The 40,809-nt window shown below is 62.6% G+C and carries 40 protein-coding genes; 20 read left to right on the forward strand and 20 right to left on the reverse strand.

The genetic code is table 11. The annotated features are described in order from the left end of the window. Together M0954_RS08075 and M0954_RS08080 are read right to left on the reverse strand one after the other, a co-directional pair. Positions 1–476: ATP-binding protein (locus M0954_RS08075; protein WP_297352557.1), on the reverse strand; the 476-nt coding region annotated here is incomplete at its 3' end. 145 nt (positions 477–621) lie between these two features. Next, entirely contained in the window at positions 622–1,230 is a 609-nt protein-coding gene (locus M0954_RS08080) for a biotin/lipoate A/B protein ligase family protein (protein ID WP_297352559.1), read from the reverse strand. A 110-nt stretch (positions 1,231–1,340) separates the two neighbouring features. Between M0954_RS08080 and M0954_RS08085 the strand changes: the two genes are divergently transcribed. After that, complete coding sequence (locus M0954_RS08085) at positions 1,341–1,781, forward strand: DUF3597 domain-containing protein (RefSeq protein ID WP_297352561.1); 441 nt, start codon at positions 1,341–1,343, stop codon at positions 1,779–1,781. Positions 1,782–1,870: 89 nt separating this feature from the next. On the opposite strand, the gene M0954_RS08090 is transcribed toward M0954_RS08085, so the two are convergent. Beyond that, positions 1,871–2,269, reverse strand: a complete 399-nt coding sequence (locus M0954_RS08090; RefSeq protein ID WP_133894689.1) for a hypothetical protein — start codon at positions 2,267–2,269, stop codon at positions 1,871–1,873. A 156-nt stretch (positions 2,270–2,425) separates the two neighbouring features. Between M0954_RS08090 and M0954_RS08095 the strand changes: the two genes are divergently transcribed. The 3 genes from M0954_RS08095 to M0954_RS08105 are packed head-to-tail and all read left to right on the forward strand — an operon-like array spanning position 2,426 to position 6,480. After that, a complete protein-coding gene (locus M0954_RS08095) occupies positions 2,426–2,881 on the forward strand; it encodes a (2Fe-2S)-binding protein (RefSeq protein ID WP_122156093.1) in 456 nt (151 codons plus the stop codon). Position 2,882: 1 nt separating this feature from the next. Further along, positions 2,883–5,174: a xanthine dehydrogenase family protein molybdopterin-binding subunit gene (locus tag M0954_RS08100; RefSeq protein WP_297352563.1), complete on the forward strand. Its 2,292-nt coding sequence runs from the start codon at positions 2,883–2,885 to the stop codon at positions 5,172–5,174. 13 nt (positions 5,175–5,187) lie between these two features. Next, positions 5,188–6,480 (forward strand): cytochrome c, encoded by a 1,293-nt coding sequence (locus M0954_RS08105; RefSeq protein ID WP_297352565.1) that lies wholly within the window; start codon positions 5,188–5,190, stop codon positions 6,478–6,480. A 78-nt stretch (positions 6,481–6,558) separates the two neighbouring features. Here M0954_RS08105 and M0954_RS08110 read toward each other — a convergent pair whose 3' ends face one another. From M0954_RS08110 to M0954_RS08140, 7 genes are all read right to left on the reverse strand, one after another. Next, complete coding sequence (locus tag M0954_RS08110; protein ID WP_122156090.1) at positions 6,559–7,215, reverse strand: amino acid ABC transporter permease; 657 nt, start codon at positions 7,213–7,215, stop codon at positions 6,559–6,561. Between the two features lie 2 nt (positions 7,216–7,217). After that, positions 7,218–7,961, reverse strand: a complete 744-nt coding sequence (locus tag M0954_RS08115; RefSeq protein WP_297352567.1) for an amino acid ABC transporter permease — start codon at positions 7,959–7,961, stop codon at positions 7,218–7,220. A gap of 61 nt (positions 7,962–8,022) precedes the next feature. Next, positions 8,023–8,940 carry a transporter substrate-binding domain-containing protein gene (locus M0954_RS08120; protein WP_297352570.1) on the reverse strand — a complete coding sequence of 306 codons (918 nt, stop codon included), beginning with the start codon at positions 8,938–8,940 and terminating at the stop codon, positions 8,023–8,025. A gap of 55 nt (positions 8,941–8,995) precedes the next feature. Further along, entirely contained in the window at positions 8,996–10,075 is a 1,080-nt protein-coding gene (locus tag M0954_RS08125) for an ABC transporter ATP-binding protein (protein ID WP_122156088.1), read from the reverse strand. A gap of 70 nt (positions 10,076–10,145) precedes the next feature. Next, complete coding sequence (locus M0954_RS08130) at positions 10,146–10,988, reverse strand: ABC transporter permease (RefSeq protein WP_297352591.1); 843 nt, start codon at positions 10,986–10,988, stop codon at positions 10,146–10,148. Between the two features lie 23 nt (positions 10,989–11,011). Beyond that, a complete protein-coding gene (locus M0954_RS08135; protein WP_297352572.1) occupies positions 11,012–12,001 on the reverse strand; it encodes an ABC transporter permease in 990 nt (329 codons plus the stop codon). Beyond that, the gene (locus M0954_RS08140) at positions 11,998–13,092 is read right to left on the reverse strand and encodes a PotD/PotF family extracellular solute-binding protein (protein WP_122159115.1); all 1,095 of its coding nucleotides are present in this window, start codon (positions 13,090–13,092) and stop codon (positions 11,998–12,000) included. The genes M0954_RS08135 and M0954_RS08140 overlap by 4 nt, the downstream gene beginning before the upstream one ends. A 320-nt stretch (positions 13,093–13,412) precedes the next feature. Here M0954_RS08140 and M0954_RS08145 point away from each other — a divergent pair, with 320 nt between their 5' ends. Then, a complete protein-coding gene (locus M0954_RS08145) occupies positions 13,413–14,288 on the forward strand; it encodes a LysR substrate-binding domain-containing protein (protein ID WP_122156085.1) in 876 nt (291 codons plus the stop codon). A gap of 45 nt (positions 14,289–14,333) precedes the next feature. On the opposite strand, the gene M0954_RS08150 is transcribed toward M0954_RS08145, so the two are convergent. Then, positions 14,334–15,416 (reverse strand): calcium:proton antiporter, encoded by a 1,083-nt coding sequence (locus tag M0954_RS08150; protein WP_123387189.1) that lies wholly within the window; start codon positions 15,414–15,416, stop codon positions 14,334–14,336. Between the two features lie 153 nt (positions 15,417–15,569). On the opposite strand from M0954_RS08150, the gene M0954_RS08155 reads away from it, so the two are divergent. Continuing rightward, a complete protein-coding gene (locus M0954_RS08155) occupies positions 15,570–16,724 on the forward strand; it encodes an acyl-CoA dehydrogenase family protein (protein ID WP_297352574.1) in 1,155 nt (384 codons plus the stop codon). A 106-nt stretch (positions 16,725–16,830) separates the two neighbouring features. Here the strand turns inward: M0954_RS08155 and M0954_RS08160 are convergent, their stop codons facing one another. Continuing rightward, entirely contained in the window at positions 16,831–17,187 is a 357-nt protein-coding gene (locus tag M0954_RS08160; RefSeq protein WP_122156083.1) for a BON domain-containing protein, read from the reverse strand. Between the two features lie 337 nt (positions 17,188–17,524). Here M0954_RS08160 and M0954_RS08165 point away from each other — a divergent pair, with 337 nt between their 5' ends. Continuing rightward, positions 17,525–18,166, forward strand: coding sequence for a DNA-3-methyladenine glycosylase (locus M0954_RS08165; protein WP_297352576.1), 642 nt, complete (start codon positions 17,525–17,527; stop codon positions 18,164–18,166). A 279-nt stretch (positions 18,167–18,445) separates the two neighbouring features. After that, positions 18,446–18,802: a DUF4148 domain-containing protein gene (locus M0954_RS08170; RefSeq protein ID WP_122156082.1), complete on the forward strand. Its 357-nt coding sequence runs from the start codon at positions 18,446–18,448 to the stop codon at positions 18,800–18,802. Positions 18,803–19,062: 260 nt separating this feature from the next. Here M0954_RS08170 and M0954_RS08175 read toward each other — a convergent pair whose 3' ends face one another. Next, positions 19,063–19,503, reverse strand: a complete 441-nt coding sequence (locus M0954_RS08175) for a CBS domain-containing protein (RefSeq protein ID WP_122156081.1) — start codon at positions 19,501–19,503, stop codon at positions 19,063–19,065. 280 nt (positions 19,504–19,783) lie between these two features. Here M0954_RS08175 and ribA point away from each other — a divergent pair, with 280 nt between their 5' ends. Further along, positions 19,784–20,431, forward strand: a complete 648-nt coding sequence (ribA, locus tag M0954_RS08180; RefSeq protein ID WP_122156080.1) for a GTP cyclohydrolase II — start codon at positions 19,784–19,786, stop codon at positions 20,429–20,431. Positions 20,432–20,489: 58 nt separating this feature from the next. Here the strand turns inward: ribA and M0954_RS08185 are convergent, their stop codons facing one another. From M0954_RS08185 to M0954_RS08195, 3 genes are all read right to left on the reverse strand, one after another. After that, the gene (locus M0954_RS08185; protein ID WP_123387191.1) at positions 20,490–20,804 is read right to left on the reverse strand and encodes a helix-turn-helix domain-containing protein; all 315 of its coding nucleotides are present in this window, start codon (positions 20,802–20,804) and stop codon (positions 20,490–20,492) included. Beyond that, entirely contained in the window at positions 20,791–21,111 is a 321-nt protein-coding gene (locus M0954_RS08190; protein WP_123387192.1) for a type II toxin-antitoxin system RelE/ParE family toxin, read from the reverse strand. The genes M0954_RS08185 and M0954_RS08190 overlap by 14 nt, the downstream gene beginning before the upstream one ends. 380 nt (positions 21,112–21,491) lie before the next feature. Beyond that, the gene (locus M0954_RS08195) at positions 21,492–22,391 is read right to left on the reverse strand and encodes an NAD(P)H-binding protein (RefSeq protein WP_297352578.1); all 900 of its coding nucleotides are present in this window, start codon (positions 22,389–22,391) and stop codon (positions 21,492–21,494) included. A gap of 231 nt (positions 22,392–22,622) precedes the next feature. Between M0954_RS08195 and M0954_RS08200 the strand changes: the two genes are divergently transcribed. Next, entirely contained in the window at positions 22,623–23,540 is a 918-nt protein-coding gene (locus M0954_RS08200) for a helix-turn-helix transcriptional regulator (protein WP_297352580.1), read from the forward strand. A gap of 49 nt (positions 23,541–23,589) precedes the next feature. Here the strand turns inward: M0954_RS08200 and M0954_RS08205 are convergent, their stop codons facing one another. The 3 genes from M0954_RS08205 to M0954_RS08215 form a co-directional block, all read right to left on the reverse strand. Further along, a complete protein-coding gene (locus M0954_RS08205; RefSeq protein ID WP_122156041.1) occupies positions 23,590–24,432 on the reverse strand; it encodes an anti-sigma factor in 843 nt (280 codons plus the stop codon). Continuing rightward, a complete protein-coding gene (locus M0954_RS08210) occupies positions 24,429–24,947 on the reverse strand; it encodes a sigma-70 family RNA polymerase sigma factor (RefSeq protein WP_122156040.1) in 519 nt (172 codons plus the stop codon). Before M0954_RS08210 ends, M0954_RS08205 begins: the two co-directional genes overlap by 4 nt. A gap of 227 nt (positions 24,948–25,174) precedes the next feature. After that, a complete protein-coding gene (locus tag M0954_RS08215; protein WP_297352582.1) occupies positions 25,175–25,948 on the reverse strand; it encodes a transcriptional regulator in 774 nt (257 codons plus the stop codon). A 182-nt stretch (positions 25,949–26,130) separates the two neighbouring features. On the opposite strand from M0954_RS08215, the gene M0954_RS08220 reads away from it, so the two are divergent. Together M0954_RS08220 and M0954_RS08225 are read left to right on the forward strand one after the other, a co-directional pair. Continuing rightward, positions 26,131–27,186, forward strand: coding sequence for a catalase family peroxidase (locus tag M0954_RS08220; protein ID WP_297352593.1), 1,056 nt, complete (start codon positions 26,131–26,133; stop codon positions 27,184–27,186). Next, positions 27,183–27,728 (forward strand): cytochrome b, encoded by a 546-nt coding sequence (locus M0954_RS08225; protein WP_133894727.1) that lies wholly within the window; start codon positions 27,183–27,185, stop codon positions 27,726–27,728. Before M0954_RS08220 ends, M0954_RS08225 begins: the two co-directional genes overlap by 4 nt. A gap of 84 nt (positions 27,729–27,812) precedes the next feature. Here M0954_RS08225 and M0954_RS08230 read toward each other — a convergent pair whose 3' ends face one another. Next, complete coding sequence (locus tag M0954_RS08230; protein ID WP_297352583.1) at positions 27,813–30,293, reverse strand: FAD-dependent oxidoreductase; 2,481 nt, start codon at positions 30,291–30,293, stop codon at positions 27,813–27,815. Positions 30,294–30,554: 261 nt separating this feature from the next. Between M0954_RS08230 and M0954_RS08235 the strand changes: the two genes are divergently transcribed. The 8 genes from M0954_RS08235 to M0954_RS08270 all read left to right on the forward strand — a co-directional run. Next, positions 30,555–31,346 carry a DeoR/GlpR family DNA-binding transcription regulator gene (locus tag M0954_RS08235; protein ID WP_133894729.1) on the forward strand — a complete coding sequence of 264 codons (792 nt, stop codon included), beginning with the start codon at positions 30,555–30,557 and terminating at the stop codon, positions 31,344–31,346. 232 nt (positions 31,347–31,578) lie between these two features. Beyond that, the gene (locus M0954_RS08240; RefSeq protein ID WP_297352586.1) at positions 31,579–34,887 is read left to right on the forward strand and encodes a DEAD/DEAH box helicase; all 3,309 of its coding nucleotides are present in this window, start codon (positions 31,579–31,581) and stop codon (positions 34,885–34,887) included. Between the two features lie 72 nt (positions 34,888–34,959). Further along, positions 34,960–35,469, forward strand: coding sequence for a DUF1697 domain-containing protein (locus M0954_RS08245; protein ID WP_122156033.1), 510 nt, complete (start codon positions 34,960–34,962; stop codon positions 35,467–35,469). 79 nt (positions 35,470–35,548) lie between these two features. After that, positions 35,549–36,103: an energy transducer TonB gene (locus M0954_RS08250; RefSeq protein ID WP_123387199.1), complete on the forward strand. Its 555-nt coding sequence runs from the start codon at positions 35,549–35,551 to the stop codon at positions 36,101–36,103. 418 nt (positions 36,104–36,521) lie between these two features. Next, the gene (locus tag M0954_RS08255) at positions 36,522–36,944 is read left to right on the forward strand and encodes a hypothetical protein (RefSeq protein ID WP_297352587.1); all 423 of its coding nucleotides are present in this window, start codon (positions 36,522–36,524) and stop codon (positions 36,942–36,944) included. 432 nt (positions 36,945–37,376) lie between these two features. Then, positions 37,377–38,075 carry a response regulator transcription factor gene (locus M0954_RS08260; protein WP_122156030.1) on the forward strand — a complete coding sequence of 233 codons (699 nt, stop codon included), beginning with the start codon at positions 37,377–37,379 and terminating at the stop codon, positions 38,073–38,075. A gap of 107 nt (positions 38,076–38,182) precedes the next feature. After that, positions 38,183–39,490, forward strand: a complete 1,308-nt coding sequence (locus tag M0954_RS08265) for a FecR domain-containing protein (protein WP_297352595.1) — start codon at positions 38,183–38,185, stop codon at positions 39,488–39,490. Positions 39,491–39,511: 21 nt separating this feature from the next. Further along, positions 39,512–40,809, forward strand: a 1,298-nt coding sequence (locus M0954_RS08270; RefSeq protein ID WP_297352589.1) for a CHASE2 domain-containing protein, incomplete at its 3' end; no start/stop codon positions are given.

Raw genomic sequence — 40,809 nt, forward strand, 5'->3', positions numbered from 1 at the left:
CCGTCGCGCGAGACCTCGACCGTGAACCATTCCGAGACCGCGTTGACGCACTTGGCGCCGACACCGTGCGTGCCGCCGGAGTAGATATAGCCGCCCTGGCCGTACTTGCCGCCAGAGTGGAGCGTGGTGAGCACCATCTCAACGCCGGGAATCTTATACTGCGGATGAATGTCGACTGGGATGCCGCGGCCTTCATCGCGGATGGAAATGGAGCCGTCGACGTGGATCGTCACTTCGATCTTCTTGCCGTGGCCGGCGAGATGTTCGTCAACCGAGTTGTCGAGCACCTCGGAAATGCAATGATGCAGCGCCCGTTCATCGGTTCCGCCGATGTACATGCCCGGCTTTTTGCGAACGGCTTCAAGGCCTTCGAGCTTGCCTAGCTGCTCAACTCCGTACTCTTTTTTAACCGTCGAATCGTGCTGGATGTACTCGTCTCCGCTGTCAGATGCAGCGGGCTTTTTGGGGTCTGCCATAAGTGGGTCATTGTACCGAAAATTCCGCCTTCTTCACAACAAGTAATGCGTGATTTCCGGAGGAATCTTTCGGTGGATTTTCAGAGGAAAAACGTGAATTCACCTCCAACACGCCGACTCGACGATTCCAGATGTCTCGAATGCCTTAGCGCGCCCGGTTCCACGCCTCGGTGGCGTAGCGCTCGCGCTCCAGCTCTTCGGCGCGCGCAACCTCCTCGGCGGTGAGTTCGCTGGGCTCGACGGGAAGCTCGAGGTGCGCGGTGAACGCCTTCGCGAAGCCGGCGCGCAGGCCGGTGTTGCGGGCCGGATCGGGCAACAGGATGCTGCCTTGGTGGAGCAGCCCTTCGCGCGTGCGGCGCTGGGCCGCGCCGCTCAGCTTGCCCGTCGGCGCGACGATATCGAACTTCACCGGCTTGGCGAAACAGGCGTCGGACTCGACCGCGTGCGCGGCGGGCGTGAGCTCGCTCGCAATCCCGCAGGCCTTGAGTGCCGCCTGCACGCCGCGATGGATGTGGCAATAGCTTTCCGGCGCGGACATCTCCATCCACGGATGCGAGCGCGGCAGCACGATCGTGTAGGTGACATCGTGCGCGTGGTCGACGAGCCCGCCGCCGGTGTAGCGCCGCACAAAAGGCCTCTCACCTGCCAGCGCCGCCGGCTGGAAGTAGCCGAGGCTGACGGCCGGGACACTCCACTCGTAGAGCCGCAGCACAGGCGCAGTTACGTTGCGCAGCAAGGCCTCGTCGACGGCCATGTTCTGCGCCGGCGAGCCCGCGCCGTGAGTAAGAAGACGCCAGGAGGTCATGTAAAGGTTAACTTAATCGTCGCTTGATAGTCAGGGTTAGCGTGCAACCGTAGTTCATTATGAGCCTCTTCGCGAACCTAATGGGTAAGATCTTCGGACATGCTACCACCGTCGCCGCTGCTGCGATTACTCCGGCGCCCTCGGGCTCGAAACCGGGGACTGGGCCGATCGACGCGCCGACGCCGGCTGTTGCTTCGTCCGCTCCCGCCCCGGCCAGCGCGCCCGTTGCCGCCGCTCCCGCGCAGGTGGACGTCGGCGCCATCCTCGACGGACTCGCCGCCAAGAATTCGGAGAAGCTCGACTGGAAGCATTCCATTGTCGATCTGATGAAGCTCGTCGGTGAAGACAGCAGCCTCTCGGCGCGCAAGCAACTGGCCGCCGAGTTGAAGTACACCGGCGACACGAACGACTCCGCTACGATGAACGTCTGGCTGCACACGCAGGTCATGCACGCGCTGGCGGCAAACGGTGGCAAGCTGCCGTCGGACCTCGCCGGCTGATCTGAACTAAAAGAAGCAGTTACGCGAAAGAAGCAACTACGCGAAGCATGAAGACGTCGGCGGCGCCCGCCGCCGACTCCGCATTACCTCTACTGCCCCTCCACCGCCCGCAACAGCTGCGTGACTTTTCCATGCTCATGCAGGATGGCCGGGCTCGTCTGCAATAACGGCAGATAGCGCGGCAAAAATGCATTGTCTGGCTGATCCGCTGAGAACAGACCTGTCACGGCCCCGACTGCGGACAGGCGATCGGTAGCAGTGGCCTTCTTGTCGTCGAGCGTCTCGTCGACATTGGCAATCACCGTCGAAAGCGGTGAGAGCCAGCGAAACCCCGAGCCATTGATCAGCACTTGTAGAAACGCCGCCGGCGTCACCGGGCCGAATTCCTTCTCGTAGGACGCGCGCTCGTGATCGAGGATCGCCTTGTGCAGCGACAGCAACGGCCGGCGCACCTCAGACAGGAATTGAATGGCTTGCTGTTCAGTCATGGCGCAACTCCTGGGGGGTAAAGGGGCATGCTAGCAAACTTCCCTGTGCGACACGCTACGTACATATTTTTTAAAGGGCGACTACAATTTCCTCGTTCCACATCGTGCTGCCGGTTCATCGCGAGCCCAAACAATAAATCCGCAATCGGAGTCCCCATGACAACGCTCAATATCAACGGTCAGACGCATACCGTCGACGCACCCCCCGACATGCCTTTGCTGTGGGTCTTACGAGACCTGGTCGGCCTGACGGGCACGAAGTTTGGTTGCGGGATTGCCCAGTGCGGCGCCTGTACCGTGCATCTGGACGGCGCGGCGGTGCGCTCGTGCGTATTGCCGGTGGCGGCTGTCGGCGACAAGAAGATCACCACCATCGAAGCGGTTGGCGAGACGCCCGCGGGGAAGAAGGTGCAGCAGGCCTGGCGGCAGATCGACGTGGTGCAGTGCGGTTACTGTCAGTCGGGGCAGGTGATGTCGGCCGCCTCGCTGCTGACGCAGAACCCCAATCCCACCGATGCGGATATCGACGCGGCCATGGCTGGCAACATTTGCCGCTGTGGCACCTACAACCGCATTCGCGCGGCGATCAAGCAAGCGGCAAAGGAGGCCTGACATGTCGCAAGGTCTGCTTGATTCGCAAAACGCCGGCAGCGCTGGAAGAACCGCGCAGGGCGGCAAGGGCGCCGCTCAGGGTGATAACGGCTCGCATCTTTCCCGCCGTACTTTTCTGAAATTCGGTGTCACGGTGGGTGTTGCCGCAGGCGGCGGCCTGCTGCTCGGCTTCGGCTTGCCGACCGTGAGCCAGGCGCAGGGCCAGGATCCAACGGGCAAATCGGTAATCGGCGGGGATGCGAGCGAACCCGCACCGGCTGGGGTGTTCGCGCCGAACGCCTTTATCCAGATCGACAACACCGGCAAGGTGACGCTGGTGATTCCCAAGGTCGAGATGGGCCAGGGCATCTACACGTCGATCCCGATGCTGATCGCGGAAGAGCTCGAAGTCTCGCTCGACAGCGTCACGCTCGACCACGCGCCGCCCAACGAGAAGCTCTTCATGGATCCGCTGCTCGGCGGTCAGCTGACCGGCGGCTCGACTTCGATCCGTTACGCATGGGATCCGATGCGCAAGGCAGGCGCCACCGCTCGTGTGCTGCTGATTAGTGCCGCGGCGCAGCAATGGCAGGTCGATCCGGCTACCTGTCACGCGCAGGCTGGGCAGGTGATTCATGCGGCCAGCAATCGCAGCCTCGGCTACGGCCAGTTGGTGGATGCCGCAGCAAAGTTGCCGGCGCCGCAGAATGTACCGCTCAAGGATCCGAAGGACTTCAAGATCATCGGCACGGCGGTCAAGCGGTTGGACTCGCCGGAGAAGGTGGACGGCACCGCCGTGTTTGGCCTCGACGTGCGCGTACCGGACATGGTCTACGCGGCCATCGCAACGTGTCCGGTGTTCGGCGGCACGCTAGGCAGCGTCGACGACACCAATGCCAAAAAGATTCCCGGTGTACGTCAGGTCATCAAGGCTGACAACGCGGTAGCTGTTATCGGCGATCACACGTGGGCCGCCAAGCGCGGCCTTGCAGCGCTGCAGATCACCTGGAATGAAGGCGCGGGCGCGAGTCTTTCGATGAAGCAGATCGTCGACGATCTCAGCGCCGCGGCAGATCACGGCAACGGTGCCGTAGCGCGCAAGGACGGCGACGTCGCGAAGGGTTTCTCGGACGCCAAGACACGCGTCGATGCGGTCTATCAGCAACCGTTCCTCGCCCACGCCACGATGGAACCGGTCAACTGCACCGTGCATGTGCGACCGGATGGCTGCGATATCTGGCTGGGCACGCAGGTGCCAACGCGTATCGTCGATACGGCCGTGAAAATTACCGGCCTGCCGGCAGAGAAGATCACCGTGCATAACCACCTGCTCGGCGGTGGATTCGGGCGCAGACTGGAATTCGACATGGCCACCCAGGCGCTGAAGATCGGCAAGCAGCTGGGCACACCGGTCAAGGTCGTATGGACGCGTGAAGAAGACATCCAGCACGACATGTACAGGCCGTACTACTACGACAAGATCTCGGCGGGACTCGACGCGAACGGCAAGCCGATCGCTTGGCAGCATCGGATTGTCGGCTCGTCGGTCATCGCCCGCTTTGCGCCGCCGGCGTTCAAGAACGGCATCGACCCCGATGCGGTGGAAGTTGCCACCGATCTGCCGTACGACCTGCCAAACCAGCTGATCGACTATGTGCGTCAGGAACCCCGCACGGTGCCGACTGCATTCTGGCGCGGCGTCGGTCCGACGCGCGGCACCTTCGTGGTGGAGAGTTTCATCGACGAGCTAGCCGCGCAGGCCAAGGTGGACCCGGTGAAATACCGGCGCGATCTGCTCGGCAAAACACCGCGTGCGCTGAATGTGCTCGACACAGCAACCCAGGCGGCCGGCTGGGGCAGCACAAGCCTGCCGAAGGGCCAGGGCCGCGGGGTCTCGGTCATGCACGCGTTCGGCAGCTTCTTTGCGATGGTCGCGGACGTCACGGTCGACCAGGGCGAGGTGACCGTGAACCGCGTGGTCTGCGCGGTCGATTGCGGGATGGTGGTCAATCCAAACACCATCGAAGCGCAGGTGCAAGGCGGCATCATCTTCGGCATCACGGCGGCGCTGTACAGCGAGATAACGATCAAGGACGGTCGCGTCGAGCAGAACAACTTCACCGACTACCGGATGCTGCGCATCGACCAGACACCGGGTATCGAAGTGCATATCGTGAAGAGCACCGAAGCGCCTGGCGGGATCGGCGAGCCGGGCACGGCGGCGTTGGCGCCGGCCCTGGCAAACGCGATCTATGCCGCTACCGGCAAACGGCTGCGGCAGTTGCCGGTTGGCAGCCAGCTGCAAACCGTTTAATCGGAGACCGACCATGATCAAAACATTGAAGGTTTCCGGCACGGCGCTCGGTTTCGCGCTGAGCTTGGCGTCGCCGTTTGCCGTGCAGTCAACTGCACACGCCGCAGACGACGCCCTGGTGCAGCGCGGCGCATATCTCGCCAAGCTCGGCGATTGCGTCGCCTGCCACTCGGCCCCCAAAGGCAAGCCGTTCGCGGGCGGATTGCCGATGACGACCCCCATGGGCAAGATCTACACCACCAACATCACGCCTGATCCTGACACCGGAATCGGCCGTTATACGGAGGAAGACTTTGCCAAAGCGTTGCGCGAGGGCGTGGCGAAGGATGGGCACAATCTCTATCCGGCGATGCCGTATCCGTCGTACGCGAAGGTCAACGACGACGATGTGAAGGCGCTGTACGCGTTCTTCATGAAGGGCGTGGCGCCCGTGCAGCAGGCCAATCGCGAGTCCGACATTCCGTGGCCGCTCAACATGCGCTGGCCGTTGAAGTTCTGGAACGTGGTGTTTCTGGACAAGGCCGTCTATCAGGACAAGTCTGGCAAAGACGTAGCGTGGAACCGTGGCGCCTATATCATCCAGGGCCTTGGACATTGCGGCTCGTGCCACACGCCGCGCGGTATCGCGTTCCAGGAGAAGGCGCTCGATGAAAGCGGCAGCGCGTATCTGACCGGCGGCACACTCGACGGCTGGTTCGCCGCCAATCTGACCCAGGAGCATAACGTCGGACTTGGGCGCTGGTCGGAGGCGGATATCGCGGCTTTCCTGAAGACCGGGGCGAACGCGCATGCATCGGCGTTCGGCTCGATGACCAGCGTGATCAACAACAGTACGCAAGCCACCAATGACACGGATATCGCCGCGATGACGAGCTATCTGAAGTCGCTGCCGGCCGCTGGCGGTACGGGCGCGCCGCAGTATGCCTACGACCCGCAGGCGACGAAGGTGTCGCTATCCCGTCCAGCGAACGACGGCGGCGCGCGTGTCTATACCGAGTACTGCATGCATTGTCATGGCGTGGATGGCCGCGGCTTCGCGCCGATGCTGGCGCCGCTGGCGGGCAACCCGAATGTGCTGGAGCACGATGCGTCGTCGCTGATCAACGTCACGTTGAACGGCACCGACGATCTGGTGATTCAGGGCGTTCCGGCGCCGTACCCGATGCCGAACTACGCACCCGTGCTGAACGACAGGCAGATCGCGGATGTGCTGACGTTCGTCCGGGCAGGGTGGAATAACGGCGCGCCGGCGGTGACTTCGGACGAGGTGGCGAAGCTAAGAAAATCGACGCAGGCGGCCCGCTAGGATCGCAACATTGGAAGGCGGCAGCGTGGTTTGCGGCAACCGTAGCCGTATCCGGTTGCCGCCTGCCATTTCAGTCCGTCACCGGTGCTGCCCAACCTTCTGCCGTTTCTCCAGCGCACGCGCATACCAGGTGAGCGGGAAACACATCGCGAAGTAGATCAGCGCCACCATCCCGTAGATCGGAAACGGCCGGAACGCTGCGTTGGTAATCATCGTGCCGGTCTTCGTCAACTCGGTGAAGCCGATGATCGAGGTCAGCGCGGTGCTTTTTACCACCTGCACCAGAAAGCCGACCGTCGGCGCCACCGCAATCTTTTTAGCCTGTGGCCACACGATGTAGCGCAACTGCTGGCCGAACGTCATGCCGAGACTCGCGCCCGCAGCCCACTGGCCGCGCGGCACCGCCTCGACACAACCGCGCCAGATATCCACCAGATAGGCGCTGGTATAAAGCGTCAGCGTCACGATGGCGGCTGTCCACGGCGAGACGTCCACGCCTAACAGCGGCAAACCGAAGAAAGCCAGGAACAGTTGCATCAGCAACGGCGTACCCTGGAACAGTTCGACGTACACCGACACCGCCCGCCGCAACCACGGCAGCGGCGACACGCGCATGGCCAGCAGCGCGAATCCCACCAGACCTCCGCAGACAAACGCGATCACGGACAGCAGCACCGTCCAGCGCGCGGCGAGCAACAGATTGCGGGCGATATCCCACAGCGTAAATTCGACCATGATCAGCGCTCCGTCGGGACAGCGCGCGGACCACGCCACGCGAGCAGCAGACGCCAGCCGCGCGGCTCGTCGGGCCGTTGCGGCATGCGGCCTGCAAAGAGGCCGCGGCCGAGCCAGTTGAGCACCTGGCGCAACACGATGGAGAGCACCAGATACGTCACCGTGATGATCACGTAGCTTTCGAACGAGCGGAAATTGCGCGACTGGATGAAGTTCGCCGCGTAGGTCAGATCCGGCACCGAGATCTGCGATACGACCGCCGAGCCGAGCATCACGATCAGAACCTGGCTCAGCAGCGACGGGAACACGTTGGCCAGCGCCTGGGGCAGCACGACGAAGCGGAACACCTGGCGTCCGTGCAGGCCGAGCGCCTGCGCCGCCTGCACCTGGCCGCGCGACACCGATTCGATACCGGAGCGCACGATCTCGATGGCGTAGGCGCCGAGATTGACCGTCATCGCGAGAATGGCGGCCTGGATCTCGTCGATATGGATGCCGAGAGTCGGCAGGCCGAAGAATACGAAGAACAACTGCACGATGAACGGCGTGTTGCGGATCAGTTCGACATACACCGCGATCAACCTGCGCGCCCAGCGCGGTCCGGCGACGCTGACGCTTGCGCCGCCGATCCCCACGAGCCCGCCCAGCACCGTGGACAAGGCAGTCAGCCCCAAGGTGACGGCGGCGCCGCGTGCAAGCATGCCCACATAGATGCCGAAGCCGCTGAAATCGAACGCATAACTCATGACATGCCGCTCATCGTGAATCGGACTCCCGCCGGGCCACGTCAGGCTCCGGACAAAACGGTTATAGATCGGCCGGCAGCGGCGCCCGCAGCCACTTCTGCGAAATCGCGTTCATCGTGCCGTCCTTGCGGGCGCGGGCAATCGTGTCGTCGATTTTCTGCTTCAGGCGCGGTTCGTTCTTGTTCAGGCCGACGTGATCCGGCGAACTGAACAGGGCGAACTTCTGCTCGGGATCGTTGGGTGGATGGCGCGCCAGGATCGTCGCCCCGACATCGTTACCGACCACCATCAACTGTACCTGACCAGAAAGAAACGCCGAAATTGCACCGTTAGGATCGTCGAAACGTTTGATCGTCGCGCTGGGCGGCGCGATCTTGGTGACGCTCAGGTCTTCCAGGGTGCCGCGTGCTACCGAGATGGTCTTGCCGGCGAGATCCCCAGCGTTCTTGACCGGCAACGCTTTTGGGCCGAACACGGCGAGGTAGTAGGGAGCGTAAGGCTGCGAGAAGTCGATCACCTTCTCGCGTTCCGGCGTCTGGCCGACCGAGAGCAGCATGTCGGCCTTGTGGTCGGCCAGGTAAGCCATGCGGTTGTCGCCCGTCACCTGGACCAGTTCCACCTTCGCGTTGAGCGCCTTGCCGATCAGGTTGGCGACGTCGATGTCGTAACCTTCCGGCTTCATGTCCGGACCGATCGAGCCGAACGGCGGGTAGTCTTCGAATACGCCGATCCGCACCACGCCGGATTTGGCGATCGAATCGAGCGCATCCGCATGGGCCGCGGGGGCGATGAACGCGGACAGCGCCACAAAGCCGGCGCATGCCAGCGTCGTGGCGGCCGTCGCCAGTCCACGGCGCAGTTTCCCCAGATGCCCCGGATGGCCCAGATTCCGCAGATGCCGGGTAAGCTGTCCGTACCGGACACGCGGAGCAGGCCGGCCACGCGAGACGCGTGGAGCAAGTGAGTCGGGAGTCGTCATGGTCGTTCCTCTGTCAAAGCGTGGGTATCTATCGGATCAGTTCAAGATCGTCGTTTCAGTGCGCGGCGCGGGCCGCGATCAGCTTGCAGGCATGAGGCGGCAGCTCTGCCAGCACCGGCATGCCGAGCATCAAGCCGGGCGTTTCACGCGGGGTTGTCGCGGCGGTGAGCGTGAAGCCGGCGCAGTCAATCGTGGCTTCGAGCGAGGCGCCCACGTCACGAATGAAGCTGACCGTGCCACTCAGGCGGTTCTGGCTTTGGCCGGCGGTGTCCGAGCCAATCCTGACGCAGACATCCTCAGGGCGGATCAGCAGGCGAATCTCCGAGGCCGATGCCGGCACGCGCGCCGGCGGCGTCACGAGGATCTGCTGGCCACCTGGCAGGCTTACGCCGCCAGCGCCGTCGTAGGTCACCGGCAGGATGTTGCCGAGGCCGATGAAGTCGGCCACGAACTCGCTGACCGGATCGCGATAGATGTCGAGCGGCTTGCCGACCTGTGCAATCCGGCCTTTCTCCATGACGACGATTTCGTCCGCCATGGTCATCGCTTCGCGCTGATCGTGCGTGACCATGATCGTCGTGATACCGAGGCGCTGTTGCAACAGGCGGATTTCCACCTGCATGGCTTCGCGCAGTTTGGCGTCGAGCGCCGAGAGCGGTTCGTCGAGCAACAGCAGCTTTGGCGACGAAGCGATCGCGCGGGCAATCGCCACGCGTTGCCGTTGCCCACCGGAGAGCTGCGTCACCGGACGGTTTGCCATATGCGGCAACTGGATCAGTTCGAGCAGTGCCGTGACGCGCTGGCTTTGCGCAATCTTGGCGGTCTTGCGCAGGCGCAGCGGATAGGCGATGTTCTGCGCCACCGTCATATGTGGAAACAGCGCGAGCGACTGGAACACCATGCCGAAGTCTCGCTGATTCGCAGGTAAATGCGTGATGTCCCGGCCGGCGAAGCTCACAATCCCTGAGCTCGGCGTTTCCAGCCCTGCGATGATGCGCAACAAGGTGGTCTTGCCGCAACCGGACGGCCCGAGGAAGCAGATCAGCTTGCCGTCCGGCACGCTCAGATCGACGTGGTCGACGGCGTACGCTGCGTTAAAGCGCTTGGTCACGGCCTGCAACGTCAGATGAGTCATGAGAGGCTCCTGCTGGGCCAGAATCGCAAAGGAATCAAAACAGCAACACACTGGGCGTCGCGGCGCGGCATCAAAGGGCGACACCTTCATCGCCAATCAGTGTCTCGAGCAGCCAGATCAGCGCGAAATCGATCGCGACGATGAAGACTGCGAACGAAAACACCGTCGGATCGAGCGACGACACAGTGCGGCTATACAGCCACACTGGCAGCGTCATGGTGTCGATACCGTAGAGAAAAAACGTCACCGTAAATTCGTTGAACGAGATGATGAACGCGAACAGCATGCCGGCGAGAATGCCGGGGCGCATGAGCGGCAAGACGACGTCGATGAGCGCGCGGCCTGGACTCGCACCCATCACGCAGGCGGCTTCCTCGAACTCCGGTCCGATCGCGGCGACCGACGCGGCGCAGTTCTTCACCGTGAACGGCAGCGCCAGAATCACATGCGCAATGATCAGACGGAACACGCCGAGTTCGACCGGCAGCGCATTGAACACCAGCAGCAGCGAGAGCCCGAGCATCACGAGTGGATAGACCAGCGGCAATGCCACTAACTGCTCCACCGCCGGTTTGCCGCGAAACCGGTAGCGGCTCAGCGCATAGGCGGCCGGCACGGAGACCAGCGTGGCGATGATCATGGTAGACACGGCCACGATCAGGCTGGTGGTGAGCGCACTGCCCATCGACAGCGCGTCGCTGGCGTCGGGCGCGACAAAGCTGTGCCACGCCGCGCGATACCACTGCAGACTGTAGCTGGACGGCGGGAATTCGAGCGTGTCTGAGGCACTGAACGACATGGTGATCATCGTCAGGATCGGCAGCGCGGCGAGAAACAGCACGATAGCGGCGAGCAGGGCCGCTGGCTTGCCGAGCCGGCCGGGCATGGTGGCCCGCAGGCGCAGCGTGCGCATCCGGTTGGGGAGGGCGGGCGTGTTCATGTGGACGGCTCCTCGGGAGCGAGACGTTGGGTACGCCGCACGAGACTTTGCGAGAGCGCCATCACGGTCAGCGTGGCAACCATCAGCACCACACCGGAGGCCGACGCGGCCGGCCAGTTCAGCAGCGGTGCGACCTGGTCATGTACCAGCACGGCAAGCATCGGCACGCGGCGCCCGCCGAGCAGCAACGGCACGGCGAACGCGCTGGCGTTATAGGCGAACACCAGCAACGCGCCGGAGACGAGACCAGGCATCGCCAGCGGCAGCATCACGTGAAGCAGGGTCTGCCAGCGGGTTGCGCCCAGCGTGGCGGCGGCCTCTTCATAAGAGCGCGACACCGCGCGCATGGCGCTCGACATCGGCAGCACGGCGAGCGGAAACGCCGTCTGGATCAGCCCGAGCAGCACGCCGTGCTCGCGATACAGCCATAGCACTGGACGCTCGATCAACCCACTCGCGAGCAGCGCGTGATTGAGCAATCCGGCCGGCCCAAGAATCACCAGCCAGCCATAGCCTTGCAACAGCAGATTGACGAGCAGCGGCAGCAGCACGCCCGCCAGCAGCAGGCGCCGCGCAAGTCGCGACTCGGTGCGCGCCATCGCGAGCGCAACCGGGATCGCCAGCAGCACCGCGCAGATCATGCTTTGAAACGCCAGCTTCAAGGTGATCCAGAGGGACCTCATGAAGTAGCTATCGGCCAGGTCCTGATAGTTCTGTAGCGTGAAGCCATGCCACTCGCTGCCCTGGGTGCCAAAACTCATCCGCAGCACGACGAGCGCCGCCGCCGCAAGCACGGCAAGGAACAACAGGATCGGCGCCAGCAGCAGCCACGGCCGGGCCTTCGCCCAGGTGGCGCCGGGCGCGGCGGCGCAAGCCGGTTCGTCCGGCGCACCATCGGCACCCGAGGTTCCCGGCGCATCCGCCATGCCGGGTCCCTCCGAGGTCCCGGAAGCGCGCTGCGAGGAGCGCGCGGGCATCGCCGTCATGCCGAGAAAATCTCGGTATAGCGTTTGATCCACGCCGCCTGCACCGAGGCCAGCGCCTTGTCGTCGTGGAGGATCGCTTTCTCAGCGATCTGCTTCGGACTGGGTACGAACGCGCGGCTCTCGGCCGGGATCACCGCCTTCGAATTGACGGGACCATTGAGGACGTCCGCGGCCATCCGGCCTTGCACGCCCGCATCGAGCGAATGGTTGATGAAGGCGTGAATCAGATCGCTGTCGCCCGGATGCGACTTTGGAATCACCGTGAACATCAACTGCGTGGCGAAGCCTTCCTTCATACCGTAGGTCACGCCCATCTTGTACTCGGGCTTGCGAATCTGATCGGGGAAGAACGCTGGCGAATAGATGCCGCCGATATCGAGCGAACCGGTGCGGAACAGGTCGGCTACCTGGTTCGGGTTCTCGCCGAGCGTCATCACGCGCTCTTTCAGTTCCGCGAGCTTCTTGAAGCCGGGGTCGATGTTCTGTTGCGAGCCGCCCGACATCCTGGCGGCGATGATCGCGAGATCGACCGCTTCGGCCCATTCTGGCGGCGGCAGGAACAGGCGGCCTGCGTACTTCGGATCCCATAACGCCTCGTACGACGCAGGAGCGGTTTTGACGGTCGAGGTGTTGTAGATCAGGCCATCGGACCACAGCAGGTAGCCGACACCGAAACCGTCCGCGCCAGTGCGGTATTGCGGCTCGACTTCCTTCAGGTTGGGCAGCTTGTCGAGGTCGGGTTTGACCAGCAGACCCGCATCGCCGAGGCCCGAGGCGCCCACGCCCGCGAGCGTGATGACGTCGTAGGTCGGGCGGTCGCCCGCGGCCTTGACCTTGGCGACCATGCCCGAGGTGCCGTCGGCGCGATCGGCGATCACCTTGGCGCCGGTCTTCGCGGTGAACGTCGCGGCGATATTGCGCAGTGCCGCGGCGCCCGTATCGTCAGACCAGGTCAGGAGACGCAAGGTCTTGCCGGAGAACTTCTGCTCCTGCGCCCTCAGATTCACGAACGGCATGGGCAGCGTCGACGCTGCCAGCGCAGCGCCTAGCGCCTTGATAGCCTGCCTTCTGCCGTATTTGATGTCCTGCATGAGCGTTTCTCCCGGGTTGAACAGGGCAACTTTCGCGCGAGTCGTGCTGTGCGAACGCGTTGCGGGTGGATGCACTCTAGGTTTGCCAAAATCACCCAACAAACGAAATCTCTGCATGGACGCCATGACGTAAGCTCATGCGCCGGGCCGAAGGCATCGGCCGGGCACGGTGTGTCGTGGCATGAGCGCCGCGCATGCAGCCCTCAGGTGGAATGAACCGCGAAGTTTTTTGATCGCTTATGCTGAAGGCTCGCCGGGCGCGAGCAGCCCCCTCGCTGCGCGTTTTGGCGATGCGTTTTCCTGATACCCAGACTGGGCCCATGCGACGACTTCCCCCGCTGAACGCGCTGCAGATCTTCGAGACCGTGGCGCGCCACCGCAGCTTCACACGTGCGGCCGACCATCTCTGCCTGACGCAGGGTGCGGTCAGCCGGCAGATTCTCGCGCTTGAGGACTACTACAAGTTTCCGCTGTTCAAGCGTCAGGCGAAAGGCCTCACGCTCACGGCTGAGGGCGAGTTGCTGCTGCCCGCGGTGAAGGAGAGCTTCGCGCGTATCGAGGAAATCTCGTTGCGGCTCACGCGCCAGCGTACCGATCTGGCCTTGAAGGTGCCAACCTGCGTGATGCGCTGGATGCTGCCGAAAATCATGCAGTTTCAGGCCGAGTACCCGGATCTGCACGTGCAGATCACCACCACCTGGCAGCATGACGTCGATTTTCAGGTCGAGCCGTTCGATGCGGCGATCATTTATGGCTCTTCACCCGGCGCCGACGTACAGGCGTTGGCACTCTTCGAAGAGCGCCTGACGCCCGTGTGCGCGCCGGAACTGCTCAACGACAAGCCGCTCGATAGCGTCGCCGATCTGGCGCGCCATACGCTGCTGCACCCAACCCGCGATCACCGCGACTGGAAGATGTGGCTCGATCATGTGGAGGCGCGCGATATCGACGCCACCCACGGTCCGAGCTTCGATACGCTCGATCTGGCAACGAACGCAGCGTTACAAGGGTTTGGCGTCGCGATCAGCGACCTCGCGCTGATCGACGAGGACGTGGCGGCGAAGCGGCTGGTAAGACCGTTCGACACGGTGTTGACAACGGGGTGGCGCTACTACTTCGTCTATCCGGACTGTGTCGCGCATCAACAGAAGGTTAATCTGTTCCGCGAGTGGATTACGGAACATTGGACTGAGTGAAGCTGAAGGCGCTGCGACTTTACCGTGCGAACACACCGCAAGACCTCACGGCGCAAACGACAGAAACAGATACGCCGCAAACAGCGACAAGTGCACCGCTCCCTGCAGGATAGTCGTACGCCCGCTACTCAGTGTCAGGGTGCCGACCAGCAGTGTCAGCGCCAGCATGACCATTTCCTTGCCGTTGATGCCGAGTACGAGCGGCTGACCGGTCCAGAGGAACACCGCGGCCACAACGGGAATCGTCAACCCGATACTGGCGAGTGCGGAGCCGAGCGCCAGATTCAGGCTGTTCTGCAACCGGTCTGCCCGTGCCGCGCGCACCGCAGCGAGCCCCTCGGGCAACAACACCAGCGCCGCGATCACGATGCCCACCACTGCAGCTGGCGCGCCGATATTTTGCACGGCTGTTTCGACCGTCGGCGAGAGCAGCTTGGCGAGCAATACCACGGCCACCAGACAAACCAGCAGCAACACACCGGCGATCCCGGCCTGCGTCACGCTGGGCGGTTCGGCGTGAACGCTTTCGTCGGGCGTGGCGGCGAGAAAATAGTCTCGGTGCCGGACGGTCTGGACGAACACAAACACGCCGTACAGCACTAGCGACGAAATCCCCGCAAATGCCAGTTGCGACGACGACAGCAACGGACCCTCGCGCGTGGTGGTGAAATTCGGCATCACCAGCGTCAGCACCGAGAGCGACGCGAGCACGGCGAGCGTGGCAGCGGCGCCCCGTGCCTGGAAGTCCTGTTCGCGATGGCGGATGCCGCCCACCAGCAGACAGATGCCGACGATCCCGTTGCACACGATCATCACCGCAGCAAACACGGTGTCGCGTGCAAGGCCGGCTTTCTCTGGACCGGACGTTAGCATTACCGAGACGATCAGCGCGACCTCGATCACGGTGACGGCCACCGCCAGCACCAGCGTGCCGAACGGTTCGCCGACCCGGTGCGCGACCACCTCCGCGTGATGCACGGCGGCGAACACCAAAGCGGCCAGCGCCACACCGACGAGTGCCAGTATCACGCCGTATCCGGGCAGCGCAACGGCAGCGCCGAGTATGAGCCAGCCGGCGATGGGAGCGCCAATGGTCCAGCGGGGCAGCACGGGCGATGTTGTCGACATCCGGTCGTTTCCTTTTTCTAATGCTTATACAGTGAGGGCGAGGCTTGCCTGCGCATTGATGCAACCCGATGCAATGAACCAGGAGTACGCGCTAGTACATTAAACTATAACGAATATGTATCAATGGCGAACGCGTGTTTTGAAGGAGACGTTGTGATTCGAAGCCAGGAAACCCTGAATCTGTTGCTCGACAGCATTATCCGTTTTGTCCGTGAACGTCTGGTGCCGAATGAGGAAATCGTCGCGGAAACCGATCAGATTCCCGCCGCATTGCTGCAAGAAATGAAGGATCTTGGTCTGTTCGGACTATGTCTGCCCGAAGAGTATGGCGGCCTCGGCTTGACCATGGAAGAAGAAGTGCTGGCCGCGATCGAACTTGGCAAGACCTCACCGGCGTTCCGTTCGGCAATCGGCAGCAATAACGGCATCGGTTCGACGGGTATCGTGATCGATGGTACGCCTGCGCAGAAGGAGAAGTATCTGCCGCGCCTCGCCTCGGGCGAGCTGATCGGCTCGTTTTGCCTGACTGAGCCGGAGGCCGGTTCGGATGCCGCATCGCTCAGAACCAGCGCGGTGCGCCATGGCGATCATTACGTGCTGAACGGCACCAAGCGCTTCATCACGAATGCGCCGGAGGCCGGCCTCTTCACCGTGATGGCGCGTACCGATCCCACCGCGAAAGGCGCTGGCGCCATCTCCGCGTTCGTCGTAGAGGCGGGTACGGCGGGGCTGTCGCTCGGCAAGATCGATCGCAAGATGGGTCAGAAGGGCGCGCATACCTGCGACGTGATCTTCGACAACTGCCGCGTGCCGGTGGCGAACCTGATCGGCGAGAAAGAGGGCGTCGGTTTCAAGACCGCCATGAAGGTGCTCGACAAGGGCCGCCTGCATATCGCTGCCGTGGCGACCGGCGCGGCTGAACGCATGCTCGCGGACGCGCTGCGCTATGCCATGGAGCGCAAGCAGTTCGGCAAGGCGATTGTGGACTTCGAATTGATTCAGGCCATGCTGGCCGATAGCCAGGCGGAGATCTACGCATCGCGCTGCATGATCGTCGATGCCGCACGCCGCCGCGATACGGGCGAGCGGGTCACGAGCGAAGCGTCGTGCGCCAAGATGTTTGCGACGGAAATGTGCGGACGAGTCGCCGATCGTGCCGTGCAGATCTTCGGCGGAGCGGGTTATATGAGCGAGTATGGAATCGAGCGCTTCTACCGGGACGTGCGCCTGTTTCGCATTTACGAAGGCACCACGCAGATCCAGCAGATCGTGATTGCGCGTGAGTTGCAGCGCAGTTTCAACGGGTGAGGTGCGCGCGGGCTACCAGGCGCGAATAGACTGAAGCTGAATTTGAGGCCAAAAACGAAGCGGGCACAACCCCCGGTCCTACAGGGTTGTGCCCGGTCTGATGCGATTACTGACCGATCGCGCGGATCGTCAGGTCGTTCTTTACCGACGTCACGCCTGCTACGCCTTGTGCTGCCTGCGTAGCGATGTCGCTTTGACCTTGTTCCGGCACGGAACCTTCCAACGTCACTGCGCCGCTGCGAGCACGAACCGTGATGTTGTTCACGCTGAGACCCTTGGTTTTGGACAGAGCCTTACGCACGCTGCGTTGCAGAGCACGGTTGGAAGCCTTGGTCGACTTGGCGCTCGGGGCAGCCATCGCGCCCGATGCAGCCATTGCATCGCTGCTTTGTGCATAAGCGTTAAGGGACGCTACGACGATGAGCGCGCCGCCGATGACCTTCATTGCCTGGAATGCTTTCATTCAAGTTCTCCTGTTGTCATGATTCGTCACGGTTCCGGATGGAAACCGCAGGGTTGCACCAACGGTACTTCGGGATCAAATCTGAGTGAAACGATGTTGCGAGTGATGCAAACCTGTTTGCTGATCAAGCGGCCCGAGGCACCCGCAAGCCCGCGAGGGCTGTGGTACCGACCGGAATGTAACGATACCTTACTTGAAAGAATCCTGAACGCAAGCGTTTGCGGAAATGCTGCTTTTGCACAACGGACTGACCGACAATTGCAATAATCAGCAGATCATTGCGCCGCATTGCCCCCCCGCCTCTCGTTGCATGGGCACCTTTATCCGCCACCTTGCCATGACCGATACACCGCTTCCGATCCTGCCGCTGCGCCGTGACGACCTGCCCGTCGACACGGTCGAACTGGCCCGCTACATGGTCGGCAAGTATGTGGTGCATGACCTGCCCGAAGGACGCATCAGCGGGCGGATTGTCGAGACGGAAGCCTATCCGGTCGGCGATTCGACTTCGCATGCGTTTATCGGTCTGCGCGCCTATAACGCCTCGCTGTTTATGGCGCGGGGCCATGCCTATGTGCGGCTGACCTACGGGGTCTCGTACATGCTGAACATGTCCAGCGAGGAGGAAGGGACGGGCGCCGGCATCCTGATCCGGGCGATTGAACCGCTCGAAGGCCTTTCCCTCATGCAGGCGCGTCGTCCGGGCGTCAGTCTGCGCGATCTTGCCCGAGGACCCGGCCGGCTCACGATCGCGCTCGGCATCGCAGCAGCGTTCGACGGACGCGATCTGTGCACTGGCCACGATCTCTGGATCGGCCGTATGGAGGCAGAGGAGATGCGCGTGGCCGCGACCACACGCATTGGCCTGTCGCGCGAGATGCACCGTCTGTTGCGCTTTTATGAGCCCGGTAGCCCGTTCGTCAGCGGGCCGCGCAAGCTGCTGATGCCGCTCTCTCGCGTGCCCATTCGGTCTCTCTGAGCGGTCCAGCGGTCCTGTTTTCCGGAAGCTACGACCGGTTTAGAAAGCATTTGCTTAACAAATAGCTTGCGAAGCTTACGGAATTGGCAATTGCTACGCAATAATTGTCAGGTCGATGTGTTTTGCTCGGGTTCCCCACTTACTCTTGCGAATCTCGCAATTATATATCTCGAAATTAAGGGTTTTCCCTTGGAGCGGTGGTGGCTAGACTGGAACTACTCGCTTTTCACATGGTGTGTCAAGCGATGCAAAAAAAACCAAGTCTGGAGGTAAGCCATCATGAAGTCACTCATCCAAGCTGTCGCTATTGCCGCAATCCTCGCCGCTCCGGCCGCTGCGTTCGCGCAGGCAGCAGATACCAGCCAGCAGCCTATGACGCGTGCTGAAGTCAAGAATCAGTTGATCCAGCTGGAGCAAGCCGGCTACAACCCGGCAGAGGCTAATGACCCGAACTACCCGGCCGACATCCAGGCCGCCGAACAGCGCATCCAGGCTCAAAACCCGCCGGTAGCACAGCAGGGCGTAGCGGATACGACCGGCTATGGTCCGTCGACGAGCGGTTCGTCGGCTTCCGGCACCATGCAGCAGCCGGCGACCCCGACCGTGCCGAGCCAACGGATTTATGAAGGCCATTAATGTGGTTGCAGTCAGGCGGGCGGGTATGCAGGATGACTGGTTCGCAGTGAGATAAAGCGCTAAAAGGCGGGCACACCGGACGGTGTGCGTCGCCACACAATCGGGTGGGGTGCCGCTGCGATCGACGTGAATCGATGCGCGCGGCATATTCGCCGACACGAAAACGCAGGAACCTCCGCTGCCGCAAGGTAGCTTTGCCCAACCCTTGATGGCTTGGGCTTTTTTTGCGGCGGCGACCGTCGTGGCTACGCGGCGGAGGGTCAGGGATGCTCGCCCGTGATGTAGAACTCGAGCTGCTGAATCGTGAACTGCTGCTCGGCGATGATGTTCTTCACCAGATCGCCGATCGACACCATTCCCACCAGTTTGTCCTGATCGATCACCGGCAGGTGGCGCATGCGCCGCTCGGTCATGAGCGCCATGCATTCGTCGGTGGTCTGGGTGAGATGCACGAAGCGCACCGCGCGGCTCATGATGTCGCGCACCGGCGTGGCCTTTGACGCGCGGTCCATCAGCACGACCTTGCGCGCATAGTCCCGCTCCGTGACGATTCCGGCGATGCTGTCGCCCTCGGTCACAACCAGCGCACCAATCTGCTTGTCCGCCATGAGTTTGATCGCGTCATATACGGAATCATCTGCTGCAACCGTGTAGACGTCCCGATTCGGTTTGGATTTGAGAAGTTGCGCAACGCTAGTCATAGAGCGGCTCCATATCGCAGTGCAGCACGTCGCCTCGGACGCGCGGTCGGAAAGGACAGGCGATTCCAGTATAGGCCGCGTAGGGTCATCAGGCACTCATGGGCAAATCCCTGGTGTTGTGCTTCATACGGATGGCTGACGATGGAGAGGGTGGTTTGCCGGAGCCTGCTTCGCCGACAGGCACGTGTGCAGGTGAGCGGGGCCGATTAGCGGTAAACTCCAGTTCCGTACTTTATCCCCGGTTGTTCACGGGTTCATGTCAGTGCCTTTGTCTAACGCCATGCCCACGCCTCAAGATCTGTCGATTGCAGACGGCCAACATAACGGTGAATGCGTCATTCTCGACGCGGTCGCCACGCTACCCACCCGCTACGGCACATTTACGTCCTACGTTTTTCGCGTTTGCGACAGCGGCGCCGAACACCTCGCGCTAGTGATGGGCGACGTCGCCAACAACGAACCGGTGCTGACCCGCCTGCATTCGGAATGCCTGACGGGCGACGTGCTGGGCTCATATCGCTGCGATTGCGGCGAACAACTCGATCTCGCGTTGCGCTATATCGCCGCCGAAGGCCGCGGCGTGCTGCTTTATCTGCGTGGCCACGAGGGGCGCGGTATTGGCCTGTCCAACAAGATTCGTGCATATGCATTGCAGGAGCAGGGCCGCGATACGGTGGAGGCCAATCTCGATCTCGGCCTGCCCGACGATTCGCGTGAGTACGATTCAGCGGCGGGGATCCTGCGCACGCTGAAGGTCACTTCGGTCCGGTTGATGAGCAACAATCCGAAGAAGTTCGATACCTTGTCGGAACATGGCATTCCCGTGTGCGAGCGGGTCGCGCTGGCGATCCCGATGCGCGAGGAGAATGAGCGGTATATCCGGACGAAGCAGGTCAAGTTTGGGCATTACTTTGACGAGAACGAATAGGTAGAGCCTTGTTCGTTCGGCGAGCCCGGATGTGTGGGGGCTCTTTTCTCTGGACGCCTTATCTTGCTGCTAATTCCTCGATGAGCACTTCAGGGTGCCGCACTGCAATGTTCAGCAGCCGTTGGGCGGCTCCGGATGGTTCGCGCCGACCTTGCTCCCATTCTTGAAGGGTGCGCACCGACACGCCCAGCGCTACCGCGAACTGGCTTTGCGACAACCCCACCTTGCGACGAGCTTCGCTCGCGGCGCTAACCTGGACGGTGGTAACGCGGCCGACTTGTCCAGCCTTCATCTGCTGGACCGCCTGCAGCAACTCTGCACCGATATCGCGCGACTTGTCGCGTTCGATGAGCTCTTTTTCAGTCTTCGGCATGGTCAAGGGCCTCCTTGATGGCCTTGAGCGTATGAGCAGGGATGTTTTCCCGCACGCTTTTGGCGTAGATGGTTAGCAACCAGATTTCGCCATTCGCGAGCCGGTTGTAGTAGATGACGCGAACGCCGCCACTCTTTCCGCTGCCCTGTCGTTTCCATCGCACCTTCCTACATCCACCAGTGCCGGGAATCACGTCCCCAGAGTCTGGATGTTGGGCGAGCCAAGAACAGAATTCACCGCGCTCATTTTCGGTCCAATAGTCGGACACGCGTTGCTTGAACAGAGGCGTTTCGACAATTGTCAGCATCGGGGTTATTGTACGTCTTTGACGTATAGTCGGCAAGCGGTCGGCTGCGTTGTGGGGGGGCGGAATTTTCCGTGGCAATCGCGTGGTCCACGCCTTTCCCGGGAACTCGAGCGCCGCGCGGTCGAGTGGCTGATATCCCAAACGCGCGGGATGCGCGAGGCTTATGTGCAACGCGCGAAAACTTAGCAGGTCGGATGTTGGATGATGTAAAAATTGGTCAAGGCCTGTCGTTCCTGACCGAACAAGAATGCGCGTCGAGCCGTCGCGGAGGGTTGGGAGCGTGCGCTTCGAGTATTGGGTTGATTGGAAGATGGACGAGAGGAAGTGGGCCGCACCAGGCGCGGCCGCTGATGAGCGCAATCGTCCATCACCGTGCGCGTTCAGCTTGCTGCTGCCTCGACCCGCGGCAGCATCGCCGCCAGCGCCTCTGCTAGCCCCGTGGTCCCAAAGCGCCGTTCCCCCACGCCCGCTTCGACATCGATGCGGTCCGCGTTGTGCGCTTCGTAGAGATCCGTGATCAGCCGTGCGTGTTCGGTGCTGAGGCCGGCATGCAGCAGCATCGGTGTCCATGCCTCGCGCTGCAATGCCTGCGCGACCACCTCACGCCCGCTTAGCTCGCCGAGCGTGCGCGCGACATCGAGCGCGCTGATGCGCTGCGGCCCTTCGATACTGACGATACGCGGCGTAATCTCCCCGGCCGGGTCGTCGTCGAGCAACAGATCCGCGGCGAGCCGACCCACGTCCTGAGCCGAGACACTCGGAAAGCGTTTGTCGAGCGGGTGATGCAAGCTCGGCAGCACGCCTGCCTTCAGCGCGGCGGGCATCACACGTCCCCAGTTCTGCATATGTTCCGCTGCGCGCAGAAAGGTCAGATGGCTCTCCATCGGCTTTAACTGCGCCTCCAGGTGGTGAAACAGCAGCGTGATGCCGGTGCCGTGCTCCAGTTCCGCGCCATAATCTGACAATGCGAGGATCCGCGGCGGCGGGTTCGCTCGCAACGCGCTGACCGCGGTCTCGATCATGTGTCGCATCGAATCGGCGGGATGCGGATCGTTATGCGGTACCGGGCAGAGAATCTGCACCGCGTCTGCGCCCTCGATCGCTTTGGCGACGGAGGCACGATCCGTGAGGTCAGCTAACGCGATCTCGCAGCCGAGCTTTGCCAGCGCTTCGCCCTGGTGTTCATGGCGGACAATTGCCCGCACCGCACGGCCTGTATCACGCAGACGGGCCGCTGTGATGCTTCCCGCATTGCCTGCTGCTCCAAATATTACATACACGTTGCGCTCCTTGTGGACAGATAGGGTGTGGCCATCATAGGAGCGGCTAACAGGCAAAACGCACACAGATGGATTGAAGCGAGCAGATCTGGATGGTGGTTTTTGTGGCGCAAGGTGACGTTGATTTGCCGCTGCTTCGCGTGGCGGCATCATGCTTCACGCACATTAAGCGAGCCGCGCGAAAACGTCGCACAATGCAGGCAACATCTGTCGCCATCCTGGAGGGCTGCAATGAACGCCGCGATTCCTATCCCCGTGCCGCACTCCGGTTCCCGCATCAGTCTGCGATCGAGCGCTGGACTTGGCTGGCAAGGATTCGGCGCAGAACTGGTCAGTGTGGCCGCGGGGGTGCACCGGATTCCGGCTTTGCAACATCACCGGGTCGGCATACATGTCGGTACGCCGGTCAAGGCGCGCTGTCTGTGCAATGAACGCCGTCATGTGCGTTTGCAATCGCCGGGCGACACGGACGTGATTCCGGCGGGAGTCGACGGCCAATGGGCCGATGAAACCAGTTGCACGATCTTCAGCGTCTGGTTTGCCGACGCGTTCGCGCAGCGTACGTTAGAGCAAATGGATCTGCGTGGCAATCGGGCGGAGATTCGTCCGCAGTTCCAGATGCGCGATCCGCGTTTTCAGCATCTGGCCTGGGCGTTGCGCGCCGAACTCGAGGCGGATGATGCTTCCGATCCGCTTTACGCAGAAAGCCTCGCTACTGCGATGATCGTGCGCTTGCTCGAGGAGGCGCCGGCACTCGAAGGCAAGCGCAGTAAACGGCTCGCCCCGCGGACGGCGGCGCGGGTGGTGGAGTTTATCGAGGGTAATCTCGATCAGCGTCTCACACTCGCGGAACTGGCTGCGCTAGCCGATCTCAGTGTGCCGCATTTCAAGGTGCTGTTTCGCGAGACGCTTGGTATGCCGGTGCACCAGTACGTCGTGCAGCGGCGCGTCGAGCGGGCTCGGGCGCTGTTGCTGCAGGGCAGGTTAAGTGCGAGCCAGGTGGCGCTGGAAACTGGGTTTGCGCACCAGAGTCATATGGCGCATTGGATGAACCGGTTGCTGGGGATGACACCGCGGGATTTGGTGAGGAGTGGAGAAAGTCATGCGACGGCAGACGCCCAGCGCGGATCGAAATTGCGCTTGATGTAACGCTAGTCACCGGTCGCATAGCGTGCGCGGGGGTATGCCGCGCACTCCATCACCCCCCCTTCGCCGTCAACTGCGCATACACATCGTGCGAAAGCTGCAGCAGCACCTTGCGATCAATCCCGCCTGAGACCGCATACCCATAATCCCCATCCACCCAATAAAACACATTCACCGGCCCATCCTGATACAGCTTGAACGCGGTGGTGTTCGAATTCACCTTGCGATGTGAGATGCACAACGTCACCCGTTCGTCGCCAGGCCCGCGATACATGAACTGAGCAACCGGACCGTCCGCACCAGGCAAGATACGTCCACCGCTCAATTCAAACCCGCTTTTGTTGAGCAAGGGCGCATGAACATCGGTGCCGAGCTTGTTCGACAGCCATTGCACGAAATCCTGATCGTGGTCCGTGCCCGTGCTATCGGGCACCTGCACAGCGGGCATGTACACCACATGCGCCACCGCCGCCTGACGGGCAAGCCCATCGGACGCATCCGCACTGACCGGGCGCGTATCCGACGAGTTACCACCCATGCTCATGGAAGTGCCCATCGTGCCCGGCACTTCCTTGCCCATCTGCGTCCCCACGCCAATCCCCACACCCAGCACCAACGCCGCCGCCATGCCCGCAAACTGCGGCCAGTTCGCTGCGTCCAGCCAGCGACGCTTCGGTGCAGGCGGCTGCAGCCGCTTGGGCACCGGCTCGCTCAGCACGCGGTCGTAGCGTTCATGAAAGAGGTTGTTCAGCGAAAAGTAGTCGCTGACGCGTGCGGCCAACTCGGGGCTCTGCTCGAGTGCGCGCTCCACCTGGGCGCGGCGCTCGTCGGATAGCGTGCCGTCCACGTACGCGTGGAGGTCTTCTTCGCCGATTGGAGTCACTTGTTCGCTCATCGCACCACCTGTAATTTCGCACCGGGCTGCGTACCCGCCATCAAAGCCCTGAGTCGTTCACGTCCGCGTGAGAGCCGCGACATCACCGTGCCGATCGGGATATCCAAAGCGAGCGCCACGTCGGCGTAACTCATCTCTTCCAGCCCAACCAGCAACACGACCTCGCGCTGCTCGGTGGGCAAACGCTGCAACGCGTAGTCGAGATCGCGCATCTCAAGCGAGCGGGTCGCGTCCGCGGAGACCGCGAATTCGCTTTCCGCGACGCTTTCGTCGTCCACCGAAATATGCACGGCCCGCACCGAAGCCTTGCGCGCCTGATTGGCAAACACGTTGTGCATGATCGTAAATAGCCACGCACGCAGGTCGGTACCGGCCTGAAACATCGACGTGCGCCCTAACGCGCGCTCCAACGTGTCCTGCACCAGGTCGTCGGCCAGGTCCCGGTTGTTGATCAGCGCCCTTGCATAGCGGCGCAACCGCGGGACGTGCTCCATTAACTCATCACGGATGTCCATTGCCCTTACCAGTGAGTGCCCCCGAACCGCTCCCTCCCTGCCATGCCTGCGAAGGCGAAATCACCCGGTGGGAGACGGTCCGGCGCTTTCCTGCGAAATATGCCACGTCAGTCGCCCGCCCGGATGGGTTTGGACGATCGACGGCGTTCCAGGTGCAAACACGCCTGTTTACATTTTATTCCCGGCCTGACCGACGAACGGCAACAAGTTCTTTGTTCAGACAAGACCTAGCGCATCGTCATGAAATCGGCGGCGCGCATCAGGCCGTGTGCGTTAGCGGCGCCAGCGAGCACATAACGTTGCTGCCGGGCCGTCCAGCTGAGCAGCCGAAGCGTGCCAACCCGCCGGGCGCTCCACTGTGGCTGGGCCGCTGCGGCCGGCAGGGCGGGCGCGACCAGCAGCACGACCGGCTCACCCTGGGCGTTGAGATAGACGTATTCGGTTGCCCGGGCGAGGGCGCCGAGATTCAGTGTCCGGTGGCTAACCAGGTGCATACCGACCGGCACGAGATTGGGCGCTACGGGATCCGCTGCGGGGGATCCGACCGTCGGAGCCATCTTCGCGCCAAAATCCTCGCCCGCGGCCTGGGCCAATGCCATCACCGCGGCGTTGTCCAATGCGTCCTGCGAAACCTGGGAAGCCGCCATCCAGCCGCTTGTGGCCACCATGGCCAGCGCCAGCATGAGCGCCAACGCCAGCATGGCTCGCAGGGGATGCAGCCGGATCATCTGCATCCGCCGCGTCAGCCATCGGCCAGCGGCGGTATGGATGAAGCCCGACGTCGCCGCCGGAACAGGCGAGGGCTCATCGGTCGGCTGAAACGCATGCTGGACCTGCTGGTTCAGCTTGCCGTAGAACGCCACCCGGCGAGCTTCGCCCGGCCGCTTGCCGAGGTAGTGGCGCAAGTGGGCGGCGCGTTCGGGCGTGAGGAGGCCGTCGGCGTACGCCTGAATATCGGTTTCGGAGAGCGGAGGGTCGTGCCGCGAGTCATCGGATTTCATAAGGGTTGCGCTAGAAGTTTGCTGTTACTGGGCTAACACGATCGGGGCGCCTTTATTCCCTCACATGAATGCATTCGTGTCCGGAATAAACGCAGAAGACGTGTGTTCGCCGTCACGCAGACCCGCTTGAAAAGCCCAAAGGAGTCCTTGTGACAGATCCATCATTTCCTGCACCCGGTCGCATTTGCGTGCCATGCCGGCTCGCTGCGATCGGTGCCGTCGTGCTGACCGTGGCCGGCGGTTTCGCCTATGTAGCCGGCTGGCTTACACCCCAGCGCCTGACCACGCATCGCATCATCAACGCCTTTGAAGCGGACAACGGCAGCCATCCGGGCTTTCGTCGCAACCATGCAAAGGGTGTCTGCGTGTCCGGCGATTTTGACAGCAACGGCAACGCGTCCGCACTGTCGAGTGCGGGCGTGTTTGCGCCGGGGCTGACGCCGGTGATCGGCCGTTTTGCGATTCCGGGCGGCAATCCGTCTGCGCCCGACACCAGTGTGCCCATCCGCAGTCTTGCCCTGATGTTCACACAGCCCGATGGCGAGCAGTGGCGCTCCGGGATGAATTCAGTGCCCGTGTTCCCGGTCCACACGCCTGAGCAGTTCTATCAGCAACTGGTTGCCGCGAAGCCGGATCCGGTCACGGGCAAGCCAAACCCGGCAGCGCTTAAGGCATTCGCCGCCGCGAACCCGGAAACCAAACCGTTTCAGGCATGGGTCAAGGGCCATTCGCCGTCGTCGAGTTTTGCCAATGGGTCGTACTACAGCGTGAATGCATTCCGTTTCGTGGACGCCAACGGCCAGGCGCACGCCGTGCGCTGGGCGATGGTGCCTGAGACGCCGTTTGCGCCCATTACGGACGCGCAGAAGAGCACGCAAAATTTCCTCGACGCCGATCTCGCCCAGCATCTGCAGGACGGTCCGCTGCGCTGGCATCTGATCGTGACGGTGGCCGCGCCCGGCGACCCGACTGACGACGCCACCAAGATGTGGCCAGATGGGCGTCAGCAGATCGACGCCGGGACGCTCGTGATCGAGCATGAGACCTCGCAGGACGACGGTCCATGCCGCGACGTCAACTTCGATCCGACCGTGCTGCCCGCGGGCATCAAGACCTCGGACGATCCGCTGCTGGCCGCGCGTTCCGCGGCCTATTCGGTTTCGTATAACCGGCGCACTCGCGAAGAAGCGCTCGACCCCAACCTGCACCATCCGCAGCCGAACGGAGATCGGTCATGACGCCGACGCACAAGCATTTCAGCCCACTACAGAGACTACTGCACTGGACCATGGCGCTGCTGATCCTCACGATGCTGTTTGTCGGGATCGGCATGGTCGCGACCGTGTCGCATGCACACGATACGCTGATCGCAATTCACCGGCCGCTTGGCATCGCGATCCTGCTGCTGCTGGTGTTGCGCATCGGCGTACGGCTCAAGCGTGGCAGCCCGCCGCTGCCGGACGACATGCCGGCGCCGCAGCGCGTCGTCGCCAAACTCTCGCATCTCGTGTTGTATGCGCTGATGTTGGCGATGCCGTTGATCGGCTGGTCGATGCTATCGGCCGAGGGGTATCCGGTGACGTTGTTCGGCGCCGTCCATTTGCCGGCGATCATGCCGCATGATGTACGGCTTTTTGCCGCGCTGCGTGCATTGCATACGTACCTGGCCCTCGCGCTGTTTCTAACCGTGCTGGGTCATCTGGCGGCCGCGTTGTTTCATGGCCTGATCCGCCGGGATGGCGTGTTTTCGAGCATGGCACGCGGCGCTCGCCGGGCCTGAAAAACGCCGCTCACGTCGTTCGGACGTGGGCGGCGCAAGCAAAGCGCGGCGCGGTATGGCGTGGTGAGGTGCTGTGCGGAGCGGTCAGCTTTTGACGCGTTCCGAACGCGGATCGTATGGTGCTTTCAGATGAAGGGTGGCGGGCAACAGATCTCCGGCCACATCGATCTCGTATCGCCCGCTCGTCAGATACGCGGCATCGGCAATGCCGTCCGGGTTGTTGACATACCCCATCGCCGCCGGACAACCCAACGTATGACCGAAAGCCGCCGAACTCACGAAGCCGACTGGTTTGCCGTCGCGCAGGATCGCTTCGCCACCCCATAGCATGCGATCGGCGGCGCCATCAGCCGTGAGCACGACCATGCGTCGGCGCAGAGGCTCGTCACGCAGCTTGAGCAGAGCCTCACGGCCGCGGAAAGGAATTTTCTTGTTCAGCTTGCAGGCGAACGAGAGGCCCGCTTCGAACGGATTCGAATCCGGCGTCAGCTCACGTCCCCAGGCACGGTAGCCTTTCTCGATACGCAGAGAATCGATTGCGTAATAGCCTGCGTTGAGGAGGCCGAACGGTTTGCCTGCCGCATGCACCGTCTCGTAGACGCCCGCGGCAAATTCAACCGGTACGTACAGCTCCCAGCCCAGTTCACCGACATAGGTGAGCCGCGTGGCCCGCACGGTGGCATAGCCGATGTCCACCTCGCGGCTCTGGCCAAACGGGAACCCGGCGTTGCTCCAGTCCGCCTTCGAGATGCTTTGCAGCAGCTCACGCGAACGCGGGCCCATGACCGCCAGCACTGCATATTGACCGGTGACATCCACCAGCGTGCAGTGCTTGTCGTGCGGGATCGATTTCTCGATGTAGTCAAAATCACGCGTGGTTTGCGCCGAGCCCGTGACGATCAGGTATTGATCGGCAGCGAGGCGGGTCAGCGTGAAGTCGGACTCGTACGTGCCACGCTCGTTGAACATGCCGGTATAGACGGTGGTGCCCGGTGGAACGGCGACATCGTTGGCGACGATGCCTTGCAGTACGTCCTCGGTATCACGTCCCTTGACGAGGAATTTCGAAAACGACGTCATATCGAACAGCGCCACGCCTTCGCGGCAGGCGCGATGCTCAGCGCCGCTCCAGGGCAACCAGTTCTGCTGACCGAAGGCGTAATCGATTTTCGCTTCGGCCGCGCTCGGCGCGAAGAAGTTCGGCCGCTCCCAACCCATCTTGCTGCCGAAACATGCCCCCATGTCGCGCAACATCGGGTAGAGCGGCGAGCGGCGGAACGGACGCGCGCTATCGAGTTCGCGGTTCGGCCAGGGCATCGCGTAATGCAGGCCCAGCGTTTCCTTCACGCGGTCGTGCAGCCACGTGTCGTTGCCGTTGAAACGCGCAAACCGGCGAATGTCCACTGGCCACAGGTCCATGGTCGGCGTGCCGGAGACGATCCACTCGGCGAGCGCCATGCCCGCGCCGCCGGCCGAGGCGATCCCCATCGAATTGAAGCCCGCGCCCACGAAGAAGTGGCGCAGTTCTGGCGCTTCGCCGAGGATAAAGTTGTTGTCCGGTGTGAACGATTCCGGTCCGTTGTAGAACTGCCGGACTTGCGCGCTCTCGAGCGCGGGCACGCGCTGCAGGGCATTTTCCATCAGGATTTCGAATTGATCCCAGTCGTCGGGCAACAACTGGAATTCGAAATTCTCGGGGATACCGTTCATGCCCCACGGTTTCGCGTTCGGCTCGAAGCCGCCCATCACCAGACCACCGACTTCTTCCTTGAAGTAGATGAAGCCGTCCGGGTCGCGCATCACGGGGAGATCGGGATGCACGCCGGCAATCCGCTCGGTGACGATGTAGTAGTGCTCGGCCGAATGCAGCGGCACGGTCACGTCGCAAAGCCGGCCGACGGCCTTCGCCCATTGACCCGCGCAGTTGACGACGATCTCGGCGTCAATGGTGCCTTCGGCGCCGTCCTTGTTGTGCCACGCGAGGCCACTGACTTCGCGACCGCCCGGCGTCTGCCGTGTGTGGATCGCGGTGACGCGGGTGTTCTCGACGATCCGCGCGCCACGCGTGCGGGCGCCGCGGGCGAGGGCTTGCGTGAGGTCGGTGGGGTTGGCCTTGCCGTCACCGGGTAGCCAGACTGCGCCGAGCAGGTCGTCGGTGCGCATCACGGGCCACAGATCGCCCGCTTCTTGCGGGCCGATCACATCGCAGGTCACGCCATAGGCGCGGGCGACGGCGGCGGTGCGCTTGAGTTGCGTCATCCGCTCAGCCGTGCGCGCAACTGACAGCGAGCCGCATTGTTTCCAGCCGGTGGCGAGGCCGGTATCCGCTTCCAGCTCGGCGTAGAGCGCGGTGGAATAGCGAATCAGCTTCGTCATGCTTTCCTGGGCACGTAGCTGACCGACCAGGCCGGCGGCGTGCCAGGTGGTGCCGCAAGACAGTTGACCTTGTTCCAGCAGGACCACGTCGGTCCAACCCATTTTCGTCAGGTGATACGCGACGGAGCAGCCGACGATGCCGCCGCCGACGATCACAACCCGGGCGTGCTGGGGGAGAGGTGTAGACATCTTTTAGGTCCTGCTCGAGGAATGTGGATATGCGTGGAAATTGGTGTGCGTAGAGTGCAACAAAATGCCAAAAAACGCAACGATGTCACGTAAAATTCATCGGCAATGGATCTTTGTTTCACCATAAATTCCTTACAAAACAATGGATAAAAGCGCGAATAATCAAGTAACGGTGATTTGGTTGGATATGTGTGGAAATAGCTTCCCCAGACATGACGCCTTTGCTAGACTGGGCGCCACCCGCATCTTCCCGTCCCCGGTATGTTTTCGACCCAACGCCAATCCGAAATCCTGCGCATCGTGCGGGCGCAGCACACCTGCACGATCGCCGAGCTGGCCGACGTCTTCGCCGTGTCCGACGAGACCATCCGTCGCGATATCAAGCCGTTGATCGCCGAAGGGGTGTTACTGAAGGTGCACGGCGGTGTAATGCTGCCGGAGCGGCTCGACGAACCGCCGTTCCAGCGCCGCCTGCAGGAGAACCTCGAAGCGAAGCGGGTAATCGCGGCGCGCGTGGGCGATCTGGTACAGGACTGCGACTCGCTGATCCTCGATGGCGGTACGACCTGCGTCCATATCGCCCAGGCGCTGTGTGCCCGATCGCGCCTGACGGTCGTGACGAATTCCGCGGAAATTGCCCGCACCCTTGCGCCGCGCAACGGCAACCGGGTGTTCATCGCCGGCGGCGAACTGCGCGCCGACGACTCGGCCGCGTTCGGCGAAAGCGCGCTGGCGTTCATCCGCCAGTTTCACGTCCGCTATGCGTTCGTCTCGGTGACGGCAATCGACGCGCAAGGCCGCTTCATGGATGCGCAGCCCGATGACGTGTCGTACTCGCTCGTCGCTTTTGCGCAGGCCGAGCGGCGCGTGGTGGTGGCGGACCACGCCAAGTTCGGCCACAGCGCGCTCGTGCATGCGTTCGGCCCCGAGGCGTTCGATCTGCTGATTACCGATGAGGCGCCGTCGTCCGCGCTGGCGCAGGTGTTTGCCGCGGCTGATCTGGAGGTGAGCTTTGGCACGCCGGCGGACGCTGCGGCCGGCGTCGCGCTCTGAGCGATCCGGCCGCGGCACATCCCGCTTCAAACGCGTATTTGTTTTCTTGACACATCCGCAACGGTGATGACCGGCAGATGCGTAAAATAGTCGGTTTGCAGTGGCGAATGCGGCCCCCGCCAACCTTGGGCAGGCCTCGCAGAACAGCAGATGATCTGCAAACCGGGTCACGTTGCTCCCGCATTCCCACGACGTTGCCGCTCGCCTGAACACGCATGGATGGGTCACCCGGATGTCGTCAGTTTTCTACGATCGAGAACACGTTACGAAGTGGTTGGGAGCCAGAACGGTCGAGAAGGCGCGCGACTACGTCGATGCAGTTTCGAACCTGCACTGGGAAGACAACACGCTGAGTGGCGAAGTGCAGGGTACGCAACGGCGCCCGTACCTTGTGGAGGTGCAGTTTCATGACATCGGCGACGAGCTGTGGGTCGAGGGCGACTGTTCCTGTCCGGTCGGCTACCAGTGCAAGCACATGGCCGCGCTGCTGATCGCGGGGCTCGAAGGGGCGGTCGAGTCGCAGCCAGGCGTGCGGCCCGAGCTGGTCAGGTGGATGGAGACATTTCGCGCCCGCGCCGAAAGCGAGACTCCGAGCCAGCGCACCCCAAGCGCGGGACCGATCCATGCGCTCGCCTACCAGCTCGGCTGGTCGCGTTATCAACAGCGTCACGAGATCCAGTTGTTCAAGGCGCGGCTCGATGCGCAAGGCGTGATTAGTTCGATCGACGAGCCGTGGAGCAATGTCGAAGCCGCCTTGATCAAGGCGCCAAAATTCGTTTCGGACGACGATCTGGTCATCTTGCGCAGTTTGTGGCTCGGCCATTCGCGTCAGAACCACGGGCATTTCATCTTGCGTGGTTCGAACGGCGGCGATGTCCTGCACAAGCTCGTGGCGACAGGGCGCCTGTTTCCCGCAGACCCGGCTGATGGCGCGCCGCGGCCACTTTCGAAGGGCTCGGCAAGAGCGGGCCGCATCGAATGGGAAGCGCAGGCGGACGACCGTCTGAGGCCAGTGCTGCGCACCGAGCCGGCGGCCGCGATGGTGCTCGCCACCGAGCCGGTCTGGTACGTCGACGCCGAGGCGGGCGAGGCGGGCATCGTCGAGCTGTCCCTGCCGTTCCCGCAACTGCCCGATTACCTGTCGATGCCGCCTATCTCGCTCGCCGAAGCGCCGCTGGTGGCCGCGGTGTTGCGCGAAGTCGCCCCCGATCTGCCGCTGCCGCCCGCGCTCGATACGGCCAAAGTGCGCGTCATCGACGTAGAACCGGTGCCGGTCCTTGCCCTCAACAGCTTGTCGATGGCTGCGCTCGGGCTCGGCAAACACTTCCAGCGCAATCAGATGCTGGACTTCGCAACGGCCAGCTTCGACTACGACGGCGTCAGCATCAAAGCGGAGAGCAGCTCTACGCTGGTGCCAGTTCCCGGCGGCAGCGTGCTGCATATCCGGCGCCGCTACGATGCTGAAAAGAAGCGTCTGCTCGAACTGCGCAAAGCGGGCCTGCAGGTGGTGCCGGCAAGCGGCGGACATGCGCGGCATACGCTGCCCGAGACTCTGCTGGCGTTACCCGACGCCGACGCCTGGCCCGCCTTCGTGGACGAAACCCTGCCGGCGCTCGCTAGCAAGGGCTGGCGCGTGACGATGGCGTCCAGCTTCCGCCATCACGTGATCGAGATCGACGCAATCGAAGGCACCGCGCGCCGCACCGGCGACGGCTGGTTCGATCTCGAGATGGGCATCACCCTGGGCGATCGCACGGTGCGCCTGGAACCTCTGCTGGCCGGACTGTTCCGGCGCGACCGGCGCTGGCTCGGCGGGGCGCTCGAAACGATCGACGATGACGAAGCCATCGAACTGACTACCGACCGCGCCGAACGCTTGCGTTTGCGCGCGGGACGGCTCAAACCGGTGGTGCGGGTGCTGGTCGATCTGTTCGACGGGCTGGGAAGCTGGAAGGGTGACGAGAACCTCAGGATTCCTGAGCTTGATGCCGGACGCCTTGCTGCGCTGACCGATACGGGGCGCTGGCAGTTTCAGGGCGATGCGTCGATCCGCCAGTTGGCACAGCGTCTGCAGACCGGTGGCGGCGTGCACGAAGTGCCGGTGCCGCGCGGACTGCGGGCCGAGTTACGTCCGTATCAGCATCAGGGCTTGAGCTGGATGCAGTTCCTGCGCGAGCACAACCTGGCCGGCATACTGGCCGACGACATGGGCCTCGGCAAGACGGTGCAGACGCTCGCCCACGTGCTGGCGGAAAAGGAAGCAGGGCGGCTCGACCGTCCCGCGCTGATCGTCTTGCCGACCACGCTGGTCCATAACTGGCGAGAAGAGGCGCAGCGTTTTGCGCCGGATCTAAAGGTGCTGGTCCTGAACGGGCCGCAGCGCAAGGAGCGCTTCGAGCTGATTGGCCAGCACGACCTGATTCTCACGACCTACGCGCTGCTGTGGCGTGATCACGCCGTACTGTCGGAGCACGAGTACCACCTGCTGATTCTCGACGAAGCCCAGTACGTGAAGAACGCCACCACCAAGTCGGCGACTGCCATTCGCGATCTGCGCGCACGGCACCGTCTGTGCCTTACCGGCACGCCGCTGGAAAACCATCTCGGCGAATTGTGGTCGCAGTTCGACTTTCTGTTGCCGGGTTTTCTCGGCACCCAGAAGGACTTCACCAAGCGTTGGCGCAATCCGATCGAGCGCAATGGCGATGGCGTGCGGCGGGAGTTGCTGGCGCGGCGTATTCGTCCGTTCATGCTGCGCCGGCGCAAGGACGAAGTGGCGAAAGAACTGCCGGAAAAGACCACGATTGTGCGTACCGTGGATCTGGAAGGCGCGCAGCGTGACCTGTACGAAATCGTCCGGACTGCTATGCAGGCAAAAGTGCGCGCAGCGGTGAACTCGCAGGGACTGGCCCGAAGCCACATCATCGTGCTCGATGCGCTGCTGAAACTGCGTCAGGTGTGCTGCGATCCACGTCTCGTGAAACTCGAGAAGGCGGCGCGCGTCAAGGAGTCGGCCAAGCTCGAGCTATTGCTGGCGATGCTGCCTGAGTTGATCGAAGAAGGCCGGCGCGTGCTGCTGTTTTCGCAGTTCACAGGCATGCTGGACCTGATTGCGGCGGCGCTCGATAAGGCCGCGATTCCTTACGTCACCTTGACCGGCAGCACCACCGATCGCGCCACACCCGTGCAGCGTTTTCAGCGCGGCGAGGTGCCGCTCTTCCTGATCAGCCTGAAGGCAGGCGGTGTCGGCCTGAACCTCACGGCGGCAGATACGGTGATTCACTACGATCCATGGTGGAACCCGGCGGCCGAAAATCAGGCCACGGATCGCGCGCATCGTCTCGGACAGGATAAGCCTGTGTTCGTCTACAAGCTGATTGCTGCGGGCAGTATCGAGGAAAAGATTGTGCGGCTGCAGGAGAAGAAAGCGGCACTGGCCGACAGCATTCTGTCCGAGGACGCGGCGGAGACGGTGAAGTTCTCCGATGACGATCTCGACGCGCTGTTCGCGCCGATGCCGGAGATTGCGCGAGCGGGGTGAAGTAAGGGGTGAGACGCGAGGGGCGCGACCATAGACCAACCCGGAGAGTTCGAGTCGCAATAGAATGCGAACATGACGACCTATATCGCTCTCTTGCGCGCCGTAAATGTGGGCGGCACCGGCAAACTTCCGATGGCCGAACTACGGGCCATGTGCGAATCCCTTGGCTTTACGAATGTGCGCACGTACATTGCGAGCGGCAACGTCGTCTTTGCCAGCAAGCTCTCTGAAAAGTCCGTCAAGGCGAAGCTGGAAGGTTGCCTCGAGGCCTACGCCGGCAAGCCCGTAGGCGTGCTGGTCCGAACCGGCGCGGAAGTGGCAGCGGCGCTTGACGCTAACCCTTTCAAGTCGGCCGAGCCGAACCGGACGGTGGCCATCTTTCTCGATGGAGCGCCGCCCACGGACACCTTGAGCAAGGTGAGCGGTCAGCAGACAGAAGAGATCGCGCTCGGAACCCGCGAGATCTACGTACACTACGCAGACGGGATCGCAAACTCAAAGCTGAAGATCCAGGCCGCGGGCAATGGAACCGCACGCAACATGAATACCGTGGCGAAGTTGGCTGAATGGGCGGCGGAATAGTCGGACGGCCCGGCGATGCATTCCCGCTACCTGACGAACAAACAACGATACGCATCAGCGGAGACACGGGGAATCCAAAATGAATAAAGGACGGCGCTGCCTGTTCGCCTTCGTTGTGTCGATGCTGACCTGGGCGGCTGGATGCACGACGGGGAGCCCGCAAGACGACAACCAACCAGTATTACCCTCGGCAGATAAAGTCACCAGTCACTGCCTCGCGCGCACAGCGTCCGGCAGCGAGCCTCGCCCAGCGATCGACCAGTTGAACTCGGTGCAATGGCACAGCTATGTTGCCTGCGCGCTGGCGAGCAATCTCATCGTCGCTACCGCGAGCGTTCCAGAGAACCCGGAGGGGATCGTATCCATCCGCCTTGATCCGCTTGGCGCCGTGAGCTCGGTGACGTTGCTGCATTCGAGCGGAAATCCTGCGTGGGACGCTGCCATACAGCGCGCAATCGTAGCGGCGTCGCCGTTGCCGCCGGTCCGCGCGCCACACGGTTTTTCGCGCGTCGAGATTCACTTCCGGCCTCAGCGTCAGGCGCTCGGAATAGGCGGCAGCACGGGGCTCACAGGGGAGAGTCACTGGTCGGTCCACCATTGCAACTCGGTGGGCGGCGCAACCGCCTGCGACTAGACGCGGTGTCGGGCGGACATAAGATCCGGCTACGCGGCGATAAGAACCGCGAATCGCTCAATCCGCTACGGCATCTGCATCAATAATTGAAGCAAAATCCGCCTGACGAATCGCCGGCCACACAATTTCTGTAACACGATAATCTGGCCGGGACTGCGCAAAATACTGACTACCTGCCTGTCCTCAATGGATTGCCGCGCCCAGGCTGCGTTTTTACGCGCGCTGCCGAACACACACGGAAACCGATCTAACAATCTTTAAACGATTTAAATTGAGACAGTTCTTATACTGTCTCGCAGATTGTCATTATTTGACTCGGACGCATGGCGGGGAGTACAGCGTCACGAGAAAACATGCGGGATGCATCACGCTGGGAAAAATAGCGTGACGGGTGCTGCGCCGCTAATCGAGGGATTGGATGTTTTTTAGACCAGGCACGACGCGCATTCCGTTCAGGACGAACGAGCAGAAGCGCAAGGTCAGCCGGCGCCTGCAGCGCATCGAACTCGATCCGGCGAATGATCGTCACGCCCGCGCGGCGGTTGTGACCTATGCCGATTCGTGTGCGCTCGAGATGCCGTGGCTGGCGGAGTTGCTGCGTGAGACAGCGGCGCGTGGCTCGGGCGATGATCTGAGTGTCTGCGCCGCGACAGTGCGGCGTGTATTCGGTGTGGCACAAGATTGGGCGGCGGCTCAACCCGACTATGCACACGGAGCGTGGGAGCATGTACGCATTCACCTCGACGCGGCCTTGAACAGTCGATTGGAGCCGCAGAACGACGATGAGAATGACGAAGGCGAGAGCGATGCAAAGAGCTTTGCGCCCACTAGAACAGGTTAGGCGGGGCCATAGAATTAGCGTGAGCGAGACCTGCTGTAACCCGGTTATGACCCAAAGAGGTTGCTGTAGGGAAGTTGAGTGACAGGCTCAAGAGCTTGAGCCGATGCCGGATGGCAGGTGGACGACATTCGGAAGGGGGTGGCGGTTTTCGATTATGATAAAAAAGCCCAATCACACTTTGTGAGCGGGTGAAGCGTGCGCCATTTTTGAGATATTCCCGATACCTGTTTTAAACGCGGGTTTGTAGCGCACGATTAATAATCGATAAATAGAGTTGTCGGTGGAGAAAATCGTCGTCTCGTGTTGGCCGCGCCGCGTACGTGTCTGACGCAAGAGACAACGCCGCGGCGCAGCCCCGAACAGAGGCACGTGCCGTCTCGACCGATGGCCGGCCATCCAGATACGAATAACGGAATTGCGTTGCGGGGTGTTATGAGAATTGCAGTCCTGGATGACGATCCGGCTCAGGCCGATCTGGTATGTCAAACGCTCTCGGCCGCTGGCCACATCTGCCACGCCTACGCTGAGGGCCGCGCGTTGGTCCGCCAGCTACGGCGCCAGACTTTCGATCTGCTGGTGCTGGACTGGAACGTACCCGATATGTCCGGTGAAGAAGTGTTGCGCTGGGTGCGCGAGAGCCTCTCCGAGCGTTTGCCGGTGCTGTTCATGACGAGCCGCAGCCGCGAGACCGATATCACATCGATCCTCAACACGGGCGCGGACGACTATGTCGTGAAGCCGGTGTCGTCGGGCGTCCTGCTGGCGCGCGTCGGCTCGTTGCTGCGGCGCGCCTACAAGCTCAACACTACGGCGCTCAAGGAAACCTTTGGCGACTACGAGTTCGATCTCAGTTCCAAGCACGTCCTGGTGCGTGGTACCGCGGTGGCGGTCACGCAAAAGGAATTCGACCTTGCGTTGCTGTTGTTCCAGCACTTGAGCCGGCCACTGTCGCGTGCGCACATTCTCGATGTGATCTGGAAGCAGGCCACGGAAATTCCGTCGCGCACGATGGACACCCACGTCTCGATGTTGCGCAGCAAGCTCGGGCTTAGACCGGAAAACGGCTATCGCCTGACGCCAATCTACGGTTATGGATACCGGCTTGAGCTCATCGAAAAGGGGGGGGCGTGACGGTTTCTGTATTTACGCCGCCGGTTGGTCTGGCGGCGAGCGGTGCGCGCCGGGCACTGGCGATCCTGGTGCCTTGCTTCGTCTCAGCGCTCGGGCTTGCCCCGGCACTGGCCGCGGCGCACATCGGCAAAAGCGCGCCACTTTTGACCGTGCCTTACACGACTAAAGCCGGCGACACCCTGTATGAGATCGCGGCGCGCTACCTGCGCGATCCGCGCGATTGGGCAGTATTGAGCCGCCTGAACAGGGTGCCGGCGCCGCGCCATCTGCAGGCCGGTATCCAGTTGCAGATTCCAGCTGCATTGCTGCGCCAGGAGCAGGAAGCCGCACGTGTGGTAGCCGTCAGCGGGCCTGTCGAGCGCGCGTTCGGCGCGGGTCCCTACACGCCGCTTGCGGCCGGCATGACTCTCGGCGAAGGCGATCGCGTGCGTAGCGGTCACGATGGCTTCGCGTCGCTTGAACTGCCAGATGGCTCGCACGTGACCCTATCGCAGGATGCCGTGCTCGAGGTCGGCAAGCTGCGTCTGACCAGCCTGACGGGCGCCTCAGACCGGGTGCTGTCGCTACAGCACGGCGAGGTGGAAAGCGAAGTCACGCACGCGACGAAGAAGGACGATCGCTTCCAGATCCGTTCGCCGTCGGTGGTGGCCGGCGTGCGCGGCACGCATTTTCGGGTGAGCTACGACACCGCCCAGCAGCAAACGGCGGTGGAGGTGCTGGACGGCGCGGTCGGCGTGGATCCGGCCAGTGCGTCGGCGCCCGCGCCCGGTGTCCCGCTGCAGGCATCCGAGCAGCTCGTGTCGGCGCGCTTCGGCAATGTATCTAATGCGAGCGGCTCGATCGGTACGCCGGTCGAGTTGTTGAGCGCCCCCTCGTTGACCGATCCCAGCAAGGTCCAGGATGGTAAAACCGTCGCGTTCGATATCGTGCCGGACAACCTGGCGTCCGGCTATCGCGTGCAGATCGCCCGCGATGCGGACCTGCTCGACCTGATCCGCGATCTACCGGTGAAGGAACCGCATGCCGATTTCGGCGATCTGCCCGATGGCACTTACTTCGTGCGCATCTCCGCCGTCGATCGCAATGGTCTCGAAGGCCTGCCTCAGATCTATGCCTTCGAGCGACGCCAGTTGGGTCTGAGCGCGTCGGCAACGCCGCGCGCCGGCACCCGCAACTATGCGTTCCGCTGGTTCGCGAGCCGGCCGGGCGTGGAAACGCGTTTCCGCTTCGTCCTTGGCGCCTCGCCCGACCTGCGCAATCCGCTTGTCGACCGGACCGATCTGCCGGCCGGCGAACTCGTGGTGACGGATCTGCCACGCGGCGTTTATTATTGGACCGTGATTGCCGAGCAGTTCGAAAACGGCCGGTTCTACGAGAAGGGTAGCTCGGTCCGGTCGTTCACGCTTGCCCGCTAGGACTCTTCTAACTCTCCGCGCATGAGCCTCGATCCGCGTGCACGACTTGGGCGGCCGGCTGGCCGACGCTTCCTGCTGGAGTGGGGTGCGATCGGCTGCCTGGGCATAGCGGTAATCCTGGCAAGTGCGTCTGGCCCCTGGACGGCGGGCATCGATCATCTGGTCTACGACCGCTTCCTGATACTGCATAAGCAAGCGGCGCTCGCCGATATCGTCGTGGTCGAAATCGACAACGCGAGTATCGAGCGGCTTGGCCACTGGCCGTGGCCGCGCAGCGTCCACGCGAGCCTGCTGGAGCGGCTCGCCGAGGCGAAGCCGGCAGCCGTGATCTACGACGTCTTGTTCACCGAAACCGCTGCCGACGATGCGCAACTGGCCCACGCGGTCGCCCTGAGCCCGACCTATCTGCCGGTTCTGCTCAGTCCCGAGGACAGCGACGGCGCACGGGTCGTCGTCAAGCCCGTGCCGTCCCTGGCGGACGCAGCGGCCGGACTGGGCCACATCAATCTGGAAGTCGACAACGACGGCATCGTACGCAGTGTCGCGCTGTTTGAAGGCGATGCCCACTCGCGCTGGCCGCAGCTGATGGTGCCCGCCTGGCGCGCGATCAAAAGCGGTGCTATCCGGCTCGCGCAACCGCTCGCGGGGCTGGCTGGGCTGCAGGACCGCACCCGCGAACCCGTCGATGAAGCGCGCTTTCTGATCCCGTTCAGCCTGGACGCAACGAACTATTCGCATGTGTCGTTCGCCAGCGTCGTGGCAGGCGAGGTACCGGCGGACACGCTGCGCGGCCGTATCGTGCTGGTCGGCGTGACCGCCTCGGGCTTATACGACCGCTTCGCGACGCCGGTCTCCGGTGATCTGGGACCGCTGCCGGGCGTCTATATCCACGCGAGTATTCTGGACACGCTGCTGACCGGCCGGGCTATCGACCCGGTCCCGGCTTTCTTGCTGATCCTGGTCTCGCTGGTGCCGCTTGCCGCGCTGCTGGCCGGCTTCCTTGTGCTTTCGCCGTGGCGCTCGTTGTCGCTGACCGCGGCGCTGAGCGCGGTCATCAGTGGCGGGAGTGCCGCCTTGCTATACGGCGCAAGGCTGTGGGTGTCGCCCGTGCCTGCTGTGCTCGGGCTGATCGTGGTGTATCCGATCTGGAACTGGCGGCGGCTCGAAATGACCATGACGTATCTGCGCAAGGAACTGCAGCGGCTCGCGGACGAACCGCACCTGCTGCCGGAGACGCCGCCGCGCCGCCGCGAATTCGGCGGCGACGTGCTGGAGCAGCATATGGCACTGATGGCGCAGGCCGCCCGGCGGGTGCAGGA

This window comes from Paraburkholderia sp. (assembly GCF_026225065.1).
In the GTDB taxonomy this organism is placed as follows: domain Bacteria; phylum Pseudomonadota; class Gammaproteobacteria; order Burkholderiales; family Burkholderiaceae; genus Paraburkholderia.

What these genes read in the sequence shown, in the direction of transcription:
- M0954_RS08100 (WP_297352563.1), top strand. Translation starts at nt 2,883, where the DNA reads ATGTCGCAAGGTCTGCTTGATTCGCAAAACGCCGGCAGCGCTGGAAGA.
- M0954_RS08085 (WP_297352561.1), top strand. Translation starts at nt 1,341, where the DNA reads ATGAGCCTCTTCGCGAACCTAATGGGTAAGATCTTCGGACATGCTACC.
- M0954_RS08090 (WP_133894689.1), bottom strand. Translation starts at nt 2,269, where the DNA reads ATGACTGAACAGCAAGCCATTCAATTCCTGTCTGAGGTGCGCCGGCCG.
- M0954_RS08250 (WP_123387199.1), top strand. Translation starts at nt 35,549, where the DNA reads ATGAATAAAGGACGGCGCTGCCTGTTCGCCTTCGTTGTGTCGATGCTG.
- M0954_RS08080 (WP_297352559.1), bottom strand. Translation starts at nt 1,230, where the DNA reads ATGGCCGTCGACGAGGCCTTGCTGCGCAACGTAACTGCGCCTGTGCTG.
- M0954_RS08215 (WP_297352582.1), bottom strand. Translation starts at nt 25,948, where the DNA reads ATGAAATCCGATGACTCGCGGCACGACCCTCCGCTCTCCGAAACCGAT.
- M0954_RS08255 (WP_297352587.1), top strand. Translation starts at nt 36,522, where the DNA reads ATGTTTTTTAGACCAGGCACGACGCGCATTCCGTTCAGGACGAACGAG.
- M0954_RS08245 (WP_122156033.1), top strand. Translation starts at nt 34,960, where the DNA reads ATGACGACCTATATCGCTCTCTTGCGCGCCGTAAATGTGGGCGGCACC.
- M0954_RS08190 (WP_123387192.1), bottom strand. Translation starts at nt 21,111, where the DNA reads ATGCTGACAATTGTCGAAACGCCTCTGTTCAAGCAACGCGTGTCCGAC.
- M0954_RS08210 (WP_122156040.1), bottom strand. Translation starts at nt 24,947, where the DNA reads ATGGACATCCGTGATGAGTTAATGGAGCACGTCCCGCGGTTGCGCCGC.
- M0954_RS08235 (WP_133894729.1), top strand. Translation starts at nt 30,555, where the DNA reads ATGTTTTCGACCCAACGCCAATCCGAAATCCTGCGCATCGTGCGGGCG.
- M0954_RS08095 (WP_122156093.1), top strand. Translation starts at nt 2,426, where the DNA reads ATGACAACGCTCAATATCAACGGTCAGACGCATACCGTCGACGCACCC.
- M0954_RS08240 (WP_297352586.1), top strand. Translation starts at nt 31,579, where the DNA reads ATGTCGTCAGTTTTCTACGATCGAGAACACGTTACGAAGTGGTTGGGA.
- M0954_RS08140 (WP_122159115.1), bottom strand. Translation starts at nt 13,092, where the DNA reads ATGCAGGACATCAAATACGGCAGAAGGCAGGCTATCAAGGCGCTAGGC.
- M0954_RS08110 (WP_122156090.1), bottom strand. Translation starts at nt 7,215, where the DNA reads ATGGTCGAATTTACGCTGTGGGATATCGCCCGCAATCTGTTGCTCGCC.
- M0954_RS08135 (WP_297352572.1), bottom strand. Translation starts at nt 12,001, where the DNA reads ATGACGGCGATGCCCGCGCGCTCCTCGCAGCGCGCTTCCGGGACCTCG.
- M0954_RS08105 (WP_297352565.1), top strand. Translation starts at nt 5,188, where the DNA reads ATGATCAAAACATTGAAGGTTTCCGGCACGGCGCTCGGTTTCGCGCTG.
- M0954_RS08230 (WP_297352583.1), bottom strand. Translation starts at nt 30,293, where the DNA reads ATGTCTACACCTCTCCCCCAGCACGCCCGGGTTGTGATCGTCGGCGGC.
- M0954_RS08205 (WP_122156041.1), bottom strand. Translation starts at nt 24,432, where the DNA reads ATGAGCGAACAAGTGACTCCAATCGGCGAAGAAGACCTCCACGCGTAC.
- ribA (WP_122156080.1), top strand. Translation starts at nt 19,784, where the DNA reads ATGCCCACGCCTCAAGATCTGTCGATTGCAGACGGCCAACATAACGGT.
- M0954_RS08115 (WP_297352567.1), bottom strand. Translation starts at nt 7,961, where the DNA reads ATGAGTTATGCGTTCGATTTCAGCGGCTTCGGCATCTATGTGGGCATG.
- M0954_RS08170 (WP_122156082.1), top strand. Translation starts at nt 18,446, where the DNA reads ATGAAGTCACTCATCCAAGCTGTCGCTATTGCCGCAATCCTCGCCGCT.
- M0954_RS08165 (WP_297352576.1), top strand. Translation starts at nt 17,525, where the DNA reads ATGACCGATACACCGCTTCCGATCCTGCCGCTGCGCCGTGACGACCTG.
- M0954_RS08160 (WP_122156083.1), bottom strand. Translation starts at nt 17,187, where the DNA reads ATGAAAGCATTCCAGGCAATGAAGGTCATCGGCGGCGCGCTCATCGTC.
- M0954_RS08260 (WP_122156030.1), top strand. Translation starts at nt 37,377, where the DNA reads ATGAGAATTGCAGTCCTGGATGACGATCCGGCTCAGGCCGATCTGGTA.
- M0954_RS08125 (WP_122156088.1), bottom strand. Translation starts at nt 10,075, where the DNA reads ATGACTCATCTGACGTTGCAGGCCGTGACCAAGCGCTTTAACGCAGCG.
- M0954_RS08175 (WP_122156081.1), bottom strand. Translation starts at nt 19,503, where the DNA reads ATGACTAGCGTTGCGCAACTTCTCAAATCCAAACCGAATCGGGACGTC.
- M0954_RS08150 (WP_123387189.1), bottom strand. Translation starts at nt 15,416, where the DNA reads ATGTCGACAACATCGCCCGTGCTGCCCCGCTGGACCATTGGCGCTCCC.
- M0954_RS08185 (WP_123387191.1), bottom strand. Translation starts at nt 20,804, where the DNA reads ATGCCGAAGACTGAAAAAGAGCTCATCGAACGCGACAAGTCGCGCGAT.
- M0954_RS08120 (WP_297352570.1), bottom strand. Translation starts at nt 8,940, where the DNA reads ATGACGACTCCCGACTCACTTGCTCCACGCGTCTCGCGTGGCCGGCCT.
- M0954_RS08200 (WP_297352580.1), top strand. Translation starts at nt 22,623, where the DNA reads ATGAACGCCGCGATTCCTATCCCCGTGCCGCACTCCGGTTCCCGCATC.
- M0954_RS08225 (WP_133894727.1), top strand. Translation starts at nt 27,183, where the DNA reads ATGACGCCGACGCACAAGCATTTCAGCCCACTACAGAGACTACTGCAC.
- M0954_RS08145 (WP_122156085.1), top strand. Translation starts at nt 13,413, where the DNA reads ATGCGACGACTTCCCCCGCTGAACGCGCTGCAGATCTTCGAGACCGTG.
- M0954_RS08130 (WP_297352591.1), bottom strand. Translation starts at nt 10,988, where the DNA reads ATGCGCACGCTGCGCCTGCGGGCCACCATGCCCGGCCGGCTCGGCAAG.